Source organism: Bradyrhizobium sp. NBAIM03, from assembly GCF_020194055.1.
GTDB classification, from domain to species: Bacteria; Pseudomonadota; Alphaproteobacteria; order Rhizobiales; family Xanthobacteraceae; genus Bradyrhizobium; species Bradyrhizobium yuanmingense.
Window position 1 is genome coordinate 115,343 of sequence record NZ_JADYVS010000012.1, and the last position, 57,671, is coordinate 173,013.

Below are 57,671 nucleotides of genomic sequence, written 5' to 3' on the forward strand. Positions count from 1 at the left end.
GCTCCGCTTATGACAGCGCCGCCACCGCGCGCGGCGCCTGCAACCGCACCGCCAGCGAGACCGGCACCGCCAGCGGCAAGTCCCGCGCCAGCTGCAACAATGCCGCCAGCAGCAAGGCCTGTTCCAATCGCGGCGCCGGCGCCAAGTTGAGGTCCGCCCGACACTAGGCCGTTTGCGATACCCGGACCGAAGATGCCGAGGCCCAGCAAGGAAAGCGCCGCGAGCACCAGTGTCATCGCGTCTTCGATGGTCGGCTGTGCACCGCCGAAACCTGCGGTGAACTGCGAGAACAGGGTGGAGCCGATGCCGACGATGACGGCCAGGACCAGGATCTTGATGCCGGAAGATATGACGTTGCCCAGAACGCGCTCCGCCGCGAAGGCAGTCTTGCCAAACAAGCCAAAGGGAATGAGCACGAAGCCGGCCAGCGTCGTGAGCTTGAATTCGATCAGGGTGACAAAGAGCTGGATCGCCAGAATGAAGAAGGCGAGCAGCACCACAATCCAGGCGAATAGGAGAACGACGATCTGGACGAAATTCTCGAAGAAGCTGATGTAGCCCATCAGGTTGGAGATCGAATCAAGCAATGGTCGACCGGCATCGAGGCCGACTTGGGCGATCTTTCCCGGTCGCAGGAAATCTGCCGCGGAGAGGCTTGCGCCCGATGCTTTCAGTCCAAGACCGGCGAAACTCTCGAAGACGGTGCGCGCCAAGCTGTTCCAGTTGCCGATCAGGTAGGCAAAGACGCCTACGAAGAGCGTTTTCTTGACGAGGCGCGCGATAATGTCTTCGTCCGGCCCCCAACTCCAGAACAACGCGGCGAGCGTGATGTCGATCGCAGCAAGGGTCGTTGCGAGATATCCGACATCGCTGCCGAGCAGCCCAAAACCGTTGTCAATATATCGCGTGAACGTTTCAAGGAACTGGTCAATGATCCCCGTACCAGTCATGGCTTGCTCGCCTCAGGCATCGCCGGTCCCGGATAACCTTGCGGGATCCGGCTCTGATCCTTTCGGGCGGACGCCAAGCCTGCGGTGGAATCGTCTTGGCCAGGATCTGCGGGAACGTTCTTCCTGCCCAAGAAGCGGCGCCGGTTTTCGGCCCAAATCTGCTGGCAATGCCGATAACCTGCTGTTTCCTCAGCAGTGACGCTGCGGCAGCGTGCGAGATCAGGGTTGGCTCCATCTGTCGTCCGCTCCGTCTTCGGCAGCGCGGGCGACTCGTCACTACCGCGAAGCTGAATCGTGCAGGCTGTGACCACCAAAACGCCGATTGTCGTCAGCAGCGACAACGCCTTGAATGCCCGAATGTCCGTCATCAGTGGAACATCTGCACGCTGGATGATTGATAACCCTGCCCTGGCGTAAGAAACCGTCGAAGCTGCTCGCGGCCCTGGTCCTGGGCCGAGGCGCGTTGCGCTGCTTCAAGGCTTTGCGCCCTGCCCTGCGCCGTCACGACAGCGGTGAGGTCGGCGAGCTGCTGCGCGTTAAGCGCGAGAATCTGGTTACCAGCTTGTGTTGCCTGCAGAGCGCCGCTTGCGCCCTGGCTAGACATGACGAGCGCGGAGGTCTGGACACGGTTGGTGTCGAGATTGCCAACGATGCCGGCCTGGACGCGAAGCGCGTCTTGCGTTGCGGCATAGGAATTCTGCCAACGCGATTGAGCATTGGAGATCAGTAACTGGTTCGATTGGCTGCTGGTCGCTGGCGCGTAGCTGGTCGAGAACGCGCGATCGATCTGATCGACGTCGTAGGCGATCCGCTGGGCCTGGGCCAGCAATTGCTGGGTCCGCTGGATCGAGGATTGCAGTTGGCGCAGGGATGAATACGGCAGGTTTGCCAGATTCTTTGCCTGATTGATCAGCATCTGCGCCTCGTTCTGCAACGAGGTGATCTGGTTGTTGATCTGCTGCAGCTCACGGGCGGCAGTCAGGACGCTCTGGACGTAGTTGTTGGGATCGAAGACGATCCACTGCGCCCGCGCGGGCACCCTGAGGTCGAGCATCAGCGCGACCATGCCAGCGGCCGCCAATAGGCCAAGACGCCTCATAGCGATTTCTCCAGATTGACGAGGTTGGGGATCAGGTCGAGGGCCCAGGCGACGCCACGGTGCTGTAGCCAGGCCGGCACGAAGCCGTCAGGTCCATGTTCGGCGAGGAGTTGCGAGATGGCTGCCTGGTCTGTCTTGGAAGAGGCTGCGGTAAAGGCCAGAGCGACCTCGCCAAGGCCAAGTTCGAACATCCGGTTGCCGCGGCGAGATTGGCAGTAGTAGTCGCGCTTGGGCGTAGCGCGGCTCAGAAGCTCGATCTGGCGGTCATTGAGGCCAAAGCGGCGATAGATCGCTGTGATTTGCGGCTCGATCGCCCGCTCGTTCGGCAGCAACAGCCGCGTTGGGCAGCTTTCGATGATCGCCGGCGCGATTGCGGACCCGTCAATATCCGAAAGCGATTGGGTGGCAAAGATAACGGACGCATTCTTCTTGCGAAGCGTCTTCAGCCATTCCCGGAGCTGGCCGGCAAAATCTTCGTCATCGAGGGCAAGCCAGCCTTCATCGACAATAAGTAGTGTAGGCCGACCGTCGAGGCGGTCCCCGATGCGATGGAAGAGATACGCCAGCACGGTCGGCGCAGCACTCGTTCCGATCAAGCCTTCGGTCTCAAACGCCTGGACCGACGCCTCGCCGAGATCTTCGAATTCGGCATCGAGCAAGCGCCCGGAAGCTCCGCCCAGGCAGTATGGTTGCAGGGCGCGCTTCAGGGAGTTCAATTGAAGAAGGACTGACAGGCCCGTGAGGGTGCGTTCCTCCCTCGGCGCCGAAGCGAGAGATGTTAGCGCCGACCACAGATGATCCTTGACCTCAGGGGTGATCTCGATCTTTTCCCGTGCCAGGATCGCGCCGATCCATTCCGTCGCCCACCCTCGCTCGGAAGGATCATCGATCCAGGCCAAAGGTTGCAGCGCGACTGGGTTTTCGTCCCCGTCAGACAATGCACCGCCGAGATCATGCCAGTCGCCACCCATGGCGATCGCGGCCGCCCGGATCGAACCGCCGAAATCGAAGGCAAAGACCTGCGAATTCGGGTAACGACGGAACTGTAGCGCCATCAGGGCCAGCAGGACCGACTTGCCGGCTCCAGTCGGTCCCACTACTAGCGTATGGCCGACATCGCCGACGTGGAGCGAGAACCGGAAGGGCGTCGATCCCTCGGTCTTGCCGAACAGAAGCGGCGGACCCTTGAAGTGCAGATCCCTCGCCTCGCCGGCCCAAACAGCCGACATCGGAATCATATGGGCGAGGTTGAGGGTCGAAATCGGAGGCTGCCGCACATTGGCGTAGACGTGCCCGGGCAGACTGCCGAGCCAGGCTTCGACGGCGTTCACGGTCTCGATTATGCAGGTGAAATCACGGCCCTGTATGACCTTCTCGACCAGCCTCAGCTTTTCATCGGCAGTGTTGGGATCGCGGTCCCAGACAGTGATGGTCGCCGTAACAAAGGCTTGTCCGATCTGATCCGACCCCAGTTCCTGCAACGCTGCGTCGGCATCAAGCGCCTTGTTGTGGGCGTCGGTATCGAGCAGCGTCGACGCCTCGTTCGTCATGACCTCCTTGAGAATGGCGCCAATCGACTTTCGTTTGGCAAACCACTGCCGCCGAATCTTGGTCAGCAGTTTGGTGGCGTCGGTCTTGTCGAGCATGATTGCGCGCGTCGACCAACGATACGAGAATGCCAGACGATTCAGATCGTCCAGGATACCCGGGGTCGTCGCACCCGGAAAGCCGACAATCGTCAAGACCCGAATATTGGCTGAGCCCAACATCGGCTCTAGCCCGCCGGTCAGCGGCTGGTCGGACAACAGCGCGTCGATGTACATCGGAATTTCAGGCACGCGAACGCGGTGACGCTTGGTCGAGATCGTCGAGTGCAGGTAGGTCAGCGTGTCCTGATCATCGAGCCACGCGCATTCCGGCATAAATCCTTCAACGAGCTGCAGCACACGGTTGGTTTGGTCGATAAATCCGCGGAGCACCTCGCGGGCGTCTGCTCCCACAGTCCGATCGCGTCCCTCATAGAGCAGGCGCTCTGCCCTGGCGGCTCCCTCCTCGGGTGGCAGATAGAGGAAGGTCAAGAAGTAGCTGGACTCGTAGTGGGCACTCGCCTCTTCGAACTGAGCCCTTCGTTCCGCATCGACCAGCGCTGACGCGATGTCGGGAAAGACGTTAGGCGGGTACGCCCCCGCAAAGTGACGCTGCGCCTCAACGAACACGGCGCAGCCCGATCCCAGGCGACGCACGGCGTTGTTCAGACGGCTGGCGACGGCTACAAGCTCAGCCGGCACCGCGCTGTCGAGGTCAGGCCCCCGGAACTTTGCTGTCCGTTGGAACGAGCCGTCCTTGTTCAGGATGATTCCCTCGTCGACGAGGGCTGCCCAGGGCAGGAAGTCGGCGAGGCGCGCGCTGGAATGACGATATTCGGCAAGGTTCAACATGACCGATAACTCAAAGATTGAGATGACTGGGAATGCGCAGATGTCGGCGCACCACATCGACGAATGCGGGGTCGCGCTTGGCGGCCCAGACGGCGGCCATGTGGCCGATGAACCAGAGGACAAGTCCCGCGATCCACAGCCGAAGTCCGAGCCCAAGGGCTGCCGCAAGCGTGCCGTTCACGATTGCAACTGATCGCGGCGCGCCGCCCATCAGGATTGGCTCAGTGAGCGCGCGGTGAACGGGCACGGCAAAGCCTGTGAGGGGTTCATCCATCAGATAACCACGCCGCCGCCGAAGGAGAAGAACGAAAGGAAGAAGCTCGAGGCGGCAAACGCGATCGACAGACCGAACACGATCTGAATCAACCTGCGGAAACCACCCGACGAGTCCCCAAACGCGAGCGTGAGACCGGTCACCACGATGATGATGACGGCGATGATCTTGGCGACCGGTCCCTCGACCGACTGCAAGATCTGGTTGAGTGGCTGCTCCCAGGGCATGTTCGAGCCAGCCGCCCATGCTGGCTGAACTGCCAAGACCACCGTGCCGAAGGCGGCCAACGATGCACCTCGAAGAAAGCGAAATTGCTGACGCATGTCAGTCTCCTGCTGATGAAAGGTCGTAGTCGCCGGCGGCCCCTAGCCCGGTGACGAGGGCAAGCTCGGCGAGGCGACGGCCGGCGCCGCGCCCCGCCAGCACGGCGATAACGTTGATGGTCTCGGCGATCAGGGCCCGCGGAACCGTGATGACGGCTTCCTGGATGAGCTGCTCGAGCCGCCGCAGTGCGCCGAGCGCGGTGCCCGCATGAATAGTGCCGATGCCACCGGGATGACCGGTGCCCCAGGCCTTGAGCAGATCGAGTGCTTCCGCACCGCGGACCTCGCCAACCGGAATACGATCAGGACGCAGTCGCAGCGAGGACCGAACGAGATCGGATAGCGTAGCCACGCCATCTTTGGTCCGCAGCGCCACGAGATTGGGCGCTTTGCATTGGAGTTCGCGCGTGTCTTCGATCAGAACGACCCGATCGGCGCTCTTTGCTACCTCGGCCAAGAGGGCATTCGTCAGCGTTGTCTTGCCGGTCGATGTCCCACCGGCGACGAGGATGTTCTTCCTTGCGTCGACCGCGCCTCTCAGGATCTTGGCCTGCTCCGAGGTCATGATCCCCCTGGCGACGTAGTCGTCAAGCGTAAACACGGCGACGGCGGGCTTGCGGATAGCAAAGGCCGGTGCTGCAACGACCGGAGGCAAGAGACCTTCGAAGCGCTCGCCGGTCCCTGGCAATTCGGCCGAGACCCGTGGCGAACCGGCATGCACCTCGGCACCCACGTGATGCGCTACCAGGCGAACAATGCGTTCGCCATCCGCCGCGGACAGAGTTTCGCCTGTGTCGATCAGACCATCCGACAACCGATCGATCCACAGCCGCCCATCTGGGTTGAGCATCACCTCGACGATCGCTTCGTCTTCGAGGTAGCCGGCAATCGCGGAGCCAAGCGCGCTACGCAGCATTCGCGCACCGCGTGAGCTCGCTTCGGATTGAATGGAATGGATTGCCACTGTTCGCCCCCACCGAATGAGAGCGTCCTCAGACTCCCTCATATGGGGAGGATTAGAAAAGGCACCAATGGACTTGGCGCAACAAGCGCTTTCGGTGATCGTAGGCTGGCGTAGAAAAAGAAAGACTGAGAAACCGATATTTGACGGCTACTTAATCTTATCCGCTCGCCGCGAATTGCTGCTCACCACTCCGCATCATCATCCGCTGGCAGGAGGATGACCGAGTCCTCATAGAGCCGAACTGTCTCGACAGCGTAGGAAACATCGGTCGGCTCGAAGAAGACGATTGAACTTATCCATGAAGCGACGGATCGGCGCCAAGGCAGCGCGAACCAGACCAACGCTGCGATCTGCAGTGCTATGTAGAGACCGAACGCGACTTGATAAGCTTGGACGGGCCTACGGCCATCATTCGCAGACCATTGCTCCAGGATAAGACCTGTCGCGTATTGTGCCAGAAAGGCCCAACCAAAGTGCAAAACGTTCAAGGCGCCGTTCGCACGACCGGCAAGCTCCGGCGGAAAGTAATCCAGTATCACCGCGAAGCTCACCACGGTTGCCGTTCCGACAATTGCGACAACGGACCAGGGCAAGACGGATGGCAGAGGCGCTCGCAAGATCAAAGCAAACTCAGCTGCGATAAATAGCGCTGCAACCAGCGCCAATACTGTTTCCGCCCCAATTCCCCTTCGTTTGATGCAATGGACCGTCATACCGAATAACCAAGCGCCACCGCTAAGTACGATCGACATCATGAAAAGCTGTCTGACGAGACTTGCGCGATCAAGCCCCTCCACGTCGGCCAGCCATAGCGATGCCCACAATCCCTGCAGGGACCAGGCCGATCCAATGCAAGTCGCCGACAACGGGGCCATTCGCCAAAAGCGGCAATCGCCGAAAACGGAGCTAAGGGTCGCGGGGGTTGACGCCATAGACGAGACAATGCCTCGTTCGGGTACCACGACATAGATGAGAGCGGCCGTCACACCGGTGGCCGCCGCCAAGACCTCAAAGAGTTGCCGCCAGCCCATCCAAGCCAGCAGATGTTCGACGGGAGCCGTAGCGGTCACCGCTCCTAGCGAGCCCAGCATGACCATATAGCCGTTCAGCAAGGCAACGCGTTCCCTGGGGAACCAAAGGATCATGGATTTCAGTCCAGCCGTCAGCGCCGCCGCGAGGCCGAGCCCGATCATTGCACGTGCGATCAAAAGTGACAGGAAGCCGGTCGATACCGCAAACAGCCAAGCGCCCACTGCTGCGAGCAAGAGCAAAACACTCTGTACGCGGCGAGGACCAAAGCGGTCCAACGATATGCCGACGGGGATCTGGGCCGCCGCGAAAACAAGGAAATAGACCGACGTAAGCAACCCGAGGTCGGCAGTCCCAAGCCCGGTATCCGAGCTGAGACGACTGGCGATCAAAGCGTTGATCGTACGATACAGATACGAAAGATAGTATCCGACCGCAAACGGGAGAAATACGCGCGCGGTGAGGCGCCATGCCCCGGAAATCTGCATGCTGGCCCCTCTTGCTGTCAGCTGGTGCAAGCCGATAGCGTGACCAGCTTTTCGTCAGTTCAGCTAAATCACTGCGGGCGTAAGTTAGCGAACAAAAAGAAGGGAACGGCGAAACGGTCTTTCTCCATGATTCAATTAAGCTTCTTCGACCGGTTCCTGACGGCGAATATCTTCCGGAATCTCGCGCAGAAAGCTTTGCCCCTTTTGCAAACGGCGCCCTAGCGCCTCGACAAATCCTTCAAAGCGCTCCCTTCCCTTTACTTGCGCGGCCGCCTGCGCGTCGTTGGGCAACGGTGGCGTGATCGTCAGCCAGAAACGGATGAAGAGAGCCAAGGTCTCAGCCGCCAAACCAACGTCACGCTCGAGCCTCTGCATCTGACGCGACAACCGATCCAGGCGCCGGGTAAACGCCGCCTCCCGTCTGTCCGCGCCGTCCGGTGACAAAAATGAAGCGACAGCCGCTTCTACGATCGCGGACCTGGAAAGCTTCTTGCGATCGGCGAGTTCCGAGATCTGTTTCAGAAGCTCTGGCGGAAAATAGACGTTCATCCGGTCGCGCATACTGCTCAGAGCTCCATACCGTCATTAGGGTCCATGGCGACTTGACGGGCGACACCACGGAGCTGTTGGCGTATAACCCGGGACTGCCGGACCGTGTCCTCGTCATCATCAAGAACGGCGGCGAATTCCTCTGCCGGCGTTAGTTCGGTCGTCTCCTTGGCGATCGCGACGTGATCGGGGAGTTCGGGCTCACGACGGAGCCCGCTGTTTGCTGTGTCTTCCTCGGCCTCCGCAGCTTTGGCAGTTGGACCTCCAGTTGGTTTCAGCACTTGGAGCGCTGACCATCCGTCCGTTCGCGATGATCGGCCGGCTGTCCCAGGACCGGGCGGCGGCAGAACCCGCTCGGTGAATCGCCGATCCTCGTAGTAGCGGACCTTGTTCGCCCGGATCGGCGCCGTCCCTGCCACCATGACGATCTCGTCTGCCGGCGGAAGCTGCATGACTTCGCCTGGGGTCAGCAGCGGCCTCGCAGTTTCCTGCCGTGAGACCATCAGGTGCCCAAGCCATGGGTTCAACCTGTGCCCGGCGTAGTTCTTCATCGCGCGCATCTCGGTCGCCGTGCCTAGCGCGTCGGAGACCCGCTTGGCGGTCCGCTCATCATTAGTCGCGAAGCTGACCCGGACGTGGCAGTTATCGAGGATCGCGTTGTTAGGCCCGTAGGCCTTCTCAATTTGATTGAGCGACTGCGCAATCAAGAAACTCTTGATGCCGTATCCCGCCATGAAGGCGAGCGCGGACTCGAAAAAATCAAGCCGACCGAGTGCCGGGAACTCGTCAAGCATCATCAGGACTCGATGCCGGCGGTCGCGGGCGTGCAAATCTTCGGTCAGGCGCCGGCCGATCTGGTTCAGCACCAGGCGGATCAGCGGCTTGGTCCGCGAGATATCGGAGGGCGGCACCACGAGATAAAGCGTCGTGGGACGGCTATCTGCGATCAGATCGGCAATCCGCCAATCGCAGCGGCGGGTTGCTTGGGCCACGACAGGATCGCGGTACAGCCCGAGAAACGACATCGCGGTGGATAGGACGCCAGAACGTTCATTCTCCGACTTGTTGAGCAGCTCGCGCGCGGTCGAGGCGACCACTGGATGCGCACCCTGCTCGCCAAGGTGCGTCGTGGTCATCATGGCCTTCAACGTTGCCTCGATCGGCCGCTTCGGGTCGGACAGAAAGGAGGCGACGCCGGCTAGGGTCTTGTCCACCTCCGCGTAGAGAACATGGAGGATGGCGCCGACCAGGAGCGAATGGCTCGTCTTCTCCCAATGGTTCCGCTTGTCGAGCGATCCTTCGGGGTCTACGAGAACGTCGGCCACGTTCTGGACATCGCGAACTTCCCATTCGCCGCGCCGGACCTCGAGCAGCGGATTGTAGGCTGAGGACTTTGGGTTGGTGGGGTCGAACAGTAGGACGCGGCCATGTCGCGAGCGAAAGCCGGCCGTCAGTTGCCAGTTCTCACCTTTGATGTCGTGCACGATGGCCGAGCCCGGCCAGGCCAGCAACGAGGGAACGACTAGGCCAACACCCTTACCGGACCGAGTGGGCGCAAAACACAAGACGTGCTCCGGTCCGTCGTGGCGGAGGTAGTGCCGGTCGAGCTTGCCGAGCACCACACCATCCTGACCGAGAAGTCCGGCCGCTCGAACCTCATCCAGACCAGCCCAGCGCGCCGAACCATAGGTCTCGACATTCTTGGCTTCACGCGCGCGCCACACCGACATGCCGATCGCCACCGCGATCGAAACAAAGGTTCCCGACGCCGCGATGAAGGCACCCTCGAGAAAGATTTGTGGCGCGTAGGCATCGTAAACGAACCACCACCAGAAGAACACTGGCGGGTAGTAAATCTTGAAGCCCCACAGTTCGAACCAGGGCCGCCCAAGCTCCGGTTGCCAGGCGAGCCGCCAGGCCGTCCACTCGGTTGCTCCCCAGATGGCCAGCAAGACGATCAGGCCGACAACGATCACCTGTCCCCAGAGGATTTTGGTTCCGGACATCCCGAACGCCCTTCCGCAACTGAATTGGAGAGACTGCTAGAGGCCAAGGTCGCGCTTCCGACCAAAACCCCATTCGATGCCACCGCCGTCCTTCACGACGCCGGTGACGTGTTGGCCGAGTTTCTTTTCGAGTTCGCGCGACCAAGGCACGAGCTGGAAGCCGAGCCCGTTATCGATCATGGCGAAGCGTCCTGAGCTGAGCGTCAGCCGCTGGCGATATGTGCCCGCCACATGCTCCCCGGGGTCACGCTTCATGTAAGGGAGGCGCGTGTCGGCCGAGACTTTTGCGGCCACCTCATCCAGTTCACGCCGGCGCAAAGTGTTCAAGAGGTCGCGCTGCAATATGATGCGTTGGCCCTGCCGCCGCGCCAGGCCTTCCTGGATCAGATGCTCGGTACGGGCTTCCATGGCGTCGCGTGTCTCGCGGCCGAAGCCGCCCATGGCGAGCGGCATGGCCTTGCGTTCGACGAGCCTGTGGTCGAGCCAAGTTGCCCCTCTTGCCTTGACCTGACCACCAAGATCGAGATCGGAACGGGTCGCGAGCACCACGGTGGGGTGCGGATCGCCGGGTGGACCGAAACTCCGGACTTCGACGATGCCGCCGACGGGCGGTGCATATTCGAACGCCTCGAGCCCTCGGAAGCGCACGTGGTGCGCGCGTCCATCTGTTCCGTCGATCAGAGCGTAGGCCTCGCCAGTCAGTTCGTCATGCAGTCCACGGTCGACCAGGCGTCCGATAATCTGGGCCGTCGGCTGTCCACCCTCGATGACGAAGTCGGCAACGCCGCGGGGTTCTCCACGCTCGGTAAAGGCGCGGTGCATGGTCTTGATGATGTCGCCGCGCATACCGAGGTCGCGCAAGCTACGCTCGGCCTCAAGCCCGACCATCCATTCGCCTGGTGCGGCGGAGGCAGCAAGGCCCATCTTCTCAAGGTGCTGAAGGCGACCGACCATCAGGCGCCGGATCTCAGGATCGGAGCTGCCCGGGTTCTCGGGGCGAAGATCGATAGTGCCGGTCTCATCGGCCGCCAGCCGGATCTCCCGATCTAGCCGCGTCCACCGTTCAGCTGTGACTTCCCTCTCCAGCGAATTGCGGATCTCCTGCTCTGGTCTTGGTCCCAGTTCGATGGCGACCAGTTCCTCGGCGCGCGCGCGCAGACCTCGGCTAATATAATCGCGGGAGATCACGAGATCCGCCCCTTCCTCATCTATCCCCCGAACGAGAAGATGGACGTGAGGGTTGTCGGTATTCCAATGATCGACGGCCACCCAATCGATCCGCGTCCCGAGATCCGTCTCCATCTGTTTGGCGAGATCGCGGGTAAAGGCCTTCAGGTCGGTCATGTCGCCCGCATCCTCCGGCGAGACGATGAACCTGAAATGATGCCGGTCGTCCTCACAGCGCTCCGCGAAAGCCGCGCTATCGGCACGATCGCTGCCAGCATCGAACATCTCGGCCCGCTCACCACTCCGGGTCACGCCGTCGCGCTTCAGATATGAAAGATGGGCCGTCATTGGCGCTGAACGGAAGGCTCTCCCTTTGTGACGAACCACGCGGGCCTTCACCACGACGCGCCGCGTTGGGCTGAACAATCTGGCGCGGCTAAAGGCGAGGCGCCCGCGGCCAAACGTCGAGCGCCCATAGGCCGCAGAACGCCTGCCAGCCGCGGCCTGGCCCGAGGTGTGTCCCGCTCTCTTCGCCGCCCGCAGCACCTGGTTGATGAAGCTCTTTTGCTTCGGCGCGCGGGTACTGCGGATGCGCCCAGGCCGAACGCGCAAGTCGCTGTCGCGCACGCTCACGGAAGGGCCTCCCAGGCATCAAAAGCATGCACGGTGCCGAAAACGCCGTTGATTGCATTCATCAAAATGCACGGCGCGGCACGCGTCCCGACCGACCGGCACGCCAGAACCCATGCCATGCCAATGGCTTGCGGTTCGACCGGCGAGCCCCTTTTATCTCGCCGTCCTGCCGTCGTGGTCTCCCGGTCGCCGGTTCCCCAAAGGGCCGCCGCAAGTTGCCAGCCAACTCGCGGAGCCCCCACTGCTTCCGAGCGCTTGCGATAGCGATCGTTACCCGAAGGGCCGAGACACCCGAAGGGTGGCTCGGTGAGGAGCGAAGCGACGAGTAGAGCGCGGGCCGAAGGCATCGCCCATACGCCACCAGCTTGTGAACCCACACACTTGGTCATTGCGACACTTCCGAATCCGATCGAGGGACGAACACGCCGATTGGCCGGGGGACCATGGGCGAAACATCGGGCGCCGAGATTGCGGTCGTGACACCGCTGGATGGCATGAGCGCCGGCAACCGATCGCTCGTTTTCGTGAGATTGGCTCGCGCGACGAATAGCGTCGCAGCTGCTGATGACTGTCGGGTCGACGTCCACCTCGGCGGCAGTTCGATGGCTAGCAGATTTGGAAGCTTTGCGACGTATGCTCGCGTCTCGTCTGGCAAAGAGCCGCCTGCGAGATGCTCTTCATAGCGGGATGGTCCCGCGTTGTACGCGGCAAACACGCCAGGCGAGCCATACCGATCGAGCAGTTCGCGTAAGTACGCCGTACCGGCCAGAATGTTATCGTGCGGGTCGTATGGGTCGTTCCCGAGATTGTAGCGCTCGCGAAGTTCCGCCCAGGTCGCCGGCATGATTTGCATCAGGCCCATTGCGCCTTTTGGCGATCTGGCGTGCACGTCACCAGCACTCTCGACGCTTTGCACTGATCGGATCCAGTTCGGCGCAATCGCAAAGCGTTGTGAGGCTTCATTGATGAAACCGGCAAATGAGTGAGCGGTCTGACTGATCGCCGGCTGGGCGGCTGATCCGCTCTGGGCCAAAGCAGCACTGTCACCGGCGGTCAGAAGAAGCATCAGGGGCACGACAGCGCAAACACGCGTGCCCAACCGACCAAAGGACGCGGTCGGGCTCGCGCCAGCCTTGCAGACATCGATCGAGACGACGGAATGATCCCACAATCGATCGAGCAAGGGAATGGCAAGGAGAACACCTCGAATACGCATGATTACTCCTCCCACGTCCATACCGGCATCGCACGGCCGATCACGCTAGACGCCGGAAGAAATCCAAAATACCGGCCATCAAGAGAGTCGTCCGACTGCCAGTTCATCAGAAACAGCTCGCCGTCGCTAACGACGCGGCAGCCCTGCCATTTCGGCAGCGGCCTGCCCCGTCTGTCGTGATCCTTCGCCTCGCCCACCGCGACATCGTCGACCGAAATCGCGAGGCCGGTTCTGCAAACACTTTGCCCCGGAAGGGCGAGCACGCGCTTCAGCATGGGGACGCCGATGGGTAAATAGCCGTTCAAGTCGAGGAAGGTCGCGAGCGGCTCCGGCGGCTGCACGGCGACCAAATCAGTGACTTGGAATTGGTCTGCCGGTCGGAGGCGGTAGAGACCGATTGGCACGCTTGCGGATGCGTTCCAGATGTAAAGCGGAAGCGGCTCCAGGACGATCGTCGCGATGAGCGCAGCAGCGACACCAAACGTGGTGGTCAGCGTCTTCATGCGGCCCGTCATCGCATGATCCTCTGACGGTGAAGCCAAGCCTGGTGGCGCGCTTTCGTATACGGGCGCGGGTTTTCGTTAACCGACAGGCGGTTATGAACGTGATGCCAATGATCGGGCGCGACATCAGCAGGATCGATGCCGAGTGCCTCAACGGCATCGATCATTTGCAGCACTCGTTCGACCTTCGGCCAGCCGGACAGACGCAGCAAAATCTCTCCGCCGGGCTTCACATACGGCACGGTCGAGCAGCGCTGTCCCGGAGCGACTGCGCGCAAGATGTCGATCCGCGAAATGATTGCCCCAAAGTCGTTGGAGGTCCATCGGGCGAAAGCAAAGATGCTGCCCGGCGCAAATGACAGGACGCGCCGATGGCGCTCAAGCTCCCTTTCCTTGACGACACGACCGAACCGAATCCGGTTTTCGATACGCTTGTCGAGCCACAGCACTTCTACTTCGGTAAGATCACTCATACCGCCGCTCCCCTACGCTCGACCTCGGAGCCGTTCGCTTCGACGGCCGGGAAGTGCGTGTACGGCTTGTGAAGGCCAGCAGGGCGAACGGGCCGGCTTTGCCGGCCACCTCCCAAGCGCTTTGCGGCCTGGTCCGTTAGAAGAAATCCGAAGGATTTCTGGTTAGTAAAGTTAGAGCGGCCGGAAAGCGCAGAGAAACAAGCCTTTAAGGTCGATTCCGGTCCCCGATAGCACGAGGATCGGGTCCCCGATAGCACGAGGGTTGCGGTCCTCGATAGCACGAACTGATTCACAGGTTGTCCTCCGAATTTGGAATGAGACCGCGCCGGCGCAAGCGTGCCGTCAGGGGATCAACAGGCGTTGGCGCGAAGTTCAGCCGCTCGATGCCGTTCAGATCCCGTGTGAGCACGAGCTGATAACCGGGCAATGTCTGGCGCTGGACGATCTGACGTACGTCGTAAGCAAAGTGCTTGAGCGGCGAGAGGATGCCGGACTTGGCATGGAGGTGTGCAAGGTCAAAGCTCCAGCCATCGTCCTGCCGACCGCCGTGCTTGCGCACAAGACGATAAAGCCACCGCTCAAGTCCGCCGGTGAGCTCGAAATAGGCGCGGTCGATCGTCAGCACGAGCGCGTCGTCGATGACGCCGGCATAGAACCAATCCGGCAGGATCAGCTCGAGCCCGAATGGGCGGCCATTTGCATCCGCCGTCTCCTTCCACTCGTTTATCCAGGAGAAGCGATGCCGTCGTCGTTCCATCGGCTGGCGGATCGACGTCAGCACCGTCGTTGACTGAAGTCTGTCGAGGCCCGCCTTCAGACGGTGATAGTCGCGTGCGCTGGTGCCGCGGCCAACGAACGTTAGAATCTCGTATGGCGTTGCAGCCATCAGACGCGACGTCTTCAGGCCCGCATCCCGGGCTTCGACGATCTGAGACGCGGCCCAGATCAGAACGTCTGCATCCCAAATGGTCGCCATGCCGTGTTCCGGAACAGCTTCGACACGAATTGAGATCGCACCTGCGCGGAAATCGATCGGCACAATCCGCTTCGTTTTTGCGAGCGAGAAGAACGGATAGGCCATCAGATCCTGCGCATCTCGCGGCGCGAGATCGCCGGGCAGCGCCCGAAAGAGCTCAAGCTGGCCGCGCTCGGAATGGTGTTTGCGCCGCATGGTCACTGCTCTCACGCGGCTATCAGCGACGTTCCTGACCTGCATAGGGACGCAGGGCCGGATGCTTCTTGGCGGGCAGCACGGTCCCCTTGCCGGGATCGGATGTCGAGGTCTTGGCGCCGCGGTCGGCCCACGCTTTCAGGTCATCGACGGCGTAGACGACACGTCCGCCAATCTTCCGATATGTTGGTCCGGTGCCGTACGTGCGGTGCTTCTCCAGCGTGCGACCGGAGAGGCCGAGGTAACGCGCGGCCTCCGGGGTACGCAGGAAGCGCGGGGGTAGACCGGCCATCGGATCGGGCATTTGGGGACTCCAGGATGACAGCGCACCACGGATGGCGGCGCTAGCGTGTGTGCGGCCATCATGGAGGAGCAGGTTCTCGGAGGGGGATGCCGAATATGGAGGGAGCGGTTTTCGGCACGCCTTGGGAACGACGCTACCCATCCCTGCGCCCGGGCCGCAGAATTTTTTGCGGTGACCACCGCGCATCAACGCGAGGCCGGCTTGCACCAGGCGGATCGTTCGATTACGCAGTTCGTGGGTCTTCTAAGCGCGATCGGGGACGCGGTTCTTGCCGGACAGGCGCCGAGTAAGAGTCGCCCTTGCTCAGTCACCCATTTGGCACGAGCAAGATGACTCTGATATGCGCGCCGCGCACGGTCCGGCTCTCGGTCGGACCACTTGAGCCACTTCGCCCCAGTCCGCCCCCTCACCGCCGGCCGTGCAGAAGGCGAACGTACGTGACGACATGCTGTTCGTTATAGGCCGTCAACGTCGGCTCGTTCGGCGCACTGTCAGCTACGTCTGGATCTGGGGCTCGCTCCTGCATCATACCCGCTTTTAGAACGCCTATAAGCTACGCCATGGTCTCCGATGCGCGTTGGAATCCAGGATAGCCCTTGGGTAGACACACGGCCGAGCTCGGTCGCGCACGTAGCGTCGTCACATCGATAGCATGTTCGGACACGAATAGAAACGATCGTTGCTAGAACGATCGTTCCGGTCAGTTTCCCATATCGCCATGGATCTCAAGAGATCATGGCTGTGACTCTGCGTCGGAAACGCCATGATCTACAAATGACGCAGGAGGAGCTGGCCGAGCGTGCGGGTCTAATCGCCGTTATGTCGGCGCCATCGGCGACGCATCAGCAAGCGATACCGTGCTCGGGCAGATTGCTGAAGCATTAGGGGGCAAGCCGGAAGACCCGCTCAAAAGGGCTGCGCGGCTTAGCAAATCGTAATCCGCACCTCAGCCCGGGCGCGAAGTGCCCCGTCCGGCGAACCGGGCGGGGCTTGATTGAGCGAGCTTACTCACCGTTCTTACGCGGCCGCGACCAGAGGAGCGTGTAGCCTTCGCCGCTTTCGTCCTCGAAGAGGTTCGCATAGATCGGAGCGTTGAACGAGGGGTCGTCGAGCTTGAGTGAGAGGTAGTCGCGGCCTTCCTCGGAACGCTTCGACCAGGCTGCGCCGATCTCCGCGCGCCCCACATAGATGCGGTGGCTGGGGGCGTTGTCGTTGGACCGGTTGGTCTCGGCGACGATGCGGACGCCCTTGGCTTGCAGGCTCAGGGTGACAATCTCGCCCTGGAAATCGTTGCCGACCTTCTTGAAAGAACCGATGTTAGCCATGTCACTTCTCCTGTTGTGTTTCGAGCCCGCGACCACCGCGGCCTCGATGGCGATCTAGGGGCGAAGACGATCGGCGACGCACCCGCCCGCGGGCCGGAGCGCAGCGGAGGACGCCGTTGTGGCGACTTTCTTGACTCGCGAGGAATGGGCGAAGCCCAGGGGAAGAAAGTCGCATCAACGGCGTTGCGGCTCAGACGATCGAGGCGAAGCCGGTCTTCGGCCAGATCAAGCCATCCATGAGGCCACGTGCGTCGGCGTGCTGAACCGCAATCTCAGGAGAAGACATGACTCATATCGGCTTTGCTGAACAAGAGGTCGGAACCATTCAGCGCAGAAAGAGAAACAATTTTCTGCAAAGGGCGGTATCGTCTCGCACGAATGGATCGGCGCAACACCGCTCCGCCGCGGCTGCGTGGGCCAGACCCGAACGCCGGCGGCTTGATCGAGAGCTCCGAGGCGGACTGCCTCTCCCGCGCTCGATCGCTCCCGTTCAGCGCGCCGATCTATGCGAACCTGTTCGACGATGAAGGAGGTAAATGGTCATCTCTCAGGCCTTCCGGCCGTAAGAACTGGTTAGGACGGACTCTCCACCACCCTACCCGGCTCGAACGGGCGGGTCTCCGCCGGAACGATCAAGCGCGTCCATGACGTAACGCCAATGCAAACCGCGCCCAGGCAAGCGAAGACTTCACGCCAAACCAACGAAGGCACCCCAATCTGGGACAGGGCGAACACCACATGATAGCCGGCAACGGCGGCGGGAATAGCAAATGCTGTCGCGATCGCGATGCGCAAAGCCAAGGACCGGGTAATTGCGACGGCGACTTGGCCGAGGACGAGCGTCAGCGCACCGCCGGCCGTCGCGATAAGTACCGCACCAATGAGGCCGGCGCCGCTCCGAAACGTAGTCATTCCGATACTGAGAGCGACGAAAAACGGCAGTGCATACACAGCGAGCGCAAAGATCGCCCAGCAGAACAAGCCGATGCCGAGTGTGTTGATGGCAAGCCCAAGGGCAAGCATGGTGGTGGCTCCATGTGCATAGATGTACCAGTCGCGCCTTCCACCACCACCACGGCGCAACTCTGAACATGAGACCGAAAGGAGGCGGAGTTGCGGCGCATGCCCCCCGCTCCAACTGTTTGGAGGCGAGAAGACGGCTTATGTGCCGCCGAACCTCCAGACCGGGATGCCGAGGCGCTTTGCTTTGTCCGCCAGGTTGTCCTGGATTCCTGTGCCCGGGAAGTGCATGACGCCAATCGGCAGGAGTTCGAGCATGGCGTCGTTGCGTTTGAATGGGGCTGCCTTGGCGTACTTGGTCCAGTCAGGCTTGAATGCGATCTGAGGCACCTTGTGATTAGTCGCCCATTTGGAGGCGATAAGCTCCGCACCTTTCGGCGAGCCGCCATGGAGCAGGACCATGTCGGGATGCTTGGCGTAAACCTTGTCGAGGCGGTCCCAGATGAGGTGGTAGTCATTAAAGTCTAGCCCGCCGGTGAGTGCGATCTTCGGTCCTTCCGGCAACAAGACCTCGGTTTCAGCGCGACGTTTTGCTGCGATGAAGTCGCGGGAGTCGATCATTGCTGCGGTCAGCGTGCGATGATTCACCAGTGATCCCGATCGAGGGCGCCAGGAGGATCCGGTGTGAGTCTCAAAGCGTTCGATGGCCTGATCGCGGAAGAGTTCCAGGCAGTTGCGGCGCTCGATCAAAGTGATGCCCTCGGCCGTCAAGCGCTCGAGTTCGACTGATCGGACCTCAGAGCCATTCTGCTCGCGCTGGCTCTTCTGCTGCGCCTGCTCGTTATCGTCTAGATGGCGTTCGATGCGGTCGACGGCTCGATGGAACAGGTTGACGGTCGACCACAGCAGATCGCCCAGGTCCGGCTCGAGCCGCGTGTCGCTCAACGTCGCGACCAGGGCGTCGAACACATCGGCGACGGCGCCAGCGATCATCTTGCCCTCGGGGAGCGGTCGTGGGTCAGGCTGGTCGTCGAAGGGACGGTAGCCGAAGAGCTGTAGTTCGGTCAGCACGTGGTCAGTTGGAGAAGAGGCGTGCGGCGGTTCGATATCGTCGTTGTCGGTCATTGGAGTGATCCTTTTCCGGATCGGCCGCGCCCATCGCGGCCTTCGTGGCGATCACTCAGACGGCGGGCGGAACGGGCCAGAACCCGCAAGGGCCGAAGCGGCAGCGGAGGATGGCGGAGGCCGGCTATTTTGCTTCGCGATGCAAAGCGCGCCGGTCTAATGGCTGATGTCTTCTCATCGCCAGCGCGCGGCGGAAAATAGCCGGGCGTAGCCATTGCCGGCCCGGTCCGCTTGCCGTCCGATCGCCCTCTAGAAGGCCGAGGTCGCGTCCTCTTCCGGCAATGGCCTTGGAACGACCGAGCTATCAACGTCGATCGAAGCACCGGCCTATTCTGCGGCTACTGTCGACGAATGCAGGAAGCGGACGACGTCCTCTGGTGCGAGTTGAAGCCGTAACTCTGCTCGGAGGGCCTCGAGACCGAAGATGTGCAGGTCTTCGTTGAAATCCCCCAGCCGGGGCGACAGGGTGATCGCTTCAACGCCGGCCTCTTCGGCGCGCTGGGTGAGAATCGCCTGTACGGCATCTCCGGCAGCATCGTCATCGCGGGCGATATAGAGCCGACGCAGGCCAGATGGCAGCATGATTGCTGCGAGATGATTGGCCGAAATCGCGGCAGCCATGGGCATGGTCGGCAGCACGTAACGCAATGAAAGCATGGTCTCAATCCCCTCGCCGGCGGCGAGCACGTCGCCCACCACACCGAAGCGGACGGCGTTGCCGAGCAGGTCACCCATAGCCCGTCGTGGCGTGTCGATCGGAGCCTTGCCGAGACGAACGCGATCAAAGCCGTCTGGATCGAGCCAGGTTCGGTGCGCTCCGGTGATCCGCCCCTCGAGGTCCGTGACGCGGGCAATCATCGCCGGCCAGGTCTCGGTGGGCGAATGCTCATCCGGTCGATAGTAGCAACGAGGGTGGAAGCGCAGGCTGCCACCATGGTGGATGTGGGTTATCCCGCGACGCTGCAAGTATTTTTCGACCACCGTCCCCTCGATCGGACTGGATATCGCAAAGAGCCGACGGGCGGCTTCCTGCGATCCAGCCGGCGCTACCGAACGAACGGGTTTCGAGGTCAGCTGGGGCACGGGACGAGGCAGCTTCAGAAACCGTCTCGCCTCCTCGGCGGCCGCGCTGAAGTCGCGCAACCCCCGGCATTCGCGGATGATGTCGAGGAGGTCGCCATGCTCGCCGGTCGCAGCGTCGGTCCACTTGCCGGCAGGGCCCTTCGGTGATTCCTGAAGCCGCACGAACATCGAGCGGCCCGGCTTGTTGCGGACGTCGCCGACCACCCAGTACCGCCCCGCGCGCTTGCCATTGGAGAGATAGTATCGGCACACGGCCTCGGCCTCGCGCGCGAGGCGGCATGCCAGTTCGCAAGGCGCGGGGGACATCACGCAGCCACCCGCTCACTGACGCGCGCGACCGGGTAGGTTTCGAGCACCTTTGTCAGGATCCCGACGCCGCTTTCGTCTGTGGGCACAAACATCCGCAGCTTCCAGGAGATGATCTCTCCAAAGAGGCCGTAAGCACGGAGGCGATCGCGCATCGTGTCGTTGAATCCCGATAGCTCGATGCGGCATGCGCCCATCACCCGGACGCGACGAAGCTGGAGCCCTTCCGCGAGATCGAGGAGGGTGCGTCCTTCCATCAAGGCCGCAAAGGCAGTGTCCGGCGATAGCGTAGGCGCGTCCGCCGCGAAGGCGTTTGCGACCCACGCCGCAGAAACCTTGCGGCCGATGATGCGCTCGCCCGCATCGGTCTGGAGCCGATAGACGCGGGTCGATTCGTTCGGCAAGCGTTTCCAGATGGGCAACAGCAAGCCGGCCACTACGTGGATCGTGCTTTCCGTGAACTCAGGCACCTCGGCGAGCTCCGCCAGCCAGGCCGCGGCAAAACGTTCGCGATCCGCTTCGACCCAATGGCTCTCCGCCATCATGTTCAGTCGGACTTGGTGCTGCTCCATAGGGCGGATCAGGCGGACGCGGCGCTCGATGTCGCCGTCGTCGAGCATGATGCTCGCGGCCGGAACCTGCACGGCGGCCCTTCCTGAGCGCTCGTTGATCAGCAGGACGGCAGGATTGGAAAGACGAGTAAGGGCGTCATCCAAACCAACGGGATGGTTACGCCGGCGCTGGATGACGCTGAGCAGCCGCGTCTCGGCACCTGTGCGCGGATGGACATAGATCGTCCGCCGGCCGCTGACGACAAAGCTTTCGGCGCGGAGCGTTTCCAATCCGACATCGTACGTGCCCGATGCGACCGCGCCCTCGATCCGGGCGGTCAAGAGCTGCTCGAAAGCAGTGAACAGGACATTTTGCAGGTCGATGGTGAGCGCCAACAACCTGTTCAGGAAGGTCGTGATCGGCGGCAGGTCATCCCTGAGCCCATTGGCATCTGTCAGCTTCAGGCCGGTTGCATCCTCGAACTTCTCGAGCGAACAGCCGTCGACTTTGCCGCGCACCAGCAGCATGTAGAGTTGACGCAAAGCATCGCGCCCGTACTGACTTTCGAGATTGTCCTCGGGCCGGAAGAGGCCCTGTCCTCCGGTCTGGCGCTGGCCGCGCGTAATGGCCCCCAATGTGTCGAGCCGGCGCGCGATGGTGCTGAGGAAGCGCTTTTCGGCCTTCACGTCGGTCGCGATGGGCCGAAACAGCGGGGGCTGCGCCTGATTGGTCCGGTTTGTGCGGCCGAGCCCCTGGATCGCAGCATCCGCCTTCCAGCCGGGCTCAAGCAAATAGTGGACCCGCAAGCGGCGATTCCGGGCCGACAGCTCGGCGTGGTAGCTCCTCCCCGTGCCGCCCGCGTCGGAGAACACAAGGATGCGCTTGACGTCATCCATAAACGCCGAAGTCTCAGCGAGATTGGCCGAACCCGCGCGGTTCTCGACCACCAAGCGCTCGCCCTTTCGGATGACCCGTCGCGAGCGGCCAGTCACTTCGGCGACCGTGTCGGTGCCGAAGCGCTGCACGATTTGATCCAGCGCGCCGGGTACCGGAGGCAGCGAGGCGAGTTTCTCGATGAGGCGATCGCGGCGTGCGACGGCTTCCCGGCTCTCGACTGGCTGTCCGTTGCGATAGACAGGCCGAGAGCAGAGATTGCCCTCCGAGTCGGTGAAGGGCTCGTAGAGCTGGACCGGGAAGGAATGGGCGAGATAGTCGAGCACATATTCGCGCGGAGTGATGTCGACCTGGACGTCGCCCCAGTCTTCGGTCGGGATCTCGGCGAGCCGGCGCTCCATTAGCGCTTCGCCCGTTGAAACAATCTGGATGACGGCGGCATGGCCGGCGTCGAGATCGCGATCGATCGACCGGATGAGCGACGGCGTTTTCATCGAGGTCAGCAGATGACCGAAGAAGCGCTGTTTGGCGCTCTCGAAGGCGGATCGAGCCGCGGATTTTGCCTGCCCGTTCAGCGTTCCGGTCTCGCCGATGATGTTGGCGGCCCGCATCGCCGCATCGAGGTTGTTATGGATGATGCTGAACGCATCGGCATAGGCGTCGTAGATGCGAACCTGCTCCGGTGTAAGCTGGTGCTCGACGAGTTCGTACTCGACGCCCTCATAGGACAATGAGCGGGCGGCGTAGAGACCGAGCGCCTTGAGGTCGCGCGCCAGAACCTCCATCGCCGCGACCCCACCCTGCTCGATTGCCTCAACGAACTCGGCACGTGTGGCGAATGGGAAGTCGGCACCGCCCCAAAGGCCGAGGCGTTGGGCATAAGCGAGGTTGTGGACCGTGGTGGCGCCCGTCGCCGACACATAAACCACCCGAGCATTGGGCAAAGCGTGCTGGAGCCTCAGGCCTGCGCGCCCCTGCTGAGAGGCCGCCTGATCGCCGCGCTCGCCCTTGCCACCGGCCGCATTCTGCATGGCATGGCTCTCGTCGAAGACGATCACTCCGTCGAAGTCGGAGCCCAACCATTCAACGATCTGACTTACGCGCGAAAGCTTCTCGCCACGCTCGTCGGTGCGTAGCGTGGCGTAGGTGGCAAAAAGGATGCCTTCCGAAAGCCGGATCGGTGTGCCCTGGCGAAACCGGGACAGAGGCGTAACGAGCAGTCGCTCCATGCCGAGTGCGGACCAGTCGCGCTGCGCATCTTCGATCAGCTTGTCGGATTTGCTGATCCAGACCGCCCGGCGGCGGCCATTGAGCCAATTGTCGAGCAGGATGCCGGCGACCTGCCGCCCCTTGCCCGCGCCGGTGCCATCGCCCAAGAACCAGCCGCGGCGAAAGCGGACGGCATTCTCAGCGTCGTCGCGCGCGGCCGCCACAACATCAAAGGTCGCATCGACGGTCCAGGAGCCCGCAAGGAATTCGGAAAGCGCCTCGCCAGCATAAATGATGCTCTCGACCTGGGCGTCCGATAGAACTCCATCTGCCACCAGACTTGAAGGCAGATGCGGACGGTAGGACGGCTTCGGCGGCGCAACGGACGCCATCGCCGCGGACTGCACGAGTTTCGTCGGATGGGAGCACGATCCGGGAATACGGATGGACTGTAATCCGTACTCCTCATATAGCGCATCGGTGAGGCGGGCGCCTTCCGGCGGCGACCATTCGACGGTCTCGTACGTGAGTTCGACGCGATTTGGCGCTGCGCTTTCCGAAGTGGACGACAGACATGATACGGAAGCGCCCGCCGATCGGGGCATTGCAGGGCGGCTAACGATGTCGGCCACGACCGGCGCGGCGACGGGTAGCCTCGGAGGCACGTACTGGGTCACCCAATTGAGCAAGATGGCAACATCGCCGGCCATGCCCTGCGATGCAGGAAAAGCCTTCGGATCGGCAGCGGGCCACTTGTCGATTACGAGCAGCCTCGTGTCCGTCTGAGTGCCGTGCTTGGCATAGACGGCGCCGTCGATCGCGGCAGAGAACACGACCCGTCCGCGCTCCTGGAGGCGAACAAAGGCCTCTAGCCACGCCGGGTTATCCGGCGCAAGGCCTGCGCCAACGATGGCGACGAGGCGTCCACCATCGCAAAGGCGCGCGAGCGCCGAAGCGATATGCCGGAAAGCGGCGTCTGCCATCCGTCGATCGACATTCGCCACCGCGGAGAACGGCGGGTTCATCAGAACCACGCTCGGCACAACGTTCGCGTCGAGATGATCATCGATCTGCGCGGCGTCGAACCGCGTGACCTCAACGTTGACAAACAAATGATCGAGCAGCGCCGCGCGACCTTCAGCCAATTCGTTCAACATCAGAGAGCCGCCGGCGAGCTCGGCGAAGATCGCGAGCAATCCGGTCCCCGCGGATGGCTCCAGAACGCGGTCGGCAGGCGTAATGCCGGCTGCGACGCATGCGGCCAGCCCAAGCGGGATCGGCGTCGAGAATTGCTGGAACGCCTGACTGTCCTCGGAACGCCGCGTATGGGTCGGCAGACAGCTCGCGATTCTCGCGAGCATTGGCAGCATGGCAGCCGTCGAGCCAGCCTTGGCGCGCATGGCCGGACCGAACTTGCGAAGAAATAGAACTGTTGCCGCCTCGCAGACGTCATAGGCGGTCTTCCAGCTCCAGACGCCGGCCGCGTCTGAGGCGCCGAAGGCTGCCTCCATGGCGCTACGCAGGACGGCGGCATCGATGCGACGGCCGCGTTCGAGCTCGGTCAGGAGCTGTCGCGCGGCCCTGATGGCGGCGGAGGTGAGATTTGCGGCGGCACGCATCGAGAGCGGCGCGGCGGCAGCGCCGCCGGCGAGAGATTCGGTCATGGCAGGATTTCTCGGGAGAGCAGGAACAGGTCGAACCGCGCGGCGCTCCCCTTAAGACCACGGCAATTCAAACCTTCCCGGCCCTGCTCTCCCTCTCAGCGCTCGCCCATAAAATGGGGACCGGCGTTACACACCGGTCTCCAGGCAACTGCGGGATGGCCCGAGCCATCCCGCTCTGTGTCACTCAGCCGCGTCGAGCTGTTGCGGGTCATCGTCGCCGGCGTTCTCCCGATCCTCATCGTCGGCGAGAAATTCGGGTAGCGGGCCTGCTTCAACCTCCGGCTCCACTGACGCCGCATGGGGATCGACGAGACGCAGCGGTTCCGGCAACCAGCCCGAACCATCGAGAAGACGTTCGGCCTCTTTGGCCATGTCGGCCTTCTTCAAGTGGGCGATCAGCTGCGCGGAAGATTCTCCCCTTGCTTCTCGCACGGCTTCCAGAATGCGAGGCTTGATGACCCCGCCAAGATAGTTGTCGACGGTGGGTCGCCAGCCGGCCTGCACCATGTCCAGCCCGACCGCGCGCGCCAGCACATTGGCCTGGTCGAGACGCGCGCGAACACTATGGGCGGAGACACGGCCCTGATCGTAGTGGTTGGCTGGCTCGTAGAGAGCGTTGACCGCAAATGACGCACAGTGAGCGAACAGGGACGCCTGAGCGGCACCGTCGAGAGCTGTGAGCGCATCCCACAGGTCCTTCTCGCCTTTCGGCAACCGTGCTTTCCAGGACTCAGGCGGCGCCTCGACGGTCTTCGCGGACGCGCTCTCCCTCAGGCCGGGGGCTTGAGCGGGGAAGGTCGGCGTGCGAAGTCCGATCTCAAGGGGACTCCCCGTCGACGAGAACCCGTAGAAGGCAGTCAGCACGAAATTGTGCAGCACCGCCTGGAACGCGATCGCCGGATTTTCCGCCAGCGCATCGCGCAATGCCAGTGTACGATGTGCGGTCAACTCGGTGATCAGCCGATCCGGCAAAGGTTTGGCCGCGTCCTCATCATCTTCTTCAGTGTCAGCAGCGCTACTTGCGACCGCGATGACGTGCGCTGAATGGAGCTACCCTCCTTCCCCTCGACCGGCTGCGCATCGGTGCCCTGCCTGACGTCAGAATCGATCGCGGACATGTCGTCCTCCGACCGAACATAGCCCCGATCCACCGACAGGCGCCCTTCGGAATCGATGCTGACGAAGACGCCAGTGCGGACGATCTCGGCCGGCTCGTAGATCATCGATCGGTGTTCGAATGCGAGCAGTGCCGCTTCGATCTTGCCGAGCCGCTGGTCGACCTCATCGGGCAGTTCGTCGGCATCCTGATAATCCGATTCAAGCTTAGTATGCTCGCCGTTGGGTGCGTCGATGGTGGCCTGCTCCTCCGGGGTGAGATCCATAGGTTTGCCCTCGAGTTCGCGGAGGCCGTTGGTATGGCCGTAGGGGAAATCGACCGCCACTGAGATCCAGTTCCAACCCTCGGTTGCGATGCTTTCCGCCTCGAGCTTCAGCTTGTCGGTAACAAGACGGTCCAACAAGGCAAGGTCCTGCAAATATCCGCCATCGTCCTGCTCGAACAGATCACGCAAAACGCCGCCGCCTGCCTGTTCGTAAGCCTCGAGGCCCACGAACCGAGCGCGGCGATCGGACGCACGGACCGTTAGTTCGGTCAGCAAGCGCCGGATCTGGTATGGCTCGTCGTAACCCGAACGACTGACCTGCTCCCAGACTTGCTCCTGGCGAACATGATCGGCTGTCACCGAGAACGCCATCAGTTGCTCGAGCGTCATACCGTCGTGGGCATAGATCTCGTGCAGCTTGCTCGAAACCGAGGCCAGTCGAAGCCGCTGCTTCACGACGGCCGGGTCACAAAATGCCACGCAGCGGTCTTCCTCGCTCATGCCACCTTGCTGGAGGCGCTGGAACGCGCGGAACTGATCGAGGGGGTGGAGGCCGACTCGCTCGTCATTCTCCGCAAGCGAGTCATCTTCCGCGATACCCTGGTCCCGAACAACGCACGGAACCGCTTGCGTCTCCGCCATGCGCTTTTGTTTCACAAGCAGTTCGAGGGCGCGATAGCGCCTGCCGCCTGCAGGCACTTCGAACATGCCCGTCTCGTTCCCTTCGGCATCAACGACGGCACGGACGTTGAGGCTTTGCAGGAGGGTGCGCGCCGCGATGCTTTCGGCGAGTTGCTCGATCGAAATGCCCGCCTTCACATGGCGAACATTGGATTGGCTCAGCACCAGCTTATTGAAGGGAATGTCGCGTGAGGGCGACAGGGTGATCTTCTGGACAGCCTTCGTGATGTCGAGTCTCCACGACGGGCCGCCGCGAGCCTCTCTCGGCCTTCAACCCGTCGCGAAAACGACCCTGCCCTCTCACTCGCTTACCCGCGGTGGCCGAGGAGACCCTCACGCTGCCTCCTGTTCCGCTCTCTCCGTCGTCATGTCGCCAACCTCCTCCGGCAAGAACCCAAGGAGATAATCCGCAACCTTGCTGGCTTGCGAGGCAGCTCGCACAATAGCACGATTGTCCTCTCGCAGCACCTCAAGCCAGGAGCCGATATAATCGGCATGTCGCACCGTCGGCACGATGCCGAGCGAGGCGCATCCGAATGCGGATGATATCTCCGCGATCAATTCCTCAAAGGCATACTTCTTGCTTCCGTAGCTTCCCGACAAATCGCGACTCAGACGCGATGTATGGCCGCTAGCATGCGCCAGCTCGTGAAAGGCCGTCCGATGCCAGTTGATCGGCTCGAAATAGGCTTGTGGTGGCGGTACCTGCACATAATCTTCTGCCGGCATGTAGAAGGCGCGGTTGCCGCCAATGCGGAAGTCGATCCCGGTCGCCTTGATCAGGTATTCAATCTTTGGCTCGATAAGGCCAGGTGGCGGAGGTGGCGTCGTTGCGATCTCCGAAGGCAAGCCTTCGCACTGATCGATATTGAAGACCGTGAACCGCTTGAGGAACGGGATGGCCTGCGCTTCGTCACCTGTTTCGCTGGCGCGCCGCTTTTCGTCGGCCGGCACAAACCGGTCGGCATAGACGACGCTCGTGCCGCGCTCACCCTTGCGGACGTGACCGCCGAGCGAGAGCGCCTGACGGAAGGTGAGCCAGCTCTGACTGGTGAATGCGTGTTCGGTGGCAGCCCCCCAAAGGATTAGGACGTTGATGCCGCTGTATTGACGGCCAGTGGCGGCGCTTTCCGGCATGGCCAATGACGCCGCCGCCGCCGCCGAACCCCAAGGCTGTACCCACGGGACGCGGCCGGCTTCAAGCTCGCCGATAATTTTGTTGGTGATTTCGTCATAAAGGCTGGTTCGGTCCTCGCCGGCGCGTGCCCGAAGATAGTGTCTGGACATAACGGATCTCCGCGACGGGCGCCGCGAGCCTCTCTCGCAGCCTGTAACCCGTCACGGCAAAACCCGGCCGGCACTCTCACTTTAACCTTCTTCAGGCGAAATCGAGGCCGCGTGATTTGCGAGAGCTCCTCACCCACACAAATGACAGAATGCGAAATCTGCGACGCACTCCGTCTTTCGTTCCATTCTTCGGGATGGCCTCGCGGTGCTTTAGGGCCGCAGGCCCCACCAGGCGTGGGCCAACGGCGCATCGCCTCAACGCAAAATGGCACCCGGAGAGCGTGAGCATAGCGACCCGAAGGGGCACGCGGGTCCGAGTGCGGCGACGAGACCGGTTCAATAGCGGCACCCGGGAACGGGGCAGTGATAGCGATCGCCGAGAGGCGAGCCGCTTTCCCGAGTGCCCCCGGCGAGAAACTCCGCAGGCCTTGCGCGAGGGATCGAAGCCGGATGGCCGAGACGCAAAGCGGCTCGGTTCACGAGACCCCGGTGCGGCGGAAGCCGCACGCGCAAAGCGGAAAAATCCGCTAGTCTGAAGATCTAGATGTCCTCGCGCGCATGCGTCTGCGCATCATAGATCCTGATTTGAAGCATGGGAAAACGTTTCTTTAGTTCTTCTCCACCTGCCCTGGCGCCGTCTCTGGTTGCAAATTCGGCTTTGAGTCGGCCATCCACTTCGAGTGCGTAACCAGAGGCCGGCGGTTCACGGGTAGCTGCAACCATTTCATTCCCATTGCGTAGTGAAGGGCTTAAAATGATGGGTAACGTGAGTCGCCAAACCGCGCTAGTCCCACTCCCCGAGCGCGGTGATCGGCGCACCATGTGGATTGACGCTTCGCCGTGCCCAAATGGGCACTGGAGATACAAGGCGCGCTGAGCCCCGGCCGTCCTTGAATGCGGCGACGGTGCGGGTATCGGTGGACGTACCCTCCCTACCGCAAGGGCGAGAGTATCCTTGTTGCGCCACGTGCGTGGGTTGGAAAAGTAGCGGACAGGCGCGCACCGTGCACTCTCGCACTAGTCAGCTTCTCGAAAGCCAACCGTCCTAAAATTCGAAGCCGATCTTTAAGGGCCAACCGAAGAGGCTTTGTTCTCATAGGAGCAAGGGAGAGCATAATGGATTCCAATCGGATAAACGGTGCCGGCTTGCCAGAGTTCCCAACGGGGTACGCCCGCTCACAGGAGGATCATGAGCTTTTCAGACAAGCTGTAAACGACGTCGGGCGGCCGCTCGCCGCTGTACCGGCAAAGCCCCCGATTTGGAGTTCGAGCGCTCCATACGGGAACTTTGCACGCGATGGCTACTCCTGGAACAACGATGTGTGGGGCAGTGGTGCCGGGCCTCAGACCATTTCAGTGTATGGACCGAACCGGTGGAGCGTGTGGTCGAACCAGCCTCGAACTGGTGGCATCAAGAGCTATCCGCATGAGGCCGTCCATATCGGGAAGCCGCTCAGTGCAATCAACACCTTGAGCTCGACCTTCAATCAGGACGTTCCTAACAGCGGCGCTTGGGACACCGCCTATGATATTTGGGACAGCTCAAACCAGCATGAGATCATGATCTGGACAAACTACACCGGAAACTCGGACGGTAGCGGCAACGTTAAGCCGATTTCTTATCATTATCGGCAGGATCCCTCCGGGGCGGCGATCCCCGTCTACACTAACGTCGAGGTGGGAGGGACGACCTGGAACGTGTTTCAAGGGAACAATGGTCACAACGTCATCTCGCTCGTGCCCACTTCGAAGAGCAATAGCGGGACAGTGGACATCAAGGGCATCCTAGAGTGGATCAAGTCGAAAGGCTACTTCGGCGACATAAACGTCGGTAGCGTCCAATACGGCGTCGAGATCACCTCGTCCCCAGGCGGAATGGACTTCAAGTTCAATAACTGGACTGTGACCTCAAAGTGAAGATCCAGTTCTGTTCGCCTCAGTCAGCTTTCTGTCACCGTTATCTCGACGACGGGCGCTGGTGTACTGGCGTAGCCTTGCGGACGCGTTCATTTGCAATGAACGCGTGTGTTGCTAGCTGCGGAAGATAGCACAGGTCAGATTTTTGGCACAGTCCAGATGGTACCTGCCGGCTCTGAGAGCCAGATGCATAGCGCTCAAGTCGTCAAACTGCTGGTTGGAAGAAGTGCACGCCGTCGCGGTATCGGGCGCTGGCTGCTGTCGGCTGGGAAAGATATTGTTGACGCTCAGCACGACCACAAGTTCTGCTGCCGAGCGTCTTTACGCCAGCGAAGGATGGCAGCGGGTGGGGTATCATACCGGGTTGTGTGCTCGCCTCTGACGGAACCTATCGCTCGACGACCTTCTTCTACAAGAATCTCTGATACTGCGTTGCTAGATCATTGCTGACGGGCTTGGTATTCATATAGACAAGATCGTCGGGTCGCGTCCCGATAACCATCATCGTCGGGGAGCATCGCTGACATTGCAGCCTTGTTCATGGTTTGTGAACAACGACAACGGGATCTCCAGATGAGAATATCAAAACTGAGCAGACGGTGGATCATTCAACTGCTGGCGCCGCTTGTAATCACAATGACTTGCATGAGCGCCGCTGAGGCTAGTTGCAGTCCCGACGCCGCCGGGCCGACGATCGGGATTTAAATTCCATGCGCATGGGCTGCGGAGACTGAAGCAATGCCTAGCAATGCGCTTGACAAGCTGCCCCAGCTCCTAACTGCCGCGTTAAAAGACTTCTTCGTCGAACATCGAAGCCCGTAAATCGGGGCGCCCGGTAGCGGCACTAAGGGAAAGGGGCTCGCCTCTCGGCGATCGCCATCACTGCCCCGTTCCGCCTTCGGCGCGCGCCGCCCGTGGGAGGCCGGCGTTCCCCTCATCGCATAGAACGAGAGGATCCGTCCTCCCTTCAGCGTGTCGCCGACGGTCGCCTTTGCAGCAGGTGACGCCATGCGATCAATCCGACGCCTGAGGCTTCGGCCTCCGGCTCCCATTGCGCAATGTCGGAGGCGATGACTTGGCCTATTATCGTTTCGCAGAAACCGGGGCCGACTCGATTACATTTGAGACGAACGCGTCAGAGCCGCCGATCCGAGTATGAGGCTTGGAGCATTGCTAAACTGCGGTGAAGTTTTACCAGGAAGACCTGAAGCGCCGGCGCCGGGCGACCGGGATCGTATCTGTGGGACAAACGCGATGGCAAAGGGGTAAGGGCGAGAATTGCACAAACTAAGCGCCTCAGTTCGCGCGCGACGGATAGCTCGCAATCTTGCGAGTGAGCTGCCAAGTTCGACCGTGTTGGTCTCGGCTAATTGCTGCGCTCGCTGCTTAGCCGCCTCCTCACCAGCGCAGCCTTACGCAGTGCACTATATTCCCGTCGGGCTGCGCTGCGTGCATGTCTTTGGTGGAGGTCGTCATCGGTCATGCTTATCTGATCGCGACCAGCGGCCGGCGTATTGCCTAGTTGCAACGTTCCTGTATGGACATCGCTCGGATCTTATTCCCCGCCAGTTGCGCTCGACGATAGCTATAATCAATTTTTCAGTGGCGATCAGAGCCAGCTCCATTTTTTCCTTAACAATGGTCGACGTATCTCGACCGATACTGTCGAGGTGGTTCAGGGCCATCGTTTTGAAGCTATGGGCTAGGCGCTCCTCGGCATCGTCACGTGCATAGTCTACAATAGTATCCAGGTGGGCGACGATTTCAGCCCGTTGCTCGGTCGGTTTTGGTCCGTCAAGCAACGTTATCGCTCGAATAAAGGACTCCTCAATGGGGATCATATCACGTCTCCTTTGGACTGTGGTTGGAAGCAGTGATTCCAGCTCGCACCGTTGGTGAAGATTCAGCGGAAAGGCGGGGACTTCAAGCGGCTTACCGCTCCGAAAAACGGCCAGCGCAGGGGTGATTCGGCGCTCACGCCCCCGAAAGCACTGTCTCTACCACCAGCCGTCGCCCTCGGAGTTAGCAAGGCTGGCCACCTCGGCCCCCCAGAGGCTGAACTCCCAAAGGGTGCTGCTAATTATCGCGGAGAAGGACTGCAAGGTACCTACCAGGATTGGTTGGCGCCGATCTCATGTGGTCCGCGATTAGGCAGCTGGTGGGGGTATGGGTCGTGGCCGTGTGTCCACTCGATTCCAAATTGGTGGTTCTCCCTTTGAACGAGAACCTAAGCGTCGTGCCCTGCCTTTCCGCTCGCGTGGACGGCATCGACCGCGGCGCGGATTGCCTCCTTCTGAGTAGCGTATGGGTCGGCTATCGTCGCTCGCAGTCATTTTGGCCACGCCGTGGAATCGTGGTGGCTGGCTCACGCAATCTTTGCTGGCGCTCTGCAGGCCGATCGCCGACAGACGGCAGCCTCGCGAGCTGAGGAAGAAGGCCTGGCCTTTTTGGGAAACACAGTATCGCCTTCAACCGCCAGACGGGACACCGCATCAAGTACGTGAAGGTCGATGCCGACACCGGCGACGAGGTGCCGAACGAAGACATCGCCGGGGTTACGCGCTCGAGAAGGGTCAGTACATCTAGGTCTCGAAAGAGGAGCTCGAGGAGATCGCGCTCGAATCGACACGTACCATCGAGATCGACGAGTTCGTCGACCGGCCCGACATCGATCCCCGCTACCTGATCCGCCCCTACTGCCAGCGCCCGGACGGCTAGGTCGGCCACGACGCCTTGGCCGTGATCCGTGAGAACATTCGAGAGATGGACAAGGTCGCCATCGGTCGGGTGGTGCTGACCAACCGCGAGCATATCATTGCGCTCGAGCCGATGGACAAAGGCCTTGTCGGCACTCTGCTGCGCTACCCTATGGCGTGCGCAGCGAGCTGGAATGCTTCGACGAGATCCGTCGAGGACTTGCCCCTCCAGGGCGGCGGCCACGAATTCCGGCGGCTGAGCGCTAGCATAACCGCTCATTAGGTTGGCGGCATGACCCAGCTTGAGCCGGATCCCATCGCTGCCATTTTCGCGCGGATCGAGGGCGACGCCTATGCCGAGTTCTTGTCCGACGTCAGCGAAAACGGCGTGCGCGAAGCGGTCGGCGTGTTCAAGAGAAATATCCTCGACGGCCGCAATCGCTGTCGCGCCGCCGTCGAGACCGGCGCCGATTGCCCGACGCGCAACTATTACGGTGACGATCCGCTGGGATACGTCATCAGCCTGAATTTGAAGCGTCGACACCGACAACGATCCGAGATCGAGATGTTGCTCTCTCTCGGAGAGATTTAATCGCGTTAGGGCTTCTTCTCGAATTCGAGCGGGCCCACGTCCCGTTCGGCAGCCCAATTTTCAACCCTCTGGTCTACGTCATCCTCCGCATGAGCTGAATCTGCCACGTCATAGACTGTGAGCACTCCGTCCCACTGCGCCCGCCGAGAGCCAGCGCGCGATGTGTGCGGCGCGGGCAGCCGAACAGTTCAGGCAGCGACAGGGGACGGCCGCGCAGAGCAAGGCGGCGGTGGCACGGTGGGACGGCGAGGTGGAAATCAGACGCCTCCACGCGGATACGTCCCTGTCATATGATGGTAGTGCTGAAATGGTCGAGCAGCTTCGGGCAGGCGCAACGATCACCGCGTTTCCAACTCCTATGGTCGCCACCTGGCGATAGCTTCTTCGTCAGCTTACCGACAGGTAAGTGCTTCAGAGGTTACAACGTATCGTATGGACTAAGTCTACTCAGTCCTGGCAAGGGAGTATGGAATGGATCCTTTTGAGGCAGGACAGATTCTGCGCGCCGATGGGATCTCTTCGAACGAACAAAAGGGGGCAGGAGCGGAGATCCTCCCTGATTCGCTCCAGTATCTCGAGCTCAGCGACAATCAATTGACGAGTCTGCCGGAGGGCTTCCCCGCTATGCTCCATACTTTCGCCGTTAGGGGCAACCAGCTAACCAGCTTACCTGAGGCGCTTCCGCCCGGGCTCGTGCTCCTCCTCGCTAACCATAGCCAGCTAACCAGCCTACCCGAGAACCTACTGACGCATTTGAGCACTGGTGCCGAGTTAGATGTGTCTGGAGATCCGCTGCCGGAGCAGGTGCTGACGAACCTGCATACAGGCTCGATTTCGTGACCACCGCGGTGTACCACCGATTCGGCCCGCCACGCGCGGCGAGCATCAGAACAGCGAGGCAGCCATGGCAAAACCGTTCCCGTCGAAGACCCATATCGGCAACCATATGCTGCATCCGGAAACCCTGATGCTGACCTATGGCTATGATCCGCAATTGTCGGAAGGCGCCATCAAGCCGCCGGTGTTCCTGACCTCGACCTTCGTGTTCAAGACCGCCGAAGACGGCCAGGACTTCTTCGATTACGTCGCCGGCCGGCGTGAGCCGCCAGAAGGCATGGGCGCGGGCCTGGTCTATTCGCGCTTCAACCACCCCAACAGCGAGATCGTCGAGGACAGGCTCGCGGTCTACGAGCGCACCGAGAGCTGTGCGCTGTTCTCCTCGGGCATGGCGGCGATCGCGACCACGATCCTCGCCTTCGTCCGGCCCGGCGACGTCATCCTGCACTCCCAGCCGCTCTATGGCGGCACGGAAACGCTGCTGACGAACACGCTGGCGCGCCTGTCGATCGGCGCGGTCGGCGTTGCCGACGGCATCGATGAGGCCTCCGTCAGGCAGGCCGCGGAGGAGGCGACGGGGAGGGGGCGGGTTTCGATGATCCTGATCGAGACCCCGGCCAATCCGACCAACGGCCTCGTCGACATCGCGATGATCCGCCGCATCGCCGATTCCGTCGGCAAGGCCCAGGGACACACGCCGATCATCGCCTGCGACAACACGCTGCTCGGCCCGGTGTTTCAGCGGCCGATCGAGCACGGCGCGGACCTGTCGCTGTATTCGCTGACGAAGTATGTCGGCGGCCACTCCGACCTGATCGCGGGCGCCGCACTCGGATCGAAGGCGATCATGAAGGGCATCAAGGCGCTGCGCGGCGCCATCGGCACCCAGCTCGATCCGCATTCCTGCTGGATGATCAACCGCTCATTGGAGACGCTGAGCCTGCGCATGGAAAAGGCCGATGCGAATGCGCGCCTGGTCGCGAGCTATCTGCGCGACCACCCCAAGGTCGCCAGGGTTCATTATCTCGGTCATCACGAGCAGGCCTCGCCCTCGGGGCGGGTGTTCGCGAGACAATGCCTGGGCGCGGGATCGACCTTCTCGTTCGACATCGTCGGCGGCAAGGAGGCGGCCGTGAAATTCCTCAATGCGCTGCAGATCCTCAAGCTGGCGGTGAGCCTCGGCGGCACCGAGTCGCTCGCGAGCCTGCCCGCGACCATGACCCATTCCGGCGTTCCCGCCGACATCCGCCAAAAGATCGGCGTGCTCGATTCCACCATCCGGCTGTCGATCGGGATCGAGAACCCGTCGGATCTGATCGCCGACCTCGCCCAGGCCCTGAATGCGGCTTGAGCGGGGGATCAAAGCGGATTGGACGCGCGGCATGCCGACATGATCGCCGCGGCAGCCTCGCTGCTCTGCGCGCCCGAGAGCTGCCGCACGACGCAGATGTAATAGCCCTTGCTGGATGCGTTCAGCAGGGAATCGCCGGCAGGCCCGTCATCTCACTCGGCTTAGAGCCATTTGGAGACGGCGCGACCCGTGGGCCAACGAACGAAACCGACTCCCAATTGTCGCCTGATCCCGTGCCCGACCGCGATCACCGTGCTCCTGCTTTGCATCTGGTTGGAGCAGTTGACCTCGACTCAGTTATGGTCCTCCGCTTCCTTGCAATCACGATGGTTTCGGCCGGCGTTGCCGCCCCCCCTCAGCCTTCGCCGGCTCGAGCGCGATTGGAGCGTCTTTAGCCGCTTCGCGCACCGTGCGCCAGACGTTCTCCGCCGCTAGATCGTGCTTGTCGGCCTCTACAGGGCTTGGTCGGGTTGGCACTAGACCCACCTGCGCCGGTGTGGTGATCGCCCATCGCATCTTGTGGACTTCCCTCTGGCAGTGAACCCCCTTTAAGGACGGGCATTTGCATCGTCCGAATAGGCAGACGGGCTTCCGCTGGCGCGGATGCATGCATGGGAGAGCCACGGCCCGATCTCACTGCCTTGCACAGCGCCTGCTCCGTGCGCTGAGCCGCCGCGGAGTGGCTGGCCTTGAGACTTTAAGCCGCCTGGAAGTGCAATTGTGGAACGGCTGCAACCAGCTTCCTCGTATAGGCTTGCCGAGGCCGTAAAAATACGTCGTCGGCTCCGCCGGCTTCGACGGTCACGCCGTGATTCATGACAAGAACACGGTCGCTCAGGTGGTGCACGACGCCGAGATCATGTGAGATGAATAGATAGCTGACGCGCAAGTGAGACTTGAGATCGCCAAGCAGATCGAGAATTTGCGCCTGGATGGATACATCAAGTGCCGCGACCGGCTCGTCACATACGATGATCTTGGGGCGCGGAGCAATCGCGCGGGCGATCGCAACCCGCTGGCGTTGACCGCCCGACAGTTCGAGTAGCCGCCTGGTTCTGAAGCTTGGTGACAGCCCCACAAGATCGAGCAACTCGCTGACCTCGGATCGTCGACTGGCTCTGTCGAGGGGATCTCCGCGGCGCCTCGCCAAGGCATCATCAATGACGCGCTCGATGCTCCAGCGCGGATCGAATGAACTTAGTGGGTCCTGGTAGATGACCGAGATATCCGATCGCCGCTGGCGGCGCTCTTTCTCAGTCGCTGCAGTCCACGGCGCACCTTCGAGCGTCACCTCTCCCAGGTCTGGCCTTTCGAGCGCGAGCGCCATGCGTGCCACGGTCGTCTTCCCAGACCCTGACTCGCCGACGATACCAAGCGTCTCTCCAGCGCCGAGGCGAAACGAGACATCATTGACAACGGTACGCAGCTTGCCGTCCGGTCCACGAAAGCGCTTGACGAGCCCTTCCGCTTCAAGCAGCGGTCTACTACGCTGTGCGATATCCGATTGGGCCAGCGCTTTGGTCACGTCGCGTTCAGCCGAGATGAAGCGCGGCGCCTTAGAGGACGAAAGACGGCTGCCGCGTGACCGGACGGATGGGATCGCCTTAAGAAGGCTTCTGGTATAATCGTGTCTTGGATTGCCAAAAATCTGTTCTGATGAACCATGCTCGACGATTTCACCGTGTCGCATTACGATGACTTCGTCGGCCATCTGCGATACCACGGCAAGATTGTGGCTGATGAGGATCATGGCCTTCCCGCGTTCGCGGGTCTCGCTGAGCAGATCCAGGATTTGCGCCTGGATCGTAACGTCCAGCGCCGTCGTGGGCTCATCTGCGATCAAGAGAGCTGGATCGAGAGCGATCGCCGTCGCAATCAAGGCTCGTTGTCGTTGTCCGCCTGACAGCTCATGTGGAAGCTGCCGCGCCTTCACCGCCGGCTCGGGCACGCCGACGAGCTTCAGAAGCTCAAGCACCCGTTCTGTCAACTCTGCGCCTGTCCTGATTGCGCGGTGAACAGTCAGGGCTTCACCGATCTCCTTGCCAACCGGTCTTAGCGGATCGAGCGACACCAGTGCGTCCTGTAACACGAAGCCGATACGCTTGCCGCGCAGGGCTCTCCATTCCGTGTCACCCAGGTGACCGATACTCTTCCCTTGAAAAGTCAGGCGGTCAGCTTGGACATGAGAACACGCCCCCGTAAGACCAACCAGCGTCCGGGCCGTAACGCTCTTGCCTGAACCAGATTCACCGACGATCGCAACGCACCGGCCTTCCTCAACCGTAAAAGAGACCCCCTTTACCACAGCTCGCCGCGAATGGGCCGGCCCGAAGGAAACGTTGAGATTTTGTATCGTGAGCAACGGGTCGCTAGCGGGCGGCAGTGTGGCGTCTTGCCGGAAGGAGGCTGCGGGATAGGTCACATTCATGAAAGCTCGATCCTTCCTTCCAAGCGTTGCTGAACGTACTGGCCGATGACAGTCACGGAGAGCGCAAAGGCAGCGATGGCGATACCGGGCATGACCTCGAGCCACCAGGCATAGATCACGTAGTTACGCCCGGCATTGAGCAGCGCGCCCCATTCCGATGAGGGGGGCGCAACTCCCAAGCCTAGAAAGGAAAGACCGGATGCCCAAATGATCGCTTGCCCGACACCGAGCGTGAACATTGTCGCAAGCGGGCTGATTGCGTTGGGGAGAATATGCTTGAACAGGATGCGTCTCGGCGAGTGGCCTAGCGCCTTTGCCGCCTCAACATAACCGGTCGCTTTAACGCTCAGAACCTGCACCCTCACCATCCGCGCATATCCGGGCGATGTTCCAAGGCCGACTGCGATGACCAGCGTCGGGACCGAGGTGCCCAACAACGAAACGAAGAGAAGCGCAAGAAACAGAGTGGGGAGAGCGAACAAGGCGTCGAACAGCCGGCTGAGCACATTGTCGATCCAGCCGCCAGACAGGCCCGCCGTCACGCCGAGTGCAAGCGCGAGGGCAAGGCTGAGCGCAGTCGCACCTAGCCCAATCGAGAGAGACTGACGTGTCCCCGCCACGATGCGGGAATAGAGATCCCGTCCGGACTGGTCCGTCCCCAGCCAATGCGTCAAGGAAGGGGCCTTGAGAGGTGACGTCAGGCTCAGCACTAAAGGATCATGCGTCTGAAGCAGTTTCGGCGCAATCGCCGCGATGAGGAAGAACGCCATAAACAAAGCCGCGACATAGACCCGAACCGGAAACCTACGGGCGCCCGTCAGCACTCTTGCAGTTATGAACGCCTTTGCATGTCCGGCGGAGCTAGTGGCGAAACTCATGCCTCTTTCATCCTGGGATCGACGAGCTGCACCGTGAAATCCACGATCAAGCTGGTAGCGACAAACAGCGCTGCTGAAACCAGAACCACCCCCGAGACGACCGGGACATCCCGTGTCGAGGTTGCTGCAACAAGGACGCCGCCCAGCCCCTGGCGGCCGAAGACCGCTTCGATCAATACCGCGCCGGAGAGCAGCTTCCCTATGATCCAGCCGGAAAGCGTGATCCCCGGCAAGGCAGCATGGCGCAGAGCGTGACGCAAACGGACACTGAAATCTCCCGTGCCGCGCATTCTCGATGATGTGATGAAAGGCTGATCAAGAACCCGTGTGAATTCACTCAGGACCGCTTGACCAAGGAAACCGTAGATTTCCAGGGCCAGGGCCATCGTCGGCAGAACGAGGCCCATGAGCGTGTTGCCGCCGACGACAGGGAACAAGCGAAGCTGGATCGCGAAAACGACCAGCAGGATTGTCCCCAGCCAATAGGGCGGCAGTGTTGCGAGGAAGACCTGAAAGCCGCCTAGCGCCTTGGACCATATGTTGTCACGCCCGGCGAAAAGAACCGTTGTCGTGATCGTGATGATCCAGGCCGTCAACATCGCGGCAAAGGCGAGTGCAATCGTCGGTCCGATCTGGCGCGCAATCAGGTCCGTGACAGGTTGATATTGAACGTAAGACTGCCCAAGATCTCCGTGCATCACGTCCCTTATATACTTTCCGTATTGCGCGATGACGGGTTGATCGAAGCCATATCTGGCGTTGATGGCAAGCAGCTGGTCCCGAGGAATCTCTCCCACGTTTCCGGTATTTGCATTGAAGATGATCTGGGCGCGTTCGCCGGGCATCAGAAACTGCACAAAGAAGGTGAACGTTGCCGCGGCCCAGACCACAATCAGGCCGGACAAGAGCCGCCGCACCAGCCAAAAGCTTCGATTGCCTATCGTCTTCACCGCATTCATTTCTTGCCGGTGAAATATGCGTCCGAGAAAACGGGCTCGCCCACCGACCCGCTGTCGAGCCAGATGTCCTTCACATTATTGGCCAAAGCGAGGGTGACATCCAAAACCGTGTAACTCAGGGACGGCGCGTTCTCGACGATCCGCCGTTCGGCCTGCTGATAAAGCGCGATGCGCTGCTCCTTGTCAGCGGCCTGTTCGGCCTTCTGGATGATGTCCCACAGCGGCAGATCCTGATAGCGGGATGGATTGAAGGGATTGCGCACACCATTCAGGTCCGGCTTGTACGAAATCCGATAGATCTCGGCGCCGGGCGCAACCCAATACAGGGGAACGATCTCATAGTCATTTGGACCAAAATTCTTTCCGGCCCAGAAATCAGCTTGGTTGGTGGGCTGGAGGCGCACGTCGAACCCTGCAGCCTTCGCTTGCTGCTGGATGATCTGCAGGACCTGATCGCCATCCGGAGGCGAAAAGGCGTTGGTGTAGGTGATGCGTATGATCAGCGCTTTGCCGTTCTTAGCTCGGATGCCGTTTGCATCGCGCTCCGTCCAGCCGGCCTCATCGAGCAGCTTGTTCGCCTTCTCGATGTCATAGGAATAGGATTTTGAGAGGTCGCTGACATATTCCGGGGAACTTTGGCTCAAAGCGAAATTGCCCTCATAGGGCAGCGAGCCGAGAAACGCCGCTTGCACGGCAGCACGCCGGTCGGAGGCGTAAGCAAAAGCCTGCCTGACACGCAGGTCGTCGAACGGCGGTCTCTCCGAGTACAATGCAAGCCGAAGCGGCGTTCCGCCCGTGAGGTGACGCACGATCTTGAACCGCGAATTGGCCTCCTGCCAATTGACGGCCGGGATATGATAGACAACGTCGGATTCGCCGGTCAGAAGTGAGCCGTAGCGTATCGTGGGGTCAGCAAGAAAACGCCACTCGATGCCTTCCACATAGGCTGGGCCTTGATGCCTGGCCGTCGCCGGCGCCGAATTATAGTTGGGATTTCGACGGAATATGACGTTCTTGCCGCGATTCCATTTCTCCACGATGAACGGACCTGAACCCACCGGGCTTTCGCAGTTCACGGCCTTGCCGCGCTTCAGCGCCGTCGGCGACAGGATACCTTGCGAGGACTGCGTAAAGACATTCAGCAGCGGCTCGAATGGCGTCTTCAAGGTGATCTTGAGCGTCAGCGGCCCGGTCACCACCGCGGATTCGAAGACGCCCTTGAGATAAGGGCTGGCTGTGGGGTTCTCCAGCTCCGGATTGTCGCTCAGCCATCCATTAATGTTATCGACGACCGCCTGGGCGTCCAGAGGCGTCCCGTCCGTGAATTTGATGTCGGGCTTGATCTGGAAGGTGTAGGTTTTTCGGTCATCCGAAACGCTCCAGGCGGTCGCAAGCCAAGGCAGGATCCTTCCGTCTTCAGCCCTGGCGACCAGATTGTCGCTGAATTGACGCTGCAGGTACCATTGCTGCACCCAGCCACCATAGAGGCACGGCGGTTCCTGGAAGTGACCGTACCGGATGATCCCGCCCGATTGTGGCTTGCCAGCAGAAGCATCTTCCGCCTTCACGGCATCCGCTATGGTAAGGCCAGACATCGCGACGGCGATGATTGCGGCGTGAGACGTCAAACGACGGTTCAGATTTTTGAGAAGAAACGCCGAACGAACGGCAGCCGGCTTAGACATGATAAGCTCCGATTGCGATAAAGGAGAAGCACTCAGGCGGCGGAGACCTGGTCGGTGGGCTCGCCCTGCAGTGGAATGCCGAGGTGCTCGCGCAGCGTTTCGCCTCGATAATCCGAGCGGAACAAGCCGCGCCGCCGGAGAACGGGCACGACATGATCGACGAACGCAGCAGTGCCGTCGGATAGAACATCCGGTATGACGTTGAACCCGTCCACTGCGCCAGCCCGGAACCACTCTTCGAAGGAAGCGGCAATCTGCTCCGGCGATCCAACCAGCACCCGGTGACCGTAAGCAGGCGCCTCGACGATGATCTGGCGGACTGTTTTGCCGGAGCGCACGAGCGCTTCCACAGTGCGATACTGGCCGATGGAAAAAGCCGCGTCCGCATGTCGCGGCAGCCAATTGAGGTCGATTGGTTCGTCGATCTTCAGCCTTTCGGCAGGAATACCGAAACGACTGGCCAGCCCATCAACGGCAACGTCGAAGTTGAGAAGGTCATCAAGTTCCGCCTTGCGCGTGATCGCTTCCTTTTCCGTTCCGCCGACGAACGTGACGACGCCCGGCAGGACGAGGGGCGCCCTTCGTCCATGTTGAGAAGCAAACGACCTGAGGCGATCGGCCTCCCGCAAGGCGATTTCCAAATTGCCTGTCGATGAGAACACGGCATCGGCGCTTCGGGCCGCGAACTGAAGCCCTTGATCCGATCCGCCGGCCTGGAAAATAACCGGCTGCCCCTGCCTTGAGCCCGGATGTGTCAGGGGCCCGCTGATGTCGAAGAACTCGCCGGCATGCCTCGTCGTCCGCAGCCTGCTCGGATCACCAAACCGCCCGGACGCTTGGTCCAGAATAAGGGCGCCTTCTCCCCAGCTATGCCAAAGGGTTCGCACGGCCTCCACGAATTCTTCAGCGCGGCGATAACGGTCATCACGGGATTGCTCGTGGCCGCCGAAGCTCCTCGTCGTATAGACATTGGATGTCGTAACTGCGTTCCAGGCCGCGCGGCCGCCACTGACAACGTCAAGCGACTGGAATCGGCGCGCGAGGTTATAAGGCTCGTTGTACGTGGTGGATGCCGAGCCGATCAGACCGACAAATCTTGTTTCTCGTGCGATGCTGGCAAGCGTAATCGTCGGCTCGATGCCATTGAGGGGTGGGCTTTTGTCGATTGCCGGATTGAGCGCTGGCGTGTCGGCGAGGAAGACCGCGTCGACCTTTCCACGCTCGGCGAGCTTTGCGGCTCGCACGTAATGCTCAATATCGTAGAATGCCCCAGGAGGATTTCCGGGCCACCGCCACGCTGCTGCATGTCCCCCAGCGCCATGCAGGTTCAGGCCAAGGTGAAGCTCACGTCCAAGCGGCGACGTCATCACGCGATATATCCGCCACGGGTAGTGGTAAGCCGGAAGCTCAAAAACGTCATCGCACTCTTCTCAATCTTCGGTAGCCATGAGCGCGTCATGGCGCTTCAACATTGTTGAGGAGCCGACCAGCGTCAACCACGCAGGAAAAATAAGAATGCCTGTTTCAATTCGTGCCGCCGGATAATTGATTTTTGTTGGAAATGCATCACGGCGCGGAACGATAAACTCCGCGACTGACAAACCCCATCTTTCTGGTTTGCAGTCACATCGATGGAGCGATATCGGCGACCAACTCAGAGCCACATACACACATGCGCTGCAAATTTATCGAGGCGTTAGCGACAAGAGCGTCATCTGTACCCTGCGCAAAACGATTGTATCTCAGGCGGATGGCTCCCGGAACAGAAGGGCGCGATCGTGTCGCAATCAGGCTTACGCGTTCTGATGTTTCAGGACTGACGCCGTTCAGAATTGCTGCTCGCCCTCGCCTGGCAAGATGATGGCGCGTCGTGCTCTGAAGTTTCCAGCCGTGGCCACAAGCCGAGCCATCATCGGGGCAAAGAGTTGAAAGGGATCACTGATCGGCTGTCCCGTATCGATCGACCTTGCTCGTTCACGTTTGGGCGGTGCGCCGGAGGCGCATCGCCTTAAGAGAATTGGTACCCGCAGGAGCGTGAGCATAACGACGCCGAAGGCGGCACGCGGGACCGAGTGCAGTCGCGAGACCGGTTAAAAAGGACCCGAGCTCGGGGCAGTGATAGCGACGCCGGAATGCGATGACGGCGGGACCCGAGAGCGAGTGCCTCCGGCGAGCGGCTCAATGCGGATTTGCGTCTCCTTGGTATCAATTTTGCTTTTGTGGTATCGTCTCACTCGTGCGCATGTCTATGCACGGTGTGGGCATGTTCACTGAGAGCCAATTCTTACAGAGGACGACATGGCCAAGAAAGCAAAGAAGGCAAAGAAGACCGCGAAGGCAGCTACCAAGAAGGTGGCAAAGAAGACTTCAAAGAAAAAGAAGTAGTCATATCGGACTGATCTATTGCCGCCTCCGGGTCGAAACCCGGATGAGAAGCGAGACCTCCCAAAGGATATGAAGCGTCCTTTGCAGCCGTTTGGTATCGCGGCAAGCTGAGATAAGGCCGGACCTTTGTGCAGGTGGCTGCTGCATAAAGGTCTGGTTTTTCGTTTCTGCCCCGCGAGGGCGTGATCTGGTCGTGCGCAAGGGATCGAAGCCGCATGGCCGAGACGCTGCGCGGCTCGGTTCACGAGAGCCCGGTGCGGGCGACAGCCGCACGCGCAAAACGACAAGGAGCAACTAACTGAGCTCGGACGTCTGAAGTGTCGGAAAACGGTTTCTCTAGTTCGTTCTTGCCCACCCTAGCACCTCGCCAAGCTGAATATTCCGCCTTCGAAAAACCACGAGATCCCACGATCTCGAATCCCAGTCGTGTGTTAGCGATGGGGAACGTCTGCGGGACTAAACGATTCGTCTCAGCGTGGGAGAACCTTTCAATGCTGATGACCAAGCAGAGACGGCCGGCGATCCGCACCCTGCGCGGTTGGGCGATCAACGTGCTGAACGAAGCCGGCGCCATCCGCGAGTGCGAGGAGCACGGTTGGATGCAGGACCGCGCCGATCCGCATGCACGAGAGCGCGCCTTCGATATCGCCCATCAGGACCCGCCAGCAGACGTATCCCGTGACGCAGCGGAGGCCGCGGTTCGTCGACCTGCTGGACTCGATTGGTGATACCTGCCCAGAATGCCCCCCTGACGAGGAGGACCGACGCTAAGCACCGATGCCAATCCGTCTCCTACTCAGCGGCCTAGCCGCCTTTCCACGCGCTTCCGCGTATTGCCGACCTTTTTGACAGCCTTCTTCACCGCCGGCGCCGACTTACCTGTCTTCTTCGCCTCGTACCGCACTTCGTAGTCCTGCCCGCCGGCCACCCGTGCCCGGTCCTGCTTGCGTCCGCGGGACGTCTTCGACTTTTTCGCTGCCGCCATGGATACCTCCTGTTCGTGGCGTCGAGGCAGCGCAACAAGGATTCGCCGGTTCCGGAACGATTCGAACTGTGCCAATTTGAATCGCCTGTAGCGTGGAGTTCTTCAGTGGCGTTTCAGCGTAAAAAGCCGGCGGCTATCGGCGTCAAAACGCCCTTCCCCGGCTTCATCGACCCGGCCTTGGCCACCTCGATCGAGAAGGTGCCGTCCGGAGAGCGCTGGATTCACGAAATCAAGTTCGACGGCTACCGTGTTCAGGTCCATCTGGCCAACGAGACGGCGAAGATCTTCACCCGGCGCGGCCACGATTGGACGCATCGCTTCAAGAAGGTCGCTCATGACGCCTGGCGGATCAAGGCGAACTCGGCGGTGGTGGACGGCGAGATCGTGGTACCGGCCGCCGACGGCACGACTGACTTCTCGGTCCTGCAGAACGAGCTCAAGGGCAAATCGAAGAGCATCGTGCTCGTCGCGTTCGATCTGCTCTATCTGAACGGCCGAGATATCCGGAAGCTACCGCTCTTTCAGCGCAAAGCCGAACTCAAGAAGATCCTAGGCGGCACCGACATCCAGTTCAGCGAAAGCTTCGAGATAGATGGCCGCGAGATGTTCGCGCACGCCTGCAAGCTCGGCCTCGAAGGCGTCGTTTCGAAGGTCCGGGGCAGCGCCTATCCGGCGGGACGCACGAATGATTGGGTCAAAAAGACCTGCGTACAGCGTGAGACGCTGACGATTGCCGGCTTCGCACTCGATGGGACGAAGTGGGACGGAATCTACGTCGGCCGGCGCAGGGGCGACGATCTGGTCTATGCCGGCAAAGTCGACCACGGCTTCGACAAGGTCTCGGCCGCCGATCTGCAGAAGCGGCTTAAACCCCTCATCCGAAAGACCCAGCCTTATACCAAGCGCATTGGTCACAAGGGCATCTGGATCGAACCCAAGCTTCTGGCCGAGATCGAGTATCGCGCGAAGTCGGCCGAGGGAAAGGTTCGCCACCCGTTTTTTAGGGGGCTTCGGGAGGATCTGTAATGGATGCCTTTGACCGCTTCTGGCAGTGGGCGAACAAGCCCGCGGAAAGTCCGCTGACGATTCCGGCCGAGCTGCATCAAGCGGTCATGGAGCTCGCTCCCGAGGACCGAGCGGAACGCACCACGGTGAACCGAGCCGCAGCGCGCTCACCAGACCCCGAACGATGATCGCTTGACGGCAACCCTTTGCCTTCCCTCGGTGCCGCCGAGCAAGAACTGCCAAGAAACTAACTCCGTGCGCGCCGCAGCGCAGCTTCCAATCGCTCCCTCTCCTTATTCCAGCGATCGTCTTCGGTTTGCGATCTCTTCGCGAGAGCCTCAAACCTCGGCCTGGATGGCGGCAGCCCGCTTCGCGTGCTCCTGCTCCGCCTTGTCCAGCGCAGCCTGCGCCTTGTCGACCGCCTGCTGACGGCGCTCACGTTCTCTCTGCCTGGCGGCCTCCTCCCTCGCCCGTTCACTCTCCTGGCGCCTCTCCTCCCGTTCGTAGGCAAGCGCAGCCTTCCGCTCGGCCGTCTTGTCGACGGGACGTGAGGAAGGCTTCTTCGCAATTTGGCCCTTCGATTTGCGCGGGGCGTTCGTCGTTCTTCTGTCCCCGCCGTGATCGGAGGGCAGTTCAGCTTGCTCGCTGAAGGATCGGTTGGATCCGACCGGGCGCCTGAGAACGACGCCCGGCTTCTTCATGGCCGCAGCGATGACGTCCGGATCGTCGCTTTCCTTCGCCGCGCCTTGGTGGAAGAGATTGCTGTCGGCGCCCCAGGCTTCGAGGGCCGCTTTCATGGAGGAGGAAGGCGGCGATCGCCAGATCGAAGAAGCCCAAAGAAGTCTGGTAGGTTTTGAGTTTTCTCGCCATCGGTCCGGTCCGCCCTCCTCAATCGAGCGTCAACGTCACGCATGCCACGGAGCCTGCGGAACAAGACGCGGCCCCGAAGCGTTCCCTAATCCTTGAAGGACGTCCATGCATTTCGCAACGTGCTCTTAAGGATTGGCCTCGAATGAGCCGGACGTCGACCCTGCCCAAGCGCCTGCAGCCGATGCTCGCAACGCTCACCGACGCGCCGTTCGACGATCCCGGCTGGGTTTTCGAGGACAAGTATGACGGCTTCCGGATGATCGCGGAAATCCGGCGAGGCAAGGTTGCGCTCTACAGCCGAAATGGCAAGATCATCAGCCGCAGCTATATCGAGGTCGCCAAAGCACTTGAGGGCGTGAAGGGCGATGCCGTGATCGACGGGGAGCTCGTCGCGATCGGAAAGGACGGCGTCTCGCATTTCCAGTTGCTTCAAAACGCGCTGCGCCATGAGGCGAAGCTCCTGTATTGCGCCTTCGACCTCATGTTCGCAGACGGTGAGGACCTGCGTGCGCTGCCGCTCCTCGAGCGCAAGAAGCGGCTCAAGGCCATCCTTCCGCGCCACAAGCTCGTCGCGTTCAGCAACCACCGCAAAGGCAAGGGAACGAAGTTCTTCGCAGATGCCGAGCGGAGACATCTCGAAGGCATCATGGCCAAGCGCGCCGATAGCCCGTACGCGTCCGGACGCCGGACCGCCGACTGGCTGAAGGTGAAGACCGCGCAGCGGCAAGAGGTCGTGATCGCCGGCTTCACGGCGCCGAGGCGAACCCGGCCTTTCTTCGGCGCTCTCGTCCTCGCGGTACGCGAAGGGGATGCATGGCGGTACATAGGCCACGTTGGCACCGGCTTCAGCCACCAAGTTCTCGAAGAGCTTCACGGCAAGCTCATGAAGCTCAAAACCGCCAAGTCACCGTTCCCTGCCAAGGTGAAGGATGAGCAGGTCACGACCTGGGTGCGTCCTGCGTTGGTCGCAGAAGTGAAGTTCGCGGAGTGGACCAGCAACGGCGAGCTGCGCCAGCCGGTCTATCTCGGGCTGCGGTCCGACAAAAACGCGAAGGACGTCGTACGCGAAAAGAGCTGGCCGCGAAAATAGCGCCGCCGAGACGAAGCGTAGACCTGTTCAGCCGGCGTCGCGCTCAGATGCCGAAGGCCATGGCGGCAAGGGCGGCAACCCGAGAGCCTTACGTACCGGTCCGAACGACCGCCGGTGAGCTGCGCATGCGCCAAGCCTGGCGAGCGCTTCATAATGAGCCGGCACCGGGTAGCCCTTGTGATCCGCGAAGCCATAGCCGGGGTGTCGCACGTCGAGCGTCCGCATGACGGCATCGCGCTCGACTTTCGCGAGGATGGAGGCGGCCGCGATGCTGGCGGACTTGGCGTCGCCTTTGATGATTGCCTGCTGAGGGATGTCGATTTCCTTCAGCCGTTTCGCATCGATCAGCAAGTGTTGCGGCGTCAATCCCAGCCCCCGGACCGCACGCTGCATAGCCTGAATGCCCGCCCAATAGATGTTGATCGCGTCGATCTCCTCGACCTCGACGAACGCCACAGACCAACACTCCGCCTTTTCCATGATCTCCTTCGCGAGTTCTTCGCGAGCCGCGGCGTCGAGTTTTTTCGAGTCGTCGATTTCGACTATCCGCGTGCCCGGTTTCAGGATCACGGCGCCAGCAGAGACCGGCCCGGCGAGAGGGCTCATTCCAGCCTCGTCCACGCCTGCCACGGCGTGATGGCCTGTTTCCCACAGAGAGGTCTCGAAGCGGAGCATCTTGCGGAGGCGCTGCCCTTCCGACCTATTTTCGAAGCGGCGTTTATCGATTGAAGCCAGGATGGCACGCGCTCCGGCGCGGGTGTCGGCCCGCAAGATCTGCTCGACGCCGGCCTCGAGCGGTCTTTTCTCGACGACATAGCGCTGACGCAATACATCGAGTGAGTACTGGGACATTAAGGCCTTCGTGAAGATTGACTGTTGGGGAGCATGTCAGTGAACTTTATGGCGATTGTCTGAAGTAGCTATACCGCCTCACCGACCGCGCAACGCCCTCTCAAAAGGAACCCGGCCAGCTCTCCCGCGCGGGTTCGGCCTTCATTTCCTCGCTACATTGTCGCTCGCCGGCTCGGTAGAAGGACCCGTGCTCAGTCGCCGTCCCGAGTAGATCGGGGCCGGCATGGCCGCAAACAAGGTAACGGCGGTACGCTTGGGACTGGGGAGGCAAATCGACAGTCCGGGACTATCAAACGCTGCTCCCATTTGGCGGATTTTTCTTCCCTCAGTCGCTACCTCAAGAGGCGTTTGCTCTTGCCCGTTCGCGCGCCTCGCGCCGACGTTCACGTCTTTCGCGCCGTCGCTTGGCACGATCGGCGGGCTGCCGCAGCGGAGGAACAGGCGCCGGCGAGGTCGCACTCGTCTCCAGAACTGGAGGCGCCTCGGCCCTTTCCAGGGCCGTTGGCCGCGCTTCCATCAATTCGAGCAACGCCCGTCCTTTGGACGTGATCTTCCATCCTCCGCTGATCCGTTCGACCAATCCTTGTGAGAAGATGTCGAGGTCGGGCACTCTGGCCGCGAGGCGCCTGGTCCGGTCCGCCCAGTCGCGGCCACTCGTCGCCAGGATGGCCATATCCCTCTTGAGGTCCTCCATCACGGCAAAGCCGTCCGGATAGGCTACCAAAATCTTCAGGACGGTGACCTGGAAGTTCACGCCGGCCCCCGCGATCAGCGCCACATTGTCGGCGCATGCGAGAGGGCGTCGCGACCAATCTGTTTGAGACCTTCGGGAGAGATCTCGCCTCTCGTCGCAGCCTCTAGGATTTTCGACGCGACGTGGGTACGTGCCCCGATCTCGCGGTGCGAGACGCTTTCACAGACTTCATCGAGAACCGCGCGCAAAAGCGCGGTGGTTGCCGTGTCGAACATAAGCTGCCCCCTAAAGGGAAAATCTAATCCTAGCGCAGTTTCGCCCGCTTGGGGATTCAAGCATGTTAAACTTTGCGGACGGTGCACTGCACCCATAGCTGCGTCTCGGCCCCCAATGGATCGGCTCGCTGGCCGAAGCCCCCAAAACCGAACTAATTAGGCTGAAAGACTACGCTGCCCAAACACTCTCCCCAGCGCAAATCACGCAACTTGATAAACTTCCGCAGTGGCGCGGCCTGCAGCGCGCAAAGTGTCCCCTCTCATTGCAAATCGCGAGGTCGACGGCTCTATGCGCCGTTGGTTCGGCCTCGCGGCTGTCGCCTTTCTGCCGGTCAGCGCGATAGTCTCACGCGACCTCGTCGAGATGGGATTTACCATCCGCCAGGGCCTGCGCGGATGACGAAGGAGTGACCGTCTGGCGTGACTGGTGCTTCACGATAGTCTAGGCCGACTTTCGCTGCGGCTTTGCAGCCGGCTTCTTGGCCGCGCCCTCCTTCGCCGTTTTTTTGCCGGTGATCGGCATCAGCATTTCCTTCTGCCCAGCCGCTGCCTTGCGCGGCTTCTTGGCCCTCTTCTTCGGAGCCTCTGTCGGGCTCGTCGCGTCCCGTCCGATGCTCTTGCGCAGCGCGTCCATCAAGTCCACGACGTTCTCACCTCGAGGACGCTCTTTCGCTCTAATGGGTTTGCCGGCGCGCTTCTGGTTGATCAGATCGATGAGGGCGGTTTCGTACTGGTCTTCGAACTTGTCCGGCTCAAAATGGCCCGCCTTTTGATTGACGATGTGCTTCGCGAGATCAAGCATGTCCTTGGTAACTTTGACATCCTGAATGTCATCGAAATACTCATCCGCGGAACGGACTTCGTAGGGATAGCGCAGCAGCGTGCCCATCAGCCCCTTATCGAGCGGCTCGAGCGCGATGATATGCTCGCGATTGGTCAGCACCACACGGCCGATTGCGACCTTGTTCATCTCGCGGATGGTTTCCCGAATGACGGCGAAGGCATCGTGCCCGACTTTACCGTCAGGACGCAGGTAGTAGGGGCGAATGAGATAGCGCGGATCGATCTCGCTGCGGTCGACGAACTCGTCGATCTCGATGGTGCGCGTCGATTCCAGCGCGACGTTCTCAAGCTCCTCCTTGGTCACCTCGATGAAGGTATCGGTATCAACCTTGTAGCCCTTGACGATGTCCTCGTTGTCGACCTCCTCGCCGGTGTCGGCGTCGACCTTGGCGTACTTGATCCGATGGCCGGTCTTTCGGTTCAGCTGGTTGAATGAGACCTTTTCGGATTCCGACGTGGCTGGATAGAGCGCGACCGGACAAGTGACGAGGGAGAGACGAAGGAAGCCTTTCCAGTTGGCGCGTGGGGCCATCGCGGGGGAACTCCATTATTGATGCCGGATTCAAGACGAACGGCTTGCCTTGGTTCCGACATCCCGATCCGTCCGACAGGCCGATTTTTCTCCCTGGGCCCTTGGACTGACTCGACTTTTGTTCACTTTATGTCCTAATCGAGGAATGACCGACCGACCCGCAAGCTGGCGCATGACCCCAAAGCAGATGGAAAGACTGGCAGCTGACGCGGCGCGGAGGCCTATTCCCCCCGTCGCGGCTCCAGATGCGCCGCTCCCGGCCGAATACTGGGACTCAGTCCTCAAAGACCCTCGCGCCGGCACGACCGAGGCCCACATGCGGCAGCGACGTCTCTCCGAATTTGAGCGCCACGTACTTCGCGTCTCCTGCCGCCGTTGCCAGCGAATCGTGGAAATCCAGACTGTCGATGCAGTGCGATTGTATGGCGGCAACGCGCTCTGGAAGGACGTCGCGCAGCGGTTGCTCGACAACACCTGCCAGCAGCGCACCGGCAGGCATGAAGAAGACGGGTGCTGGCCAGCATTCGAGACGCCGTAGCCGCTCTGCATTTGCCGATCCGATCTTTGCGCCTGGATGTCCGGATGGCCCCGAAGTATCACCCTACGCCCCTGTCGGGCGGCGATCGCAAGGCTCTGGCAAAAGAGCTCGGCAAGGCGCGCGCTATGGCCAACATCCTGGCTACCCAATCGGCGGAGACGCGGGCCAAGGGCGAGGCGATGATCCAGCAAGCCGATAGGCTGCTTTGCGAAAGCTGGAACGAGCGGATGTGGAGTGACGGCGAACCGATCGATCCGTCGCCGACCATCGATCAAGCCGTGAACGGAGGCTTCCCCTGGCTGGAGATCAGATGCGCGCGCTGCAAGACGCCGAGCGACGTGGACCTCGCGGCGATGAAGCACCCGCCGACCACCTTCGTGCACGATCTCGCCAGCCGGCTGCGCTGCCGCAAATGCGCCAAGGTGGGCCGGCGTCCATCCGCGACTCTGCTACAGTTGACGTGGCAGCCGCGCCACCCTCGAACCGAATCCTGACCGATGTGTAATCTTTATTCGATCACGACCAACCAAGCCGCGATCAGCGCGCTGTTTCGTGTCGTGAACCGCTACGTTGGTAATCTGGCGCCGATGCCGGGAGTTTTTCCCGACTACAAGGCGCCGATCGTGCGTAACGGGGCCGAGGGCCGCGAACTCACCACTGCGCGGTGGGGAATGCCGTCGTCGTCAAAAGCGCTGATGGACGCCACGAAGAAGCGAGTCGAGAAACTGCAGGCCAAGGGCAAGGCAGTGGATTTCAAGGAATTGCTCAGAATGGAGCCGGACAGTGGAACGACCAATATCCGTAACGTGACGAGCAAGCACTGGACTCGCTGGCTCGGCGTCGAAAACCGCTGCGTGGTGCCGTTCAACTCGTTCAGCGAGTTCAACAAGGCCGAGGGCGGCGATATCTGGTTCGCGCTCGATGAGAGCCGTCCCCTCGCCTGCTTCGCCGGCATCTGGACCAACTGGACGTCAGTCCGGAAGGTCAAGGAAGGCGAGACCACCAACGACCTCTTCGCGTTCCTCACGACGGAGCCAAACACCGAGGTCGCCGCCATCCATCCGAAGGCGATGCCCGTGATCCTAACGACGCCGGACGAGGTAGAGGCCTGGATGACGGCTCCTCCGGACGAGGCCCTGAAGCTACAGCGGCCACTTCCCGACAGCAATCTTCGGATCGTCGCCCGCGGCGTCAAAGAAGACCCCCTCGGCTTGGCGTCGTGACTGACGAGGCCGACGACCAAACGGCCGCGACCCCGTCCAATCCTTGGCGAATCAGACGATCGCGCGACACTGACATATCCTGCAATTTTTGGGTCGATAACTTCACTTCAGATCATATAGTTATCCTCCGCATACGAATCACGCTGTTGCACTCTGTCCAAAGGATTACGTCGCCATGGCGCGAGGTCCGAAGCTAGGAAAGGCCACGCTCGACGCACGGTTTACGTTTGCCGACACCGCGTTTTCCAGCGGCGTCGATGGCTGGCATTCTCAACTTCGTTTTGCCACCGGCATCGCCGACGGCGAAGACTATCTCCTCCGTCTGTTTAAGAAGACCGGATCTGCGCTCGACGAAGACCTGAAACGACTCATCACGCACGGTCTCAGGCGTGTCCGGCGCATCCTGTCGTCACGCCGTGCACGACAGCTGTTGGTTGAGGTTCTTGAAATCGTCGAGGACCAGGATGAGATCGGCATCTTAATGGTCGATCCGGGTAGTCCGATCTCCGGGTCGTTGCACAGGGTTCGAGCGCGAGAAGGCCGGCTGCTTACGACGGCCGGTCGCAAGGTGTTTTGGCGCAATATCCTGCGCGTAGCCGAAGGACTCGCGCTTTGTCATGATGCGGGAATTGTGCATGGCGCTATCAGCGAACATGCGATCTTCTCGCATAGCGATGAGAAGGAGGATTTCCGACTCGGCGGCTACGAGGCGTGCGTGCACATCGCCGACGGCGATATGGGCGGCGCGGGACATCTCCTGCGGCCCTCGGGCACCGTATCGTTCCGGCAGGACTGGAGCGATCTGGGGCAGACGGCGTCCCGTATCCTTGGCCTTACCGAGGACGGCGGTGGACCTTCCCTGCTGCCGATCGAACGGCGCATGCTCAATCGCCTTGCCAATCCACCGCACCATCAGCTTTTCGACGGCAATATTGTCCTGAGCGAGCTGACGGAGATCGTGGCCGATCTTGAGCGGTCAGGATCGAGCGCCGAGGGCGAGCTCGTTCTCTATCCCTCGCCTCAAGTCATCCAAAGCGACCTTCCGGCTCTCACGTCGGGCACGATACAGGCAGATGACCGGGATGCAGTCCTCCGGTTTGTCGAAGACGATCTGAGCGGACCAACGGTACGTACTGTTGCTGTGGATCAGGCCTTTGTGCGTGTCATCACTGATCTTGCTGCCTATGGCGTGAAAGTCGTCGATGATTGTGTTGGCATGATCGAGAATGCCAACAAACGGCGGCCTGATGATCACATCTTCGATGCCGTCGAGGTTTCTCACAGGGTATACCTCGCGCGAACCCGGAAGAGCGCTGAAGAACGGGTGCGCAAGCTTGGTCCCGGTGCCAAGCAGTGGATCGACGCCAGTGGCAATAGCCGCGCGGCTCAACGACCCGACGATATTCCGACCTGGTACGCCCTCATCCTCCTCGAAGCCTTTACATGGTTGCGCGAACAGTTTCGCATCTATCCCGTCGAAGTGCTTCATCCGCCATCGGACGGAGATACCGATTTGGCCTGGATCGCATGCCGCGAGGATGACGAGCGCGACATCCGGCGCAAAATGATGGGACTACGTCCGGCATACGACGCCTTGGGCCACGAGTTGAGGTACGACGATGGCAAGCCGAATTGGACGCTGTCTCGCCTTGATGCGCTCGCCGGCGATCGCGAGAGGCTGCCCGAGCTCAGTTATGAAGGAACGGGCGGCATCGTCGAGGGGCGCCTGACTTACACATTCGCGACCAGTGAAGCGGTCGTGCCAGGACAGACTCTCTATCTTCGTCCTCGACGCGATAGCGGATTCGAGCGCGCTATCCGCCGCCGCCTTCAAAATATCGTGGCGGCCCGGACCAATATTGAACTCTTAAGAGCGATCGACGATCCGGCACAGGTCGCGCTGGACGATGCGCTACGCGATATTGCAGCTCCCGGCAGCACGCCGCCAGACGATATGGATGCATCGAAAAAGTCCGCATGGGACGCGATTGTGGCCGGTAGATCCATCAATGTCGTTATCGGCCCCCCTGGCGTCGGCAAGACCTTCCTGATCTCGCATCTCGTCAAGAGTATTTTGGGAAAGACACGGGACGCCAGGCTGCTGGTCTCGGCCCAAAACCACGAAACCTTGATTCAGATGGAGGACGAACTCAAAAAGACTCTGGCGGGCGGTCCGGAGATCGTGGTTCGTGTCGACCGCACACGACCGACCGACGAAGTAACCTCCCTGCGAACGAGCTCCATTGGTCTGCTCCAGTCGGTCTCAGTGGCAGGCCACGCGGCTGAAGCTGCGATGGTCAATCAACGCCACCAAATCAAACAGGCCCTTCGACCCGTGGATCCGTCGGAAACGGTGGTTGCCGACCGCGTGTTTCGCGATACCGAAAATCTGTTGCTACGATCATCCGATGTGACGCTTGCCACGACGTCGTCCCACATTATCGAAGAAATGATAGCCGACGGCGACCAGTTCGACTGGGTCATCGTGGAGGAGGCTGCCCGCGCCAATGGCGCGGAACTGATCGGCGCACTGTTGCTGGGCAACAGGAGGATCGTGGTTGGAGACCATAACCAGCTGTCTCCATTCGATGCCGCGCAGCGGCAAAAGTTCTACGATGCTGAACGCGCGTCGGAGCTGCTGCGAGGCGCGAAAGAGCAGCTTGAAACCATCTCCGATCTGCCGCCAGAAGTGAACGAGGCGCTCGATACTATCAAGTCGAACGAGCTTCTGCTGAAGGAAGTGCTCGCGACAGCAGCGCGTCTTGAAGAGCCATTCCGATCAATCGCAGAGCGCGAAGAGCAGCGGGAAAAGGACTCGAGACGGCCGAGTACGATCGTCAACACTCTCCTCGAGCAGAGCCGCATGCACCCCGCCATCGGGGACCTTGTCTCGAATACTTTCTACAACAGAAGGCTCGTTCCCTCCGATCGCGTCAAGCGTCGCGCACTGACTGTTACATCGACCGCACCTCACCTCGCCGCGCCGATCGTTCTCCTCGATTTTCCGCCGCTCAGTGTGACGAAACGGCGCAATTTCGAAACGAAAGTGAAGCGATCGTACCGCAACGACCTTGAAGCTCAGCTTTTGATAGCAGCTTTGAAAGGCCTGCAGGCCGTCGTTGGCGGCGATGGCCGCCGGCCCACGCTGGTGATCCTTTCGCCGTATCTGGCGCAGGTTAATTGGTTTAAGCACCTGCTTAACCAACGGATCAAGAAAGACAAGACCTTGTTTGGCTTCGCCAGCCCGCGCAGCAACGGAGAGTTTATCTTTACGAGCGACAGCTTCCAGGGCGGCGAGGCCGACGTCGTCGCCGCCAGCCTCACGCGCAACAATGTCATGGTCGGATCGCGCGCGCTCGGCTTCGTTAAGAGCCCGCAACGCATGAACGTGCTGCTCAGCCGCGCCAAGCAAAAGCTTGTTCTTGCCACAAGCCAAGACTTCATTCGCGACGTGGTGGACGGAATAGATCCCGATGGAAACAAAGATGAGCTCGAGTTCCTTCGCAAGATGCTGAAGGAGTTCGCGACGCTGGCCGGAACTGATTACGACCTCATCAGAAAGGACGGCACCACCGGCAAGGTCAAGGGTGCTTCCATCATCACGGTCGATGAGAACGGGAGATTTCCCGCGTGAAAATCTACCTTCCCGCCTGGCACTATCGTGCGCGTGCCATCGTCCAACGCACCTGGGGATGGAGCCCAATTGAGGAAATGATCTTGCTCGCGCTCGATCGCACCCCGGACACGATCGAGGGTGTTGCTGCGTCGCTCGGAATTCCTGTCCAGGTCGCCGGCTCGACCATCGCGCGGCTGATGCAGTTCGGCCTGGTCGAGATTCGGCTGTCACCTGTTCCCCAACTGGCAACAAGCACTGTCGGTCACGACTTCATCAGGTTGGGGGGCGCTTTGCCAGAGCGAACCGAAGATCGCGAGATTCACATCAGTCTTGTGCTGGAGAAGGTCGGGCACTCCGTCTTTCGCAACCGCGACGTCGAAACCGCCCCGCTCCATCGATTGTCCCATGCGGATCACAAGGTTAACTTTCCTGCGGGGCCCGATGAGACCGATGACACGATGGCAGTTCGCGTCACTCAGTTTGTGACGAACATGCTTCGCCCAGGCGAATGGTTGCGCGGCGTGCAAACCGTCAATTCCGTCCTCGAAAGGAAATACCTCGCCATCGAACTCAATGATGTGAAAAACGGTCTGCTCCCCGAGGGAGCCAGTCAGGACCTAATTGGCGCCCTTCGAGCAACGATCAAAACCGGCATCCTTCCTGAAGCCAGCGATCCACAACCGGACCGGTCACCGACCATCGATACGATGATATCCACCGACGACTTGATCATTGGTGGCAACCAGCATCTGGAGACCTTCGAGCGCATCGTCGGCCAGGCCGAGGAAGACGTCTTTGTACTTTCGACCTTCATCACGCCGCACGAAGGAAAATACACGGAGCGCCACGAACGTGTCCGCATCGCGCTCGAGCGGGCATGTCGACGTGGCGTGCGTTGCCATTTGTTCTATGGCACCGTGCTTGACGCCGAGAGAAAAAATGCAATCGCAATGCAAGAGCTGAACGTCCGGCTCTCCTCGGCGCGCCACGCGCGTGGTTTTGTGCTTGCACACCGCGACTCGGTTCGAAGCCACGTGAAATGTCTCGCCGCAGATGACGGTCATGGAGGCGCTGTCGTCTTGCTCGGCTCCTCCAATTGGCTGTCGTCGCCTTTTTCGGCCGTGGAGCTTTCTGTCGAGCTCACCGAAAATCGGGCTGCAGCGGCCGGCCTGGATCTTCTGCGTTCGATCATCTCGCCTCTTTCGAGCGCAAGTCGTTCGATCGAAACGCTTCAGTTCATGGCATCGGATTTGAGGCGCGCCAGAAGCCCCTTATCACCCACCACCGACACCGGTCACCGTGTACCGGTTCGGATGACTTTCCTGCAGGCTGACGATCACGAGCGATTGCTCCGGCAGGTGGCGC

Annotated in this window: 46 protein-coding genes and 7 pseudogenes (2 of these 53 running past the window's edge); 16 read left to right on the forward strand and 37 right to left on the reverse strand. The window is 61.0% G+C overall.

All coding sequences use genetic code 11. The features are described 5' to 3' along the window. The 17 genes and pseudogenes from trbL to I6F21_RS19785 form a co-directional block, all read right to left on the reverse strand. Positions 1 to 950: the 5' portion of a P-type conjugative transfer protein TrbL gene (trbL, locus tag I6F21_RS19705; protein WP_225128607.1), read on the reverse strand. 277 nt of this gene lie to the left of the window's left edge; only the first 950 of its 1,227 coding nucleotides appear in the window; it begins with the start codon at positions 948 to 950; its stop codon lies off the left edge, out of view. Then, on the reverse strand, positions 947 to 1,318 hold the full coding sequence (gene trbK-alt / locus I6F21_RS19710) for a putative entry exclusion protein TrbK-alt (RefSeq protein WP_225128609.1): 372 nt from the start codon (positions 1,316 to 1,318) through the stop codon (positions 947 to 949). Before trbK-alt ends, trbL begins: the two co-directional genes overlap by 4 nt. Next, complete coding sequence (gene trbJ, locus I6F21_RS19715; RefSeq protein ID WP_225128611.1) at positions 1,318 to 2,049, reverse strand: P-type conjugative transfer protein TrbJ; 732 nt, start codon at positions 2,047 to 2,049, stop codon at positions 1,318 to 1,320. Before trbJ ends, trbK-alt begins: the two co-directional genes overlap by 1 nt. Beyond that, positions 2,046 to 4,487, reverse strand: coding sequence for a conjugal transfer protein TrbE (gene trbE / locus I6F21_RS19720; protein WP_225128613.1), 2,442 nt, complete (start codon positions 4,485 to 4,487; stop codon positions 2,046 to 2,048). Before trbE ends, trbJ begins: the two co-directional genes overlap by 4 nt. A gap of 10 nt (positions 4,488 to 4,497) precedes the next feature. Then, on the reverse strand, positions 4,498 to 4,761 hold the full coding sequence (locus tag I6F21_RS19725) for a VirB3 family type IV secretion system protein (RefSeq protein WP_225128614.1): 264 nt from the start codon (positions 4,759 to 4,761) through the stop codon (positions 4,498 to 4,500). After that, positions 4,761 to 5,084, reverse strand: a complete 324-nt coding sequence (locus tag I6F21_RS19730; protein ID WP_225128615.1) for a TrbC/VirB2 family protein — start codon at positions 5,082 to 5,084, stop codon at positions 4,761 to 4,763. Before I6F21_RS19730 ends, I6F21_RS19725 begins: the two co-directional genes overlap by 1 nt. Before the next feature lies 1 nt (position 5,085). Beyond that, positions 5,086 to 6,000 carry a P-type conjugative transfer ATPase TrbB gene (gene trbB, locus I6F21_RS19735; protein ID WP_225128792.1) on the reverse strand — a complete coding sequence of 305 codons (915 nt, stop codon included), beginning with the start codon at positions 5,998 to 6,000 and terminating at the stop codon, positions 5,086 to 5,088. A gap of 230 nt (positions 6,001 to 6,230) precedes the next feature. Continuing rightward, a complete protein-coding gene (locus I6F21_RS19740; protein WP_225128616.1) occupies positions 6,231 to 7,565 on the reverse strand; it encodes an MFS transporter in 1,335 nt (444 codons plus the stop codon). 135 nt (positions 7,566 to 7,700) lie between these two features. Continuing rightward, entirely contained in the window at positions 7,701 to 8,126 is a 426-nt protein-coding gene (locus tag I6F21_RS19745) for a CopG family transcriptional regulator (protein ID WP_225128617.1), read from the reverse strand. A 5-nt stretch (positions 8,127 to 8,131) separates the two neighbouring features. Continuing rightward, complete coding sequence (locus I6F21_RS19750) at positions 8,132 to 10,120, reverse strand: conjugal transfer protein TraG (RefSeq protein WP_225128618.1); 1,989 nt, start codon at positions 10,118 to 10,120, stop codon at positions 8,132 to 8,134. 36 nt (positions 10,121 to 10,156) lie between these two features. Then, entirely contained in the window at positions 10,157 to 11,920 is a 1,764-nt protein-coding gene (locus I6F21_RS19755; RefSeq protein WP_225128619.1) for a DUF3363 domain-containing protein, read from the reverse strand. A gap of 385 nt (positions 11,921 to 12,305) precedes the next feature. Then, a complete protein-coding gene (locus I6F21_RS19760; RefSeq protein ID WP_225128620.1) occupies positions 12,306 to 13,136 on the reverse strand; it encodes a lytic transglycosylase domain-containing protein in 831 nt (276 codons plus the stop codon). Positions 13,137 to 13,138: 2 nt separating this feature from the next. Continuing rightward, entirely contained in the window at positions 13,139 to 13,651 is a 513-nt protein-coding gene (locus I6F21_RS19765) for a S26 family signal peptidase (RefSeq protein ID WP_225128621.1), read from the reverse strand. After that, entirely contained in the window at positions 13,648 to 14,112 is a 465-nt protein-coding gene (locus I6F21_RS19770; RefSeq protein ID WP_225128622.1) for a DUF2840 domain-containing protein, read from the reverse strand. The genes I6F21_RS19765 and I6F21_RS19770 overlap by 4 nt, the downstream gene beginning before the upstream one ends. A gap of 289 nt (positions 14,113 to 14,401) precedes the next feature. Continuing rightward, complete coding sequence (locus tag I6F21_RS19775; RefSeq protein ID WP_225128623.1) at positions 14,402 to 15,283, reverse strand: replication initiator protein A; 882 nt, start codon at positions 15,281 to 15,283, stop codon at positions 14,402 to 14,404. Between the two features lie 22 nt (positions 15,284 to 15,305). Continuing rightward, complete coding sequence (locus I6F21_RS19780) at positions 15,306 to 15,587, reverse strand: helix-turn-helix domain-containing protein (protein ID WP_008561544.1); 282 nt, start codon at positions 15,585 to 15,587, stop codon at positions 15,306 to 15,308. A 296-nt stretch (positions 15,588 to 15,883) separates the two neighbouring features. Next, positions 15,884 to 16,113: pseudogene (locus I6F21_RS19785) on the reverse strand (DUF2285 domain-containing protein); the annotation flags it as partial. A 209-nt stretch (positions 16,114 to 16,322) separates the two neighbouring features. Between I6F21_RS19785 and I6F21_RS19790 the strand changes: the two are divergent. Next, positions 16,323 to 16,525, forward strand: a pseudogene (locus I6F21_RS19790) (helix-turn-helix transcriptional regulator). A gap of 66 nt (positions 16,526 to 16,591) precedes the next feature. Here the strand turns inward: I6F21_RS19790 and I6F21_RS19795 are convergent. The 7 genes and pseudogenes from I6F21_RS19795 to I6F21_RS19825 all read right to left on the reverse strand — a co-directional run bounded on the left by I6F21_RS19795 (position 16,592) and on the right by I6F21_RS19825 (position 28,055). Next, positions 16,592 to 16,912 (reverse strand): DUF736 domain-containing protein, encoded by a 321-nt coding sequence (locus I6F21_RS19795; protein WP_128948358.1) that lies wholly within the window; start codon positions 16,910 to 16,912, stop codon positions 16,592 to 16,594. Between the two features lie 573 nt (positions 16,913 to 17,485). Then, positions 17,486 to 17,935, reverse strand: coding sequence for a hypothetical protein (locus I6F21_RS19800; RefSeq protein WP_225140390.1), 450 nt, complete (start codon positions 17,933 to 17,935; stop codon positions 17,486 to 17,488). A gap of 138 nt (positions 17,936 to 18,073) precedes the next feature. Continuing rightward, positions 18,074 to 18,997 carry a DUF2493 domain-containing protein gene (locus I6F21_RS19805; protein WP_225128627.1) on the reverse strand — a complete coding sequence of 308 codons (924 nt, stop codon included), beginning with the start codon at positions 18,995 to 18,997 and terminating at the stop codon, positions 18,074 to 18,076. Positions 18,998 to 19,324: 327 nt separating this feature from the next. Next, complete coding sequence (locus I6F21_RS19810; protein WP_225128629.1) at positions 19,325 to 20,386, reverse strand: toprim domain-containing protein; 1,062 nt, start codon at positions 20,384 to 20,386, stop codon at positions 19,325 to 19,327. Next, a complete protein-coding gene (locus tag I6F21_RS19815) occupies positions 20,386 to 24,705 on the reverse strand; it encodes a strawberry notch-like NTP hydrolase domain-containing protein (RefSeq protein WP_225183374.1) in 4,320 nt (1,439 codons plus the stop codon). Before I6F21_RS19815 ends, I6F21_RS19810 begins: the two co-directional genes overlap by 1 nt. A 180-nt stretch (positions 24,706 to 24,885) precedes the next feature. Then, a pseudogene (locus I6F21_RS19820) lies at positions 24,886 to 26,996 on the reverse strand (ParB/RepB/Spo0J family partition protein). Positions 26,997 to 27,101: 105 nt separating this feature from the next. Then, on the reverse strand, positions 27,102 to 28,055 hold the full coding sequence (locus tag I6F21_RS19825; RefSeq protein WP_225128631.1) for a zincin-like metallopeptidase domain-containing protein: 954 nt from the start codon (positions 28,053 to 28,055) through the stop codon (positions 27,102 to 27,104). Positions 28,056 to 29,171: 1,116 nt separating this feature from the next. Here I6F21_RS19825 and I6F21_RS19830 point away from each other — a divergent pair. Then, the gene (locus I6F21_RS19830) at positions 29,172 to 29,972 is read left to right on the forward strand and encodes a glycosyl hydrolase (RefSeq protein WP_225128634.1); all 801 of its coding nucleotides are present in this window, start codon (positions 29,172 to 29,174) and stop codon (positions 29,970 to 29,972) included. Between the two features lie 1,472 nt (positions 29,973 to 31,444). Here I6F21_RS19830 and I6F21_RS19835 read toward each other — a convergent pair. Beyond that, positions 31,445 to 31,813: a hypothetical protein gene (locus tag I6F21_RS19835; RefSeq protein WP_225128636.1), complete on the reverse strand. Its 369-nt coding sequence runs from the start codon at positions 31,811 to 31,813 to the stop codon at positions 31,445 to 31,447. A gap of 620 nt (positions 31,814 to 32,433) precedes the next feature. Between I6F21_RS19835 and I6F21_RS19840 the strand changes: the two are divergent. The 5 genes and pseudogenes from I6F21_RS19840 to I6F21_RS19860 all read left to right on the forward strand — a co-directional run. Further along, positions 32,434 to 32,881 (forward strand): annotated as a pseudogene (locus I6F21_RS19840) (Ku protein); the annotation flags it as partial. A gap of 79 nt (positions 32,882 to 32,960) precedes the next feature. Beyond that, positions 32,961 to 33,260 carry a hypothetical protein gene (locus tag I6F21_RS19845; protein ID WP_225128638.1) on the forward strand — a complete coding sequence of 100 codons (300 nt, stop codon included), beginning with the start codon at positions 32,961 to 32,963 and terminating at the stop codon, positions 33,258 to 33,260. 471 nt (positions 33,261 to 33,731) lie between these two features. Beyond that, on the forward strand, positions 33,732 to 34,100 hold the full coding sequence (locus I6F21_RS19850; RefSeq protein WP_225128641.1) for a hypothetical protein: 369 nt from the start codon (positions 33,732 to 33,734) through the stop codon (positions 34,098 to 34,100). Between the two features lie 64 nt (positions 34,101 to 34,164). Then, positions 34,165 to 35,448, forward strand: coding sequence for a cystathionine gamma-synthase family protein (locus I6F21_RS19855; RefSeq protein ID WP_225128643.1), 1,284 nt, complete (start codon positions 34,165 to 34,167; stop codon positions 35,446 to 35,448). A gap of 225 nt (positions 35,449 to 35,673) precedes the next feature. Next, a pseudogene (locus tag I6F21_RS19860) lies at positions 35,674 to 35,883 on the forward strand (nickel/cobalt efflux protein RcnA); the annotation flags it as partial. A gap of 262 nt (positions 35,884 to 36,145) precedes the next feature. Here I6F21_RS19860 and I6F21_RS19865 read toward each other — a convergent pair. The 6 genes from I6F21_RS19865 to I6F21_RS19890 all read right to left on the reverse strand — a co-directional run bounded on the left by I6F21_RS19865 (position 36,146) and on the right by I6F21_RS19890 (position 42,999). Continuing rightward, positions 36,146 to 37,876: an ABC transporter ATP-binding protein gene (locus I6F21_RS19865; RefSeq protein ID WP_225128644.1), complete on the reverse strand. Its 1,731-nt coding sequence runs from the start codon at positions 37,874 to 37,876 to the stop codon at positions 36,146 to 36,148. Further along, entirely contained in the window at positions 37,873 to 38,754 is an 882-nt protein-coding gene (locus I6F21_RS19870) for an ABC transporter permease (RefSeq protein ID WP_225128645.1), read from the reverse strand. The genes I6F21_RS19865 and I6F21_RS19870 overlap by 4 nt, the downstream gene beginning before the upstream one ends. Next, on the reverse strand, positions 38,751 to 39,713 hold the full coding sequence (locus I6F21_RS19875; protein ID WP_225128646.1) for an ABC transporter permease: 963 nt from the start codon (positions 39,711 to 39,713) through the stop codon (positions 38,751 to 38,753). Before I6F21_RS19875 ends, I6F21_RS19870 begins: the two co-directional genes overlap by 4 nt. Next, complete coding sequence (locus I6F21_RS19880) at positions 39,710 to 41,398, reverse strand: ABC transporter substrate-binding protein (protein WP_225128647.1); 1,689 nt, start codon at positions 41,396 to 41,398, stop codon at positions 39,710 to 39,712. The genes I6F21_RS19875 and I6F21_RS19880 overlap by 4 nt, the downstream gene beginning before the upstream one ends. Before the next feature lie 32 nt (positions 41,399 to 41,430). Further along, positions 41,431 to 42,765 (reverse strand): NtaA/DmoA family FMN-dependent monooxygenase, encoded by a 1,335-nt coding sequence (locus I6F21_RS19885; RefSeq protein ID WP_225128648.1) that lies wholly within the window; start codon positions 42,763 to 42,765, stop codon positions 41,431 to 41,433. A gap of 63 nt (positions 42,766 to 42,828) precedes the next feature. Continuing rightward, on the reverse strand, positions 42,829 to 42,999 hold the full coding sequence (locus I6F21_RS19890; protein WP_225128649.1) for a hypothetical protein: 171 nt from the start codon (positions 42,997 to 42,999) through the stop codon (positions 42,829 to 42,831). A gap of 1,275 nt (positions 43,000 to 44,274) precedes the next feature. Between I6F21_RS19890 and I6F21_RS19895 the strand changes: the two are divergent. Beyond that, positions 44,275 to 44,554: pseudogene (locus tag I6F21_RS19895) on the forward strand (hypothetical protein). Positions 44,555 to 44,579: 25 nt separating this feature from the next. Here I6F21_RS19895 and I6F21_RS19900 read toward each other — a convergent pair. Continuing rightward, the gene (locus I6F21_RS19900; RefSeq protein ID WP_225128651.1) at positions 44,580 to 44,768 is read right to left on the reverse strand and encodes a DUF3606 domain-containing protein; all 189 of its coding nucleotides are present in this window, start codon (positions 44,766 to 44,768) and stop codon (positions 44,580 to 44,582) included. A gap of 105 nt (positions 44,769 to 44,873) precedes the next feature. Here I6F21_RS19900 and ligD (I6F21_RS19905) point away from each other — a divergent pair, with 105 nt between their 5' ends. After that, complete coding sequence (gene ligD, locus I6F21_RS19905; protein WP_225128793.1) at positions 44,874 to 45,794, forward strand: non-homologous end-joining DNA ligase; 921 nt, start codon at positions 44,874 to 44,876, stop codon at positions 45,792 to 45,794. Then, positions 45,794 to 45,961 carry a hypothetical protein gene (locus I6F21_RS19910; protein WP_225128652.1) on the forward strand — a complete coding sequence of 56 codons (168 nt, stop codon included), beginning with the start codon at positions 45,794 to 45,796 and terminating at the stop codon, positions 45,959 to 45,961. The genes ligD (I6F21_RS19905) and I6F21_RS19910 overlap by 1 nt, the downstream gene beginning before the upstream one ends. Positions 45,962 to 46,020: 59 nt before the next feature. Here the strand turns inward: I6F21_RS19910 and I6F21_RS19915 are convergent. Next, positions 46,021 to 46,643: pseudogene (locus tag I6F21_RS19915) on the reverse strand (cell envelope biogenesis protein TolA). Between the two features lie 142 nt (positions 46,644 to 46,785). On the opposite strand from I6F21_RS19915, the gene ligD (I6F21_RS19920) reads away from it, so the two are divergent. Beyond that, a complete protein-coding gene (gene ligD / locus I6F21_RS19920; protein ID WP_225183389.1) occupies positions 46,786 to 47,733 on the forward strand; it encodes a non-homologous end-joining DNA ligase in 948 nt (315 codons plus the stop codon). A 27-nt stretch (positions 47,734 to 47,760) separates the two neighbouring features. Here ligD (I6F21_RS19920) and I6F21_RS19925 read toward each other — a convergent pair whose 3' ends face one another. The 4 genes from I6F21_RS19925 to I6F21_RS19940 all read right to left on the reverse strand — a co-directional run bounded on the left by I6F21_RS19925 (position 47,761) and on the right by I6F21_RS19940 (position 50,929). Beyond that, positions 47,761 to 48,585, reverse strand: coding sequence for a ribonuclease HII (locus tag I6F21_RS19925; protein WP_225183375.1), 825 nt, complete (start codon positions 48,583 to 48,585; stop codon positions 47,761 to 47,763). A gap of 337 nt (positions 48,586 to 48,922) precedes the next feature. Continuing rightward, on the reverse strand, positions 48,923 to 49,339 hold the full coding sequence (locus I6F21_RS19930; protein ID WP_225128655.1) for a hypothetical protein: 417 nt from the start codon (positions 49,337 to 49,339) through the stop codon (positions 48,923 to 48,925). A gap of 14 nt (positions 49,340 to 49,353) precedes the next feature. Next, complete coding sequence (locus tag I6F21_RS19935) at positions 49,354 to 49,554, reverse strand: hypothetical protein (protein ID WP_092220504.1); 201 nt, start codon at positions 49,552 to 49,554, stop codon at positions 49,354 to 49,356. A gap of 442 nt (positions 49,555 to 49,996) precedes the next feature. After that, positions 49,997 to 50,929: a Ku protein gene (locus I6F21_RS19940; RefSeq protein ID WP_225128656.1), complete on the reverse strand. Its 933-nt coding sequence runs from the start codon at positions 50,927 to 50,929 to the stop codon at positions 49,997 to 49,999. A gap of 145 nt (positions 50,930 to 51,074) precedes the next feature. On the opposite strand from I6F21_RS19940, the gene I6F21_RS19945 reads away from it, so the two are divergent. From I6F21_RS19945 to I6F21_RS19965, 5 genes are all read left to right on the forward strand, one after another. Then, on the forward strand, positions 51,075 to 51,467 hold the full coding sequence (locus tag I6F21_RS19945; RefSeq protein ID WP_225128657.1) for a hypothetical protein: 393 nt from the start codon (positions 51,075 to 51,077) through the stop codon (positions 51,465 to 51,467). 44 nt (positions 51,468 to 51,511) lie between these two features. Then, positions 51,512 to 51,961, forward strand: a complete 450-nt coding sequence (locus I6F21_RS19950) for a hypothetical protein (protein WP_225128797.1) — start codon at positions 51,512 to 51,514, stop codon at positions 51,959 to 51,961. Between the two features lie 3 nt (positions 51,962 to 51,964). After that, the gene (locus I6F21_RS19955) at positions 51,965 to 52,690 is read left to right on the forward strand and encodes an SOS response-associated peptidase (RefSeq protein ID WP_225183376.1); all 726 of its coding nucleotides are present in this window, start codon (positions 51,965 to 51,967) and stop codon (positions 52,688 to 52,690) included. Positions 52,691 to 52,865: 175 nt separating this feature from the next. Then, positions 52,866 to 56,324: an AAA domain-containing protein gene (locus I6F21_RS19960; protein WP_225183377.1), complete on the forward strand. Its 3,459-nt coding sequence runs from the start codon at positions 52,866 to 52,868 to the stop codon at positions 56,322 to 56,324. Beyond that, positions 56,321 to 57,671: the 5' portion of a hypothetical protein gene (locus I6F21_RS19965; protein WP_225128660.1), read on the forward strand. Its footprint extends 389 nt past the window's final position; the window shows 1,351 of its 1,740 coding nt (coding positions 1-1,351); the start codon lies at positions 56,321 to 56,323; its stop codon lies beyond the right edge, outside the window. Before I6F21_RS19960 ends, I6F21_RS19965 begins: the two co-directional genes overlap by 4 nt.

What these genes read in the sequence shown, in the direction of transcription:
- I6F21_RS19775 (WP_225128623.1), bottom strand. Translation starts at nt 15,283, where the DNA reads ATGCGGCGCAAACACCATTCCGAGCGCGGCCAGCTTGAGCTCTTTCGG.
- I6F21_RS19845 (WP_225128638.1), top strand. Translation starts at nt 32,961, where the DNA reads ATGACCCAGCTTGAGCCGGATCCCATCGCTGCCATTTTCGCGCGGATC.
- I6F21_RS19865 (WP_225128644.1), bottom strand. Translation starts at nt 37,876, where the DNA reads ATGAATGTGACCTATCCCGCAGCCTCCTTCCGGCAAGACGCCACACTG.
- trbB (WP_225128792.1), bottom strand. Translation starts at nt 6,000, where the DNA reads ATGCTGCGTAGCGCGCTTGGCTCCGCGATTGCCGGCTACCTCGAAGAC.
- I6F21_RS19760 (WP_225128620.1), bottom strand. Translation starts at nt 13,136, where the DNA reads ATGCGTATTCGAGGTGTTCTCCTTGCCATTCCCTTGCTCGATCGATTG.
- I6F21_RS19730 (WP_225128615.1), bottom strand. Translation starts at nt 5,084, where the DNA reads ATGCGTCAGCAATTTCGCTTTCTTCGAGGTGCATCGTTGGCCGCCTTC.
- I6F21_RS19875 (WP_225128646.1), bottom strand. Translation starts at nt 39,713, where the DNA reads ATGAATGCGGTGAAGACGATAGGCAATCGAAGCTTTTGGCTGGTGCGG.
- I6F21_RS19945 (WP_225128657.1), top strand. Translation starts at nt 51,075, where the DNA reads ATGACCGACCGACCCGCAAGCTGGCGCATGACCCCAAAGCAGATGGAA.
- I6F21_RS19765 (WP_225128621.1), bottom strand. Translation starts at nt 13,651, where the DNA reads ATGACGGGCCGCATGAAGACGCTGACCACCACGTTTGGTGTCGCTGCT.
- I6F21_RS19835 (WP_225128636.1), bottom strand. Translation starts at nt 31,813, where the DNA reads ATGATCCCCATTGAGGAGTCCTTTATTCGAGCGATAACGTTGCTTGAC.
- I6F21_RS19885 (WP_225128648.1), bottom strand. Translation starts at nt 42,765, where the DNA reads ATGACGTCGCCGCTTGGACGTGAGCTTCACCTTGGCCTGAACCTGCAT.
- I6F21_RS19750 (WP_225128618.1), bottom strand. Translation starts at nt 10,120, where the DNA reads ATGTCCGGAACCAAAATCCTCTGGGGACAGGTGATCGTTGTCGGCCTG.
- I6F21_RS19935 (WP_092220504.1), bottom strand. Translation starts at nt 49,554, where the DNA reads ATGTTCGACACGGCAACCACCGCGCTTTTGCGCGCGGTTCTCGATGAA.
- I6F21_RS19870 (WP_225128645.1), bottom strand. Translation starts at nt 38,754, where the DNA reads ATGAGTTTCGCCACTAGCTCCGCCGGACATGCAAAGGCGTTCATAACT.
- I6F21_RS19900 (WP_225128651.1), bottom strand. Translation starts at nt 44,768, where the DNA reads ATGGCGGCAGCGAAAAAGTCGAAGACGTCCCGCGGACGCAAGCAGGAC.
- I6F21_RS19740 (WP_225128616.1), bottom strand. Translation starts at nt 7,565, where the DNA reads ATGCAGATTTCCGGGGCATGGCGCCTCACCGCGCGCGTATTTCTCCCG.
- I6F21_RS19725 (WP_225128614.1), bottom strand. Translation starts at nt 4,761, where the DNA reads ATGGATGAACCCCTCACAGGCTTTGCCGTGCCCGTTCACCGCGCGCTC.
- I6F21_RS19770 (WP_225128622.1), bottom strand. Translation starts at nt 14,112, where the DNA reads ATGAGTGATCTTACCGAAGTAGAAGTGCTGTGGCTCGACAAGCGTATC.
- trbE (WP_225128613.1), bottom strand. Translation starts at nt 4,487, where the DNA reads ATGTTGAACCTTGCCGAATATCGTCATTCCAGCGCGCGCCTCGCCGAC.
- I6F21_RS19855 (WP_225128643.1), top strand. Translation starts at nt 34,165, where the DNA reads ATGGCAAAACCGTTCCCGTCGAAGACCCATATCGGCAACCATATGCTG.
- I6F21_RS19825 (WP_225128631.1), bottom strand. Translation starts at nt 28,055, where the DNA reads ATGTCCAGACACTATCTTCGGGCACGCGCCGGCGAGGACCGAACCAGC.
- I6F21_RS19940 (WP_225128656.1), bottom strand. Translation starts at nt 50,929, where the DNA reads ATGGCCCCACGCGCCAACTGGAAAGGCTTCCTTCGTCTCTCCCTCGTC.
- I6F21_RS19800 (WP_225140390.1), bottom strand. Translation starts at nt 17,935, where the DNA reads ATGCTTGCCCTTGGGCTTGCCATCAACACACTCGGCATCGGCTTGTTC.
- trbJ (WP_225128611.1), bottom strand. Translation starts at nt 2,049, where the DNA reads ATGAGGCGTCTTGGCCTATTGGCGGCCGCTGGCATGGTCGCGCTGATG.
- I6F21_RS19950 (WP_225128797.1), top strand. Translation starts at nt 51,512, where the DNA reads ATGGCCCCGAAGTATCACCCTACGCCCCTGTCGGGCGGCGATCGCAAG.
- I6F21_RS19780 (WP_008561544.1), bottom strand. Translation starts at nt 15,587, where the DNA reads ATGCCCGATCCGATGGCCGGTCTACCCCCGCGCTTCCTGCGTACCCCG.
- I6F21_RS19745 (WP_225128617.1), bottom strand. Translation starts at nt 8,126, where the DNA reads ATGCGCGACCGGATGAACGTCTATTTTCCGCCAGAGCTTCTGAAACAG.
- I6F21_RS19910 (WP_225128652.1), top strand. Translation starts at nt 45,794, where the DNA reads ATGGATGCCTTTGACCGCTTCTGGCAGTGGGCGAACAAGCCCGCGGAA.
- I6F21_RS19850 (WP_225128641.1), top strand. Translation starts at nt 33,732, where the DNA reads ATGGATCCTTTTGAGGCAGGACAGATTCTGCGCGCCGATGGGATCTCT.
- I6F21_RS19810 (WP_225128629.1), bottom strand. Translation starts at nt 20,386, where the DNA reads ATGTCCCCCGCGCCTTGCGAACTGGCATGCCGCCTCGCGCGCGAGGCC.
- I6F21_RS19925 (WP_225183375.1), bottom strand. Translation starts at nt 48,585, where the DNA reads ATGTCCCAGTACTCACTCGATGTATTGCGTCAGCGCTATGTCGTCGAG.
- trbK-alt (WP_225128609.1), bottom strand. Translation starts at nt 1,318, where the DNA reads ATGACGGACATTCGGGCATTCAAGGCGTTGTCGCTGCTGACGACAATC.
- I6F21_RS19815 (WP_225183374.1), bottom strand. Translation starts at nt 24,705, where the DNA reads ATGACCGAATCTCTCGCCGGCGGCGCTGCCGCCGCGCCGCTCTCGATG.
- I6F21_RS19880 (WP_225128647.1), bottom strand. Translation starts at nt 41,398, where the DNA reads ATGTCTAAGCCGGCTGCCGTTCGTTCGGCGTTTCTTCTCAAAAATCTG.
- ligD (WP_225183389.1), top strand. Translation starts at nt 46,786, where the DNA reads ATGAGCCGGACGTCGACCCTGCCCAAGCGCCTGCAGCCGATGCTCGCA.
- I6F21_RS19955 (WP_225183376.1), top strand. Translation starts at nt 51,965, where the DNA reads ATGTGTAATCTTTATTCGATCACGACCAACCAAGCCGCGATCAGCGCG.
- I6F21_RS19805 (WP_225128627.1), bottom strand. Translation starts at nt 18,997, where the DNA reads ATGACCGACAACGACGATATCGAACCGCCGCACGCCTCTTCTCCAACT.
- I6F21_RS19795 (WP_128948358.1), bottom strand. Translation starts at nt 16,912, where the DNA reads ATGGCTAACATCGGTTCTTTCAAGAAGGTCGGCAACGATTTCCAGGGC.
- I6F21_RS19830 (WP_225128634.1), top strand. Translation starts at nt 29,172, where the DNA reads ATGGATTCCAATCGGATAAACGGTGCCGGCTTGCCAGAGTTCCCAACG.
- I6F21_RS19960 (WP_225183377.1), top strand. Translation starts at nt 52,866, where the DNA reads ATGGCGCGAGGTCCGAAGCTAGGAAAGGCCACGCTCGACGCACGGTTT.